Raw genomic sequence first — 57671 nt, 5'->3', positions numbered from 1 at the left:
TTCGCCGGACTGTTCAAACTGGACGGTCAGGACCTGGTGATGCTGAGCCAGCAGGCCCTGGAACGCGTGCTCGAAGCCCGCACCCTGGAACTGGGCGTCACGATCCACCGCGGTGTCGAGGTGACCAGCCTCGACTTCGACTCGGACTACGTCGTGGGCTGCGACGGCGGCCGCAGCACCGTCCGCAAGCTCGCCGGCATCGACTTCCCGGGCACCGGCCCGAGCCTCACCGGCTACCAGGCGATCGTCGACCTCGACGGCGAGCTCGACCGCGGCTGGAACCGCACGCCCACCGGCGTCTACGCCTCCGGTCCGCTCCAGGGCCGGATCATGATGATCGAGTACGACGGTCCTCCCGAGAACCGCGAACCCACCCGCGAGGTGCTGGAAGCGTCGCTGCGCCGGGTCAGCGGCCGCGACGTCCGCATCACCGCCGTCCACACCGCGACGGTCTGGACCGACAACACCCGTCAGGCCACCACCTACCGCCGCGGCAACGTCCTGCTCGCGGGCGACGCGGCCCACGTGCACTCCCCGTTCGGCGGCCAGGGCCTGAACCTCGGCCTGCACGACGCGCTGAACCTCGGCTGGAAGCTCGCGACCGGCGACTCCGAGCTGATCGACACCTACACCGCCGAACGCCACCCGGTCGCGGAACGCGTGCTGCGCAACACCATGGCCCAGGTCGCCCTCACCCGCCCCGACCCGCAGGCCCGCGAGCTGTACGCGCTCTTCAGCGACCTGCTGGACCTGCCGGAGGTCAAACGGCGCATCTCCGCGATGGTCCAGGGCACCGACATCCGCTACGAGACCGGCTGCGACCACCCGCTCGCGGGCACGTTCGTCCCCGGCCTCGACCTGTCCGACGGCAAGGGCACCAGCATCGTGCTGGACGGCCTCGACGCCACCGTCCGCCCGGACGGCTACATCTCCAGGATCACCTCGTGAAGATCGCCGTGACCGCGTAACCGAAAACCCAAGCACGCCAACGACGTCCACGCGACTTCGACGACCCGGCCTCGCCGGCCGAGGCGTTCACCGGCGTGGACGGCGTCTTCCTGATGACCTCGTTGGGCGGCCCGGCCGAGGCGGAGCAAGGCGAAGCCGCGGCCGACGCGGCCCCGGTTCCCGGCCGGCAGCCCTGGCGCCGGCTAGACCGCGCCGGACCAGCTCTGCAGCATGCGGAACGCGATCGACGCGCCACCCGCGAGCCCGAGCCCGGGAACGCTTCCCGGTTCCTCGATCGCCTTGCGGACGTCGGCCCGCGACACCCACTTGGCCTCGGCGATCTCGCCCTCCGCCGGCCGCAACGGCTCGGCCGGATCCGCGACGGCCTCGAAGCCGATCATCAACGACCGGGGGAACGGCCACGGCTGCGAACCGAGGTAGCGGATGTCCTTCACGGTCACGCCGACCTCTTCGAGGATCTCCCGCGCGACGCAGGCCTCCAGCGACTCCCCGGCCTCGACGAACCCGGCGAGCACCGAGAACCGGCCTTCCGGCCACTCCGGCCCGCGGGCGACGAGCACCTGGTCGGCCCCGTCGTGCACGAGACAGATCACCGCGGAGTCGGTTCGCGGGTACTCCTCCCGTCCGCACCCGGAGCAGACGCTCACCCAGCCCGACTTCTCCAGCACGGTCCTGGCACCGCACTTGGCGCAGTACTTGCCGAGCCGGTGCCACTGGAACAACGCCGCCGCGGTCGTGAACAACCCGGCGGACATGTCGTCCAGCGTCGCACCGGACTGCCGCAGGTCGAGCCACTGCGGCTCGTCCGTCAGCTCCGGTGCGACCCACGAACGACCGACCGGAACCTGCTCGTCTTCCTCGGCGGGCATCTGCACGGCGAAGTACGCCACGCCGTCCTGCTCACCCAGCAGGACGGCGTTCACGGGCGGCTGGTCGCCGAAGTCCACGGCCGGCCGGTCGGCCAGCCGCGTGCCCCGGTCCGCGACCAGCGTGCGGCCACGCGTGTCGACGACGATCATCCGGGCCTTGGGCCAGAGCGCGGCGAGCTTCTCGTCGTCGCCGCGCAACGGCTCACACCGGTCGACCACGAACCGCGACAGCGCGGGCAGTGAGGCCAGCTCGAAGCTCACTGGAACGAGACCCCGCCCAGCGCGGCGAGCTTCGGCTTGAGCTGCTCGGCGTCACCGACGAGCACACCGGTGAAGTTGCCCGGCGCGAAGAACTCCAGCGCCGCCGCGGCCACCTGCTCCGGCGTGACGGCCTGCAGCCGCTGCGGGTGCGCGACCAGCCAGTCGATGCCCAGGCCGAGCGCGACGAGGTTCACGACGAACGACGCCAGGCCGCCCTGCGAGGACGTGCTGGTGAGCAGCGTGCCGATCGCGTACCGGCGCGCCACGTCCACTTCGGACTCCGACGGCGGCACCATGCCGAGCCGCGCGAGCTCGTACCGGGTCTCCAGCAGTGCCGCGGCCGTGACGTCGGACGCCGTGTCCGCGTCGATCAGCAGCGTGGCGCCGTGGATCGTGAACTCGGGGTGCGAGCGGGCGCTGTAGGTGTAGCCCTTGTCCTCGCGGATGTTCTCGACCAGGCGGGACGAGAAGAACCCGCCGTAGACCAGGTTCGCGAGCTGCAACGCCGGGTAGCGCTCGTCCGTGCGCGGGATCGCCTGCGCGGCGAGGCGGATCTGCGACTGCACGGCACCGGCGCGGTGCACCAGCAGCACGTCGCCGCCCTCGACGGCGGGCAACGGCGGCAGCTGAACGGCCTCGCCCTCGCCCTGCCACGCGCCCAGCGCCTCGCCGACCTGCGCGACGGCCTCGGCCGGCTCCACGTCGCCGACGATCACGAAGACCGAGCCGCGCGGCAGCAACGCCTTGGCGTGCAACGCCACCACTTCGTCACGGGTGACGGCGGCGACCTCGTCGGCCTCCGGCATCTCCTTGGCGTACGGGTGGTCGCCGTACAGCTTCTTCTGCAACGCCTCCCGCGCGATGACGTTCGGCTGCGAGCGGGCGAGCGTGATGCGCTCGACGAGACGGGCGCGCTCGCGCTCCAGCTCGTCGGCCGGGTACGCCGCCGACGTCAGCACGTCGCGCAGCACGTCCAGCACGGTGCCCAGGCCCGTGGCCAGCGCGTTGCCGGTGAAGCTGAGGCGCTCCGGGTCGACCACGGAGTCGAGCTCGCCGCCGACCAGCGCCAGCTCGGTGTCGATCTGCACGCGCGAACGGGTCGCGGTGCCGGTCAGCACGGTGTTCGCGAGGATCTCCGCCTGCGCCGAGTGCGCAGAGCCCTCGCTGGAGGTCGCCGGGTCCGCGAACGGGACGCGCAGCCGCAGCTCGACCATCGGCACGGTGGCGCGCTTGATCGCGATGACGCGCAGGCCGTTCGGCAGCACGGTGTCCACAGTGGACAGATCAGCGGCCGCCTTCTGCGAGCCCAGCTCCGGCAGCGGACGCGGGCCGACCTCGGTGCGTCCGATCTCTTCTGCCGACCGGTGGGTCTTTTGCCCCGGAGAAGAAATTGAGACGGTCACTGAGCTCCTCCGGTGGGCTTGACGAAGAGAAGGGCGCGGGCGTCGGGACGCAGCGCCTTGGCCGCGGCGGACACCTCGTCCACGGTCACCGCGGCGATCCGCTCGGGCAGTTCGTAGATCAGCTCGGCGCGGCCGAACAGCAGCTCCGCGGAGCCGAGGCCCAGCGTGCGGTTCGTGAGCCGGTCGTGCTCCTTGTGCATGGTCGACGCCCAGCGGGCCGTGACCTTCGCGAGCTCCTCCGCCGACGGCGGTTCCTGCGCGAGCTTCTGCAGTTCCTCGTCGATGGCGGCGATGACCTGGTCGGGCGAGACCTCGGCGGTGTGGATCGCGGTGATGCTGAACGTGTCCGGGTCGCGGGCCTCGAGCGGGCCGAACAGGCCGCAGCCGGCGTTCAGGTCGATCACGATGCCCTCGCGGTGCACCAGGCGCTGCTGCAGGCGGGAGCTGTCACCGTCGGTCAGCACGCCGGCGAGCACCAGGTACGCGAGGTAGCCGTCGATGTCGGTGACCGGGTCCGGGACGCGGTAGCCGATCGCGATCGCGGGCAGCGGGGCCAGCGCGTCGCCGTGCTCGTGGCGCACCTCACCCTGCGGGGCGGGCTCGGCGAACGAGGGGCGCTCCGGCTTCGGACGTGCGGGCACGTCACCGAAGTGCTTCTCCACCAACGCCTTCGTGGCTTCGACGTCGAGGTCGCCCGCCACCGTCAGCACCGCGTTCGCCGGGCTGTAGTAGGTGTCGAAGAACTCCGCGCAGTCGTCGACTGTGGCGCTCTCCAGGTCGACGAAGTCGCCGTAGCCGTTGTGCGCGTTGGCGAACGTCTTGAACAGCACCGCGGGCAGGAGGATCCAGGGGAACCCGCCGTACGGGCGGTTCAGCACGTTGAGCCGGATCTCCTCCTTCACCACGTCGATCTGGTTGCGGAGGTTCTCCTCGGTGAGCTTCGGCGCGCGCATGCGGTCGGCTTCGAGGAACAGCGCCCGCTCCAGCGCCGCGCTCGGCAGCACCTGGTAGTAGTCCGTGTAGTCCGGGTGCGTGGACCCGTTGAACGTGCCGCCCGACGACTGCACGTGCCGGAAGTGGGCCAGCTTCTCCAGGCTCTCGCTGCCCTGGAACATCAGGTGCTCGAAGAGGTGCGCGAAGCCGGTGCGCCCCTCCGGCTCGGAGCGGAAGCCGACGTCGTAGTGCACGCTGACGCCGACGACCGGTGCGCTGGCGTCGGGGGCGAGCACCACCCGCAGGCCGTTGGGCAACGTGAACCTGTGCAGTTCGGGTGAGGCCATGCAGGCAAGCCTACGGGTTCGGCGCCCGGAGCGATCGAAGGTGGCCCGCCTGGGCGAGCACGCCGTCGAGCGCCCCGAGGAACGCGGGGAAGCTGCGCCGGAAGTCTGTGCTGGTTTCCGCGTTCCCGTACCAGTAGAGGTCCTGCTGCCCGAACTTGGTCAGCCACCCCTCGGTCTCGCCGAGCACCACCGCGTACGGCAGCGAGCGGGAGAACACGAGCTCGCGGTCCTCCTCGGGAACGTCGTCCGGCGTCACGCCGTGCAGGTAGCCGCGCAGGCCCCGGACGTGCTCCAGCAGCTCACTGCCGCGCTTGGTGCGGGCGGGCATCGACCGCGCGCCGAACGCCAGCGCTACACCACCGACCGCGACGGCGAGCCCGAACAGCGCGTTGCCGACCGTCAGCGCCAGCACGACGGTCGCGACCAGGCCGAGGACCGCGATCACGACACCGACCCACCAGAACAGGCTGCGTTCGGCGTCGGGGCGGCGCACGAACCAGCGCTTCTCCACGACGTCCGCGTACAGCTCGTCGCGGACGCGGGCCAGATCGATCCGCCGGCCGCGCAGCTCGGACACCGTCACGGCGTCGACGCCCTGCGGCAGAAGGGCTTCGTAGACGGCCCGCTCGTAGCCGGACAGCGAGGCGTCGGCCGGGTTGCGGCGCACGATCTGCCAGTCGTGGCCCTCTGTCTCGGCGATCCACAGGTAGTTGCGCACGGCGAGGTCGATGACCGTGGCGGTCACGTCGACGACGTCCACGTGCTCGTCGACGACGGTGCCGACCTGGCCGGGCAGCACACCGTCGGGAGAGGCGAACGCGACCCTGTTGTTCTGGTCGCGCACGAGGACGCTGACCGCGCCGACCTCGCTGGCGAGCGCCGCCGCGTCCCGGCCGCGCAGGTACCACAGCAGCGCGACACCGCCGAGCAGCAGGACGAGGAGCCCGCCGAGCGCGGCGCCGCTGATCGGGGTGAGCGCGAAGGCGGCGGCCAGCCCGGACTGCTCGACCACGACGGCGTTGGGCGGCACGACCCCGGCGGACAGTCCGATCGCGACGTCGACCCGTTCCCCCGCGCCGAGCTTGATCTCCTGCGCCCGCACGCCCTTGCCGTCCGCGAGGTCCGCGCTCGTGCAGGGCTGCGACGAGCCGACGGGTCCCGCGAGGCAGTTGACCGACGTCGGGGAGTCCGGTGCGGAGAACGTGACGGCGACCTTGTCGAGCTCGGTGTCCCAGCCACCGGCGACCTGCCAGCGCACCTCGAGCGCGTCGCCGACGGGTGCGACCGCGCCGACGACCGTGTAGGTCAGCGTGGCCTGCCCGCCCTCGAGCGTGACGGAGAACTTGTCACCGCTGACGTTCGCGCTGCCCTTGCCCTCGACCCTCGCGTCGGTGACCTGGTACTGGCGCTCGAGGTCGTTGCCGACCGCGAGTCGCAAGGGGACGGTCCGCTTCACCGTCTTGCCGTCCGGCACGTGGACGGTCTCGGTGACGGAGAGCCTGGAGTCGCGCTCCAGCTTCATCCGCACCTCGGTGCTGACGGTCCCCGGCAGCGGCTGCGCGAGCGCGCCGGCAGCCGTCCCGACGGTCATGACGGACGTCAGCGCGGCCGCGGCGAAGATCGCCACTCCCCAGTTCTTCAACACGGCTGCGGACAATACTGGAGTCCTCATATGCTCCGGCGGACTTTCGAACAGACGCCATCTGGGGGATTTTCGGCGATGACAACGCCACCGCCGCCGGGCAGTTTTCCGCCACCACGCCCGGTCGGTCCGCCGCCCGTGCCCGCAGCACCACCGTACGGGCCGCCGATGCCTCCCCGCCCGGTCCAGGGGCCGCCGCCCGTGCCTGCGCGCCCTGTTCAGGGCCGGCCGCCCGCGCCTGCGCACCCGGTCCAAGGACCGCCGCCGGGGATGCGCCCGGTGAGTTCGCCTCCTCCTCCATACGGTCCACCACCCGCGAGCCCGCCACCCGTGGGCCCGCCGCAGCTGCGACCGCCGAACCCACCTCCGTACGCCCCGCCGCCCGGCCGCGCACCCCTGCCACCGCCGCGCCCGGTCATGCCCCCACCGCAGCCGACCTGGGGCCACCACCCGCACCCCGGATACGCGCCGTACCCGCCCATGCCCCGCAAGAGCAGCAGCGGCCCGATCCTGGCCCTGGTGCTCGGCGGCGTGGTGGTCCTCGGCCTCGGCGCCGTGGGCGTCTTCGCAGCCGCGTTGAACAGCAAGGTGAAGGACTCGGGCTACTCGAACTACACGACGTACAGCCCGACCTACTCCTACACGAGCACCACGACGACAACGACCACCACGACAACAACCACGTCGTCGACCAGGACCTCCACCCCGTCGACCCCGGTCGGTCCGAAGGCCGTCTACAAGCTCGCCGACCACCCGATCTTCGCCACGAACGTCGGCGCGAACGACTTCGACTCCTGCCCGCTGCCGAGGATGGAGTACAACCCGGCGGGCGAGGAGCGGTTCCTGTCGGCCGCGCTGCCGTGCATCGAGAAGGCGTGGCAGCCGGCGTTGAAGGCGGCCAACCTGCCGTACCAGCCGGTGGAGCTCCAGGTGTTCACCGGCAGCACGCAGACGCCCTGCGGCTCGCGCAGGGCCGACACGACCGCGATGTTCTGCCGCGGCGTCATCTACTGGCCGGGCAACTTCTACGCCAACGAGCAGAACGGGACGCGGCACCCCGGCGTGTACCTCGGCCAGCTCGGCCACGAGTACGGCCACCACGTCCAGTGGCTCACCGGCATGATGCGCGCCGCCGACCAGGCCCAGTACGACGTGGGCGGCTTCGACACCACCAAGGGTCTCGAGCTCAACCGGAGGCTGGAGCTCCAGGCGACCTGCTTCGGCGGCATGACGCTGGCGCCGTTCTCGCACAAGAACGTCGTGCCCATGGACGTCGTGAACACCGGTCTGACAGACGCGGGCCAACGCGGCGACTACAACCGCACGCCAGACCACGGCAGCGCGCCGAACAACGAGCGTTGGGTGATGCACGGCCACAAGCAGAACAACATCAAGGCCTGCAACACCTGGGCGGCGAGTTCCGCGGACGTCTCGTGAACCGATCCGCCGACCCGCGCGTCTGAAGAAACGTGGACGGGACGCGTTAGCCCGGTCGGGGGACGCGCGATCTCTGTCCGCCTATGCTCGTACCCGACCCAGGCTCACCAATGGGGGGACCTCAGGCGATGACGCAACCACCGCCGCCGGGCAGTTGGCCGCCGCCACGCCCGGTCGGCCCGCCGCCGATGCCCGCACCACTCGGGCAGCAGCGTCCGCCACAAGGCCCGCCACCTCCTCCGTACGGCGCGCCACCACCACAGGGACCCCCTCCTGGCCAGTACGGCCACTACGGTCCGCCGCCGCCCGGCCAGGTGATGCCGCCGCCGCAACCGACGTGGGGCGCGCCGCCCAACGGCTACGCGCCGTACCCGGTAATGCCACCGCCGCGCCGCAAGAACAACGGCCCGGTGGTCGCGCTGATCCTCGGCGGCGTGGTGATCCTCGGCCTGGGTGCGGTCGGCGTGTTCGCGGCGACCTTGAACAGCAAGTTCAAGGACACGGGCTACTCGAACTACACGACGTACAGCCCGACCCTCACGGCTGCCCCCACCACCACCGAGGCCACCACGACGACGACCACGCCGTCACGTCCGTCGGCCTCGCGCACGCAGACGTCCCAGCCGGCGCAGGCGGGCCCGAAGGCCGTCTACACGCTGGCCGACCACCCGTTCCTGAAGCCGGCCTTCGGCGCGAACACGATCTCCGGCTGCCCGCTTCCGGCGATGGACTACTCGCCGGCGGGCCAGGACCGCTTCCTGCGGGCGGCCCTGCCGTGCATCGAGAGCATGTGGAAGCCTGCGCTGCAGGCGGCCAACCTCCCGTACCAGCCCGTTGAGCTGCACGTCGTCACCGAGACGTCGCAGTACCCGTGCGGCACCGTGCGCCCCGACCAGACCGCGCGGTACTGCCAGGGCGGCATCTACTGGACGGCCAACGCCTACGCCGCCGAACGCAACCCGAACAACCCGAACCACCCCGGCAAGTACCTGGGCCAGCTCGCCCACGAGTACGGCCACCACATCCAGTGGCTCACCGGAATGCTGAAAGCGTCGGACCGCGCGCAGTACGACGCGGGAGGGTGGGATACTCCGAAGGGCCTCGACCTGAACCGCCGGATGGAGCTGCAAGCAACCTGCTTCGGAGGCATGACCCTGGCCCCGCTCTCACACGGAGCGGTGCCCATGGACGTGATCCGGGTGGGTCTGACCGACGCGGGCAACCGGGGCGACTACGACATCTATCCGACCAAGGACCACGGCACACCCGAGAACAACGCCACCTGGGTGGACCGCGGTTACAAGTCGAACAAGGCGTCGGAGTGCAACACCTGGGCAGCGGACCCGGGCTCTGTCTCCTAGAAAGGGGCGAACGTGACCCAACCGGCCAAGAACAACCCGGTGGTCCTCGCGGGAGTGTTCGTGCTGGTGGTCGCCTTCGTCCTCGGAATCGGTCAACTGAGTCGCCCGAGAGTGGTGACGGGTCACGCCCTGGCGGGTTCGCGCCCGGCGCCGGTCACGTCGACGGAACCGTCGACCCCGATCCGCCCGCGAGCCGTCTACCGCCTGGCGGACCACCCGGTCCTGGTGAACGCGGCCTCCCTGGCCCCGATCACCTGCACGCTCCCCCAGTTCGCCACCACGGACAAGCAGCTGGCGGCGTACTACGCGGCGGGCGTCGAGTGCCTCGACGCGGCCTGGGGCCCTCTCCTGACGGCGGCGAACATGCCGTTCGAGAAGCCGTCCCTGGACGCTTCTCCCGACCTGAAGGACGGCCCGTGCGGCGCCGCCCCGGAGTCGGATCACGCGGTGGCCTACTACTGCGGCCGCAACCGCACGATCTACATGCCGACCAGCCGCCTGCGCGAGAACGGCGGCGGTGACGCCCCGGCCACCCACCTGGCGACGCTGGCCCACGAGTACGGCCACCACGTCCAGGCGCTGACCGGTCTGCTGCGGGCAGCGGACCTGAAGATCACCGACGCTGGCGAGAAGACCCCGGCTGGCCTGGAGATGTCACGCCGGATCGAGCTGCAGGCGAACTGCTTCGCCGGAATGTTCCTCACCAGCGCGCAGGGCCGGGGCTCGGTGACGACGAACCTGGCCCGCCAGGCGCAGGAAGACTTCCAGTACGCCGTGGAGGAAAAGCCGGAGAACAACGCTCACGGCTCAGCGGCGAACCAGGCGCAGTGGGCGACCGCGGGCTTCAAGAGCAACACGACGACGGCGTGCAACACCTTCGCGGCACCGGCGGACAAAGTCGGTTAGGAAGGCCGCGCGACCGGCAAGGTCACCCGGAACACGGCCCCGTTCTCCGACGGCTCACAGGTCAGCTCGCCACCGTGAGCCCGCACCACCCCGCGGGCGATGGCGAGCCCCAGCCCGGACCCGCCGGACCGCCGGTCCCGTGCGTCGTCGAGCCTCACGAGCCGGTCGAAGATCCGCTCGCGTTCGGCCTCGGGCACGCCGGGTCCGTTGTCGGAGACGGTGAATCCCGTCAGGTCGACGCGAATTCGCACGGTTCCGGACGGGCCGGTGGCCTGCCGGGCGTTGTCCACCAGGTTCGCGAGCACCTGGGCCAGCCTCTGCCCGTCGCCGTGAACGGTGACCGAGACGCCTTCGGCGGCGATGTCGAAGTCGGGTGCCACGTACCGGGTCCTGGCGACCTCGGCCTCGGCCAGCCCGAGCAGGTCCACCGGTTCGCGCTGCATCTCGTACCCGGCGTCCAGCTGGGCCAGCGCCAGCAGGTCGTCCACCAGCCGCCCGGCCCGTCGCGCCTCCCGCACCAGCAGGAACGACATCTGGTCCCGGTCGGGCGAGTCCACCGGCGCCTGCACCAGCGCCTCGGCCACGGCCTGCACCCCGGTGATCGGTGTGCGCAGCTCGTGGGCAGCGTCCGCGACGAACCGCCTCGTGCGCTGCTCGGAGCCCTCCAGCGAGTCCAGCATCCCGTCGAAAGCGGCCGCGGTGCGCCCCAGTTCGGTGTCGGTGCGCGAGGGGTTCAGCCGCCCGCCCCGATGCCCGGCGGCAATGGCCTGCGCCAACGACGTCATGGCGTCCAACGGCGCCAAGGCCCGCCGCACCACCACGATCATCAACAGCCCGGTGACGGCGATCGCCCCGAGCCCCAGCAGCACCAGCAGCTTCCGCAACCGGACCTGCGCCTGCGAGATCGCCTCGGTGTCCGCGTAGAAGGTGAACCTGTTGCCGTTGATGGTGCGCGCCTTGCGCTGGTACTGCCCGTCCTCCGGCGCGTCCCCGAAAGACGTGCCGTTGGGCAACTCCACGGTCACCTGGACGCCGTTCTTCTTCGACAGCTGCCGCACGACCTCACGTGGCGGTGCTCCCCGCAGCACCGAGGTGACCGCACGCGTCTCGAGGTCCCGCAGCACCCCTTCGACATCACGGGAGGACTGCCCGGCGAACGTCCGGTCGACCCCGATCACCAACGCGACGAGCACCAGGAACAGCACCAGCAGCACCGACACGGCGACCCGCCGCCGCAACGAGACCGTGCGGAGGTTCATTCCTCAGCCCGCAACACGTACCCAAGACCACGCACGGTGTGCACGAGCCGTGGCCCGTGTTCCTCGGTCTTGCGGCGCACGGCGGAAACGTGGACCTCGACCAGGTTCGGGTCGTAGTCCTCGTACCCCCACACGGCCGTGAGGATCTGCGTCTTCGACACGACGCGCCCGCGCTGGGCCGCCAGGTACACGAGCAGCCGCAGTTCGGTGGCGGTCAGCTCGATCGGCTGGTCGGCGCGCATCACGACACCGGCGTCGGCGTCCACGACCAGGTCGCCGACCTGCACCGTCGACGGCGTGCGCCCGAGCCTGCGCAACACGGCCGACACCCGCGCCACCAGTTCTGCCAGCACGAACGGCTTGCCCACGTAGTCGTCGGCGCCGCCGGAGAGCCCGCGCAACCGGTCCGGCACGCCGTCGCGGGCGGTCAGCATGACCACCCCGGCGCCGGAGGAACGGCGGATGACCTCGAGCAGCTGGAAGCCGTCGCGGCCGGGCAGCATCACGTCGAGCACGACCAGGTCGGGGCGGAAGCGGCCGAGATCGGCCTCCAGCTGACGCCCGTCCAGGCGGTGCTGCACCTCGTAACCCGACTCGCGCAACGCGGACGACACCGCGGCGCCGATCGCCTCGGCGTCCTCGATCACCAACACCCTGGCGGACACCTCACCATTCTGCTGATCATCCGGAGTTCGGGCGACTCGCCTTCAGCTCACGCTCAGATTGCGCGCGCACCCTGAGCACATGTCGAAGAAATCTGCGTGGGCCGGCGCCGTCGTCGCGGCCGTCGGACTCACCGTCGGCGGCATCGCGGTCGCGACGGCGGCCGACAACCCCGATGGCCCTCCCGCGGCGTTCGCGGAGCGCCACCCCGGCGGCCCCGGCAAGCCCGGCCGTCCGGACAAGGCGAAGCTCAAGGACAGCACCCTGGTCGTCGGCCGGGTGAAGTCGGTCGAGAGCGGCAAGCTCACGATCACCAAGGACGACGGCAGCGAGGTGTCGTTGACCACTGACGGCTCCACGAAGCTGCGTGGCGGCGACCTCGCCGGGCTCAAGGCCGACCAGCGCGTGACCGTGCGCGTGAAGGACGGCAAGGCGCTGAACGTGGCGTTGGCGAAGGCCCACGAGCAGGGCACCATCAAGGACGTCAACGGCAACAACGCGACGTTGATCCAGGTGGACGGCCTGCAGACCCCGCTGGACCTGTCGTCCGTGAGCGAGAAGCCGAAGAACGGCGACCTCGTGGCTGTGACCGGAACCGTGTCCGACGGCAAGACCATCAAGGTCGAGCAGCTGCGTCAGATGCCGAAATAAACCTGGGCTCCACGCGGACCGCCGCGTCTGCGAACATCGCAGTGTGGCGGTTCCGCGAAGCCCCGACAGATGGGTGTTCATCCTGCTGGTCGTCGGACTGGTCGGGATCGGTGTCGCGGTCGCGCTGCTGGCGCCCGCCAAGGTGCTCGGCGCCTCTGAACCTCCCAGACCCGTGGCCGCGACCGTCGTCGAGACCGGCGCTTGCGGCCAGGGCATGGACACCGTCGAATGGGATGCGGGCGGCCAGAAGAAGCAGGCCAAACTGGACGGCTGTGGTCACCGCAAGGGCGAGACCGTCGAAGTCGTCACCACCGGCACCGACATGGTGTCCTCAGCGTCGTCGCTCCCCGCCGGACTACCGGTCGGGCGCCGCCTCACCGCGTTGCTGCTCTGCATGGCGGCGCTGGCGGGTGGCTTCTACGCGTTCCTCTTCCGCTACGCGCCTCTGCGCGCGCCGGCCGTGATGCCGAGTCCGCGGCAGAGCTCGGTTTCTTGAGCAATCGCCTCGGCCATTCGGGCGCTTTCGCCGTATAGGATTCCGCAATACCGTGGCTCCTGGACCTGATCTGGGGGCATCGAGGTCCGCCGGGGAAACTCCGCAACGCGGCCGCGACCGCGCCCCCGATTAATTCCGCGAGCCGCTGTTGCGATGCTCTGATCGATTCCGTTGCGACACCTTCACAAGCCTGGGGGCTCCTTTGAAGCGTGCAAGAAATCGAATCGCGATCGTATTCTTCGGATTGATTTTCGCCATGGTCGGCGCCATCCAGCCGGCCGGTGCGGAACCGACGGTTTCCTTGCCGGACAAGGTCGATCTGGCGCAGGTGGGCGCGGCAGCGGGACCCACCAACCGCTGGCTGCAGAACTACAACAGCTCGAAGTGCATGCTGGTCCAAGGTGCGGCCGACAACAACCCCGCCGTCCAGTACCAGTGCCTGGACTACGCCGACCAGAAGTGGGACTTCGTCGAGAAGGGCAACGGGCAGTACCAGCTGCGCAATCGGAACAGCGGCAAATGCCTGCTCATCCGCGGCACTGACAACGAGGCACCCGCAGTCCAGTTCTCTTGCCTGGACTACGCCGACCAGTTCTGGACCTTCCACTTCTACGGGGGCGTCGAGGGTGAGTGGTTGTGGGTGAGGAATGCCAACAGCGGCAAGTGCCTGGTCGTTCGCGGAGGCAGCGACGGCACCCAGCTGGTGCAGTTCCCGTGCTCGGAATACGTCGACCAGGCGTGGCGGCTGTGGCCGCGATAACCGGCTGACCTGATCAGCCACCCGGTGCCCGCCTCGGCGAGGCGGGCACCGGCACCTCGGTCACTCCCCCGCGGGCGTGACCTTCTTGACGTAGAGCAGCCGATCGCCCGGCTCGATCGCGTCCGCCTCCGGGGCGTCGACGCGGAACAGGGTCCCGCCCCGCACCACTCCCAGCACGATGTCCGAGAGGTGCCGCGGCGACCCGCCGATCTCGCTCGCCTCGACGTCGCGTTCGGCGATCGCCAGCCCGGCGTCGGGCGTGAGCAGGTCCTCGACCATCGCGACCACGGACGGCGTCGCCGTGGCCATGCCGAGCAGCCGGCCCGCCGTTTCCGACGACACGACCACCGAATCCGCGCCGGACTGCTTCAGCAGGTGCTCGTTCTCCCGTTCCCGCACCGACGCCACGATCTGCGCTTTGGGTGCGAGCTCGCGGGCGGTCAACGTCACCAGCACGGCCGTGTCGTCCCGGTTCGGTGCAACGACGATCGCGCGCGCACGGGCCGCACCGGCGACCCTCAGCACGTCGTTGCGCGTACCGGAGCCATGCACCGTCACGAGCCCGATGGAGGAGGCGGCGTCGAGCGACTCCTGCACGGTGTCCACGACGACGATCGAGCCGGGCTCGACACCGTCGCCGAGCAGCGCCGCGACCGCTGATCGCCCCTTGGTGCCATAACCCACGACGACGACGTGGTCCCGCACGACCCGCCTCCACTTCTGAATGCGCAACGCCTGACGGGAGCGCTCGGTGAGAACTTCTAGTGTCGTGCCGACCAGCACGATCAGGAACAGGACCCGCAACGGCGTGATGACCAGAACGTTGATCAGTCGCGCCGACGACGACGCGGGCGTGATGTCGCCGTAGCCGGTCGTTGAGAGAGACACCGTCGCGTAGTAGAACGCGTCGAGCAGCGAGACGCCGTCTTCGTTGACGTCCCGGTAGCCGTCGCGGTCCAGGTAGACGATCAGCACCGCGAGCAACAACGCCGCCATCGCGCCGATGACGCGTTTCAGGATGGCGCGGACCGGGCTCTGCACCTGGTCCGGCATCCTGATCACGCCGACGAGCGAGTGCGACGCTTCGTCAGTCAGGCTCATCGAGACAACCTCTCGGGCAACATCCGCCACAGGTGAGCCGCCGCCTCCGCGCCTTTGAGGAGCAACGGCACTACAACGCGCTCGTTCGGCGCGTGGACGCGATCATCCGGCAAGGTGGCGCCGAGGTAGACGAGGGGCACCCCGAGCCACGCCTGCAGCACCGCCGCCGGCCCCGACCCGCCGGCGCGCGCGAACCGCACGGGGCTGCCGAACGCCAGCTCCACCGCCTCTTTCACCGTCGCGTTCGCCGGGTCGTCCGGGCTGATCGCGTACGGCGGCACACCGTCGCCGCGGAAGCTCACCTCGGCCCTGATGCCCGGCGGCGTGTGCTTGGCGACGAACTCCTTGAGCTGGTCGGCGACGTTCTCCGGCAGCTGGTCGGGCACGAGCCGGAAGCTGATCTTCGCCGTGGCGCTCGCGGGGATGATCGTCTTGAAGCCGGGACCGGTGTAGCCACCGCTGATCCCGTTGACCTCGGCGGTCGGCCTGACCCAGATCCGTTCCAGCGTCGTGTAACCGGGCTCGCCGTGCAGCGCCTGCGCCCCGCCGCCGTTGTGCGCCAGCCACTTCTGCTCGTCGAACGGCAGCGCCGCGTAGTCCTCGCGCTCCTTCGCGGTCGGCTCGCGGACGTCGTCGTAGAAGCCGGGGAGCTGGATGCGCCCGTCCTCGTCGTGCAGCGCTGCGACCAGTCGTGCGAGCGCGGTCGCGGGATTCGGGATCGCACCGCCCGCACGCCCGGAATGAACGTCGTCGGTGCCGCCGAAGAACGTGATCTCGCCGGCGAGAACACCGCGCTGCCCCGTGTTGACCGTCGGTGCGTCCCGTTCGTGAAGCGCGGTGTCCGTGAACACGACAAGATCGCAGTCGAGATCATTCCGGTGATCGTCGAGGAGCTTTCGCAAATGCGGCGAACCGGATTCCTCCTCGCCTTCGACGAAGAGTTTCAGCGTGACGTCCGGCGCATTCCGCCCGGTCGCCGCCAGATGCGCCTTGACCGCGAGCAGGTGCATCAGGACCTGCCCCTTGTCGTCGCTCGCGCCCCTGCCGAACAGCTCGTCACCGCTGATCACGGGCACGAACGGCGAATGCTGCCAGCGTTCGACAGGATCGACGGGCTGCACGTCGTGATGGCCGTAGACGAGCACGGTCGGCGCCTCGGGATCCGCGGCGGGCCAGCAGGCGAACACGGCGGGAAGCGCGGGCCCGTCGCCCCAGACCCGGACCTCCGGCCAGCCGTCCGCTCTGAGCTGAGCGGCCAGCCACTCGGCAGATCTCCGCACGTCAGGCACGTGCGCCGGATCGGCGCCGATCGACGGAATCTTGATCCACTCGCAGAGTCCCGCGACGAAGGAATCGCTCAGCGCGGCAACAGCGGCGCGTTCGGGATGATGAGAATCACCTGCCACGCTCGTGGAGAATAGGCCAGCCCGATCTCGCCTACGCGGCGTAGGCATGACAGGGTGACCGCATGGAACCGAACCGTTCCCGAGCGCGGTCGGCGATGGCGCTCGCCGCACTGCTGAGCCTGGCGGGGACCACCCACTTCACCAGGCCGAAGTACTACGACGCGATCGTCCCGCGAGCCCTCCCCGGCACCCCGAGGCAGTGGACCTACGCGTCCGGCGTCGCCGAACTGGCCGTGGCCGCAGCCGTGGCGACCCCGCGAACCCGCCGCCTGGGAGCCCTGGCAGCCGCCGCGTTGTTCATCGCGGTGTTCCCCGCAAACGTGAAAATGGCTCTGGACTTCCGCGACAAGTCGCCGAAAGCCCGCGCCCTGGCGTATGGTCGCCTGCCACTGCAGATCCCACTCGTCGCTTGGGCCTGGAAAGTGGCCAAAGCGGCCCCATGACCACCCTGGGTAATCCTTAACCAAGTCTCCCGCAAACGATGTCATTTTCCGCGCGAGGAACCCTTAGGATGCGCCCTGTGCAAACGCTTCTTCAGCGCGCCGCAACAGCGCTCGGCTGGGACGGAGTCGTCGTACCCGACGTAGCCGTCCTGGGCCAGCAGGTGTCCGCGGTGGTGCGTTTGCTGCCGGAAGTGCACGAGTGGAGAACCCAGAACGGCTGGCCACCCCGCGCCGACCCGTCGTGGTTCCGCTCGTGGTTCGAGCCAGCAGCCCACGACCGCCTCCCGGTGGCAGCGGTGGAACTGGTCGGCGTCCTGGTGAGCGAGTCCACGACGGACCGCGCCCTCCAGTCGTGCGGCACACTGCTGACCCTGGCCCCGTGCGCGGTGATGCTCCCCCGCTCCGACGAGTCCCAGGCCTGGTCGTACATCGAGCTCGACTACTACGGCATCGGCGTGGTGGTAGGCGACGACACCTCAGCCAACCTGATGGTCCCGCCGGAGGACCGCTCACCGGAGTTCGGACCGTCGCTGTTCGGACGCTGGCTGCTCAAGGTGCTGTACGAGCGGGTGCTGAAGGAGTCGCACGCGCCGGCCGGGACTCGCCCGCAGTCCTGACCCGCCTCGCCCGCAGTGCTGATTCGCGGCCCGCAGTCCTGACCCGCCTCGCCCGCAGTCCTGACTCGCGGCCCGCAGTCCTGACCCGCCTCGCCCAGAGTCCTGACTCGCGGCCCGCAGTGCTGATTCGCGGCCCGCAGCCCTGACTCGCGCGGGCGATCGGAACGAGCCCTGCCCTGACCCAGGGTGCGGGGGCGAAGCTGCGCCAGCCCAGACTCGGCATGCCCCCCGACCGGAACTCGCCAGAACTCGGCCGACCGGAACGAGTCCGCCGTCCTGCCCCAGCTCGCCTGCTGCTCCCCCGCGCGCTTCCTTGTCACGCAACGATTGAAAACCGCTTTGGGTTCCCGGCTGTCCACAGCCTAGTCGAGCACCCGTATCCGCAGGTCACAAAGCCGCACCCTGTGGACAACTCGCGATCATGACCCGCAACGGCAGGGCCCCGTCACGACTCCACAGAGGCAGACCCGACCGTCACAACCGCCCGGCGGCCAACCCCGCGCGTGTCGACCTCCGCAACCAACCGCGCGTGTCGACTTGCTAGCGGCCGACCGCGCGCCGCGACTCCGCAGCTATCGCCCCGGGCCGTCACAACTCCAGCCGAACGCCGCCCGTCTCGACTCCACGGCGAACGCCGCCCGTCACGACTCCACCGACCGGATCAGGTCCTTCAACCCCTGCTCGTCCAGCAGGTCCGCCGGCCTCACCGTGTGATCGTGCCGCACGTAGTGGAACGCGGCCCGCACCCGCTCCAACGGCTCCCCCGTCAGCGCCGCCCACGCCAGCCGGTACGCCGCCAGCTGCACCGACAGGGCCGGCAGCGCCTCCGCGTCCGGCACGGCGCCGGTCTTCCAGTCGATGACGGTCCAGCCGTCCGGGTCGCGGTACACGGCGTCCATGCGGCCGCGCACCGAGATGCCCTCGAACTCCGTCTCGAACGGCACCTCCACGTCGTGCGGGGTTCGGTCCGCCCACGCGCTCTGCAGGAACGCCTCCTTCAGGCGTTCCAGGTCTGCGTCCGGGGAGGCGTCGGCGTCGCCGGCGCCTGGTAGTTCGTCCAGGTCCAGCAGGCGGGTCGCACCGAAGCGGTTTTCCAGCCACGTGTGGAAGGCCGTGCCTCGGCGCGCCAGCGGGTTCGGGGGGAACGGGAGCGGGCGGCGGAGTCTGCGGGCCAGCAGGTCCGGGTCCTTGGCCAGTTCCACGAGTTGCGAGACCGACAGGTGGTCGGGCAGCTCCACCTGTTCGCGACGGTTCTGGGAGGCCGCGCGTTCGGCCAGCAGCACGTCGACGTCTCGCGCCCAGCCGTCCGGGTCGTCCTCCTCCGGCATCTCCGGGTCGTCGGGCACCACGTCGTCCGGGAGCGGTTCGGGCTCCGGCGGGAAGTCGTCGTCCGGCGGCTCGTCGGGAGGCGGCGGGTAGTCCTCCTCGACGACGACGGGTTCTTCGAAGATCAGCGGCAACGGCTCCGGCGGGGCGTTGCGCAGGGCGTCCAGGGCGGCCAGGACCATCTCGGCGCCTTCGACCACGGCGTCTCGGCGTTTGCCCAGGGGGTCGGCCGGCCACTGGGAGCTCTTCACGTCCTCGGCGAGCGGGTTCGGGGTGTCCGCGTCGGGCTCGGGAGCCCAGAGGCTGATGTCGCCTGGCGGGTTGTCGCGTTGCAGGACCTCGTGCATCTCCTGCAGGAACACCGACGGGCCCTTGGGTTTGTCGCCCGCCTCGGCCCACCAGTGGCCCGACATCAGCAGGCTGTGCTCGGCCCTCGTCACGCCGACGTAGAAGAGGCGGCGTTCCTCGACCAGCCTGCGGTCCTCGAACTCCTCGGCGTGCACGGTCAGCGCCTCGTCGACCTCCTTGCGGTTGAAGCCCGCGGACAGCCGCAGCGACGGCAGGTCGGCCGCGTCGCCTCGCAGCGGGGCCGGCAGTTCCGTGACGGCCTTGAGCCAGCACGACGACTTCTTGCGGCCGGGGAACACGTCGCGCACCAGGTGCGGCAGCGCGACGATGTGCCACTCCAGGCCCTTCGCCGAGTGCACGGTCAGGATCTGCACGCGGTCCTCGGACACCTCGACCTCGCCCGGCTCCAGCCCGTCTTCGGCGTGCTCGGCGGTGTAGAGGTAGTCGAGCAACGACGGGAGCGTCGCCGATGGGGACGCGGCCGCGAAGTCGGTCACCACGTCGGAGAAGGCGTCGAGGTGGGCTCGGCCGACCATGCCCGGTCGCGACATCGACTCGATGTCCAGCAGCAGCGTGCGTTCGACGTCCGCCACGAGCTCGGGCAACGGCTGGTCGAGCCTGCGCCGCAACGCCGCCAGCTCGCCGCCCAGCCGCCGGATCCGCCGGTAGCCGTCCTGCGAGTAGGCGTCGGGGTCGCCGGGGTCGTCGAGTGCGTCGGCGAGGCCTGCCTGTTCCGCGTGCTCGCCCGGCAACGCGTCCGCGAGCACCAGCAGTGGATCGTCCACAACGGACTGTCGTGGCGCGACGCCCGCCAGCTCCCGCGCCCGCGACCACAGCGCCGCCAGGTCGACCGCGGCCAGCCGCCAGCGCGAGCCGGTCAGCAGGCGGGCGGCCGCCGTTCCCGCCAAGGGGTCGACGAGAACTCGCAGCGCCGACACCAGGTCCCGCACCTCGGGCTCGTCCAGCAACCCGCCGAGACCGACGACCTCGACCGGCAGCCCGCGCTCGCGCAGGGCCGACGCGATCGCCGCCATGTCCGACCGCCGCCGCACCAGCACCGCCGCCGTCGGTGGCACGCCCTCGGCGTCGAGGTGCGCTTCCCATTGCGCCGCAACGTTGTCCGCGAGCCAGTCGAGCTCCTGCCGGATGTCGGAGTGCAACGCCAGCCGGACGTCACCCGGCCCGGCACCAGGACGCGCGCGCAGCTCTTCGACGTCCAGCCCGGCCTCCCGCAGCGGCAACGACACCGCGTTCGCGAGCTCCAGCACCTCGGGAGGGTTGCGGAAACTGGTCAGCAGCCCGAACTTCCGCGTCGGCGGGAAGTCCTCGGCGAAGCGCGGCAGGTTCGCGGCGGACGCCCCGCGCCAGCCGTAGATCGCCTGCGCGGGGTCGCCCACGGACGTCACCGGCATGGGCTCGCCGAGTCCGAACAGCGACCGCAGCAAGACACGCTGCGCGTGTCCGGTGTCCTGGTACTCGTCGAGGAGCACCGCGCCGTACCGCTCGCGCTCGCCGGACGCCACCTCCTTGAACCCGGCGAGCTGCGCGGCCAGCGACATCTGGTCAGCGAAGTCGAGAGCGGCCTCCTTGCGCTTGCGTTGCTGATAGGCCTCCAGCAACGGCAGCAGAGCCACGCGGAGTCGTTGTGCCGCAACGACCTCCCGCAGCTTCTCCGGCAACGCGTCCCGCTGGCGAGGCGCGCGCGGAGCGTTCTCGACCAACGCGCAGAACTCCGCGGCGTGCGCCTCCAACGCCTCGGGCGTCACGAGGTGCTCGCCCAGCTCCCCCGCGAGCCGCAGCAGGTACCCGGTGATCGTCGCCGGCACCTTGTCCGTGTCGAGGTCGCGAGCCCACGTCGACACCACCCTGTGCGCGAGCTGCCACGACGCCGTCTCGGTCAGCAGCCGCACGCCCGGCTCGACCGGCAGCCGCAACCCGTGCTCGGACACCAGCCGCCCGGCGTACGCGTGGTACGTCAGCACCACGGGCTCGCCGGTCAGCACAGCCATCTTCCGCTCGCCGCTCGGATCCAGCTCGTCCAGCAACGGCGACCCGGCCAGCCTGCGCAGACGCGCCCGGACCCGGTCCGCGAGCTGCCGCGCGGCCTTGCGCGTGAACGTGAGGCCCAGCACCCGGTCCGGCAGCACGAGACCGTTCGCCACCAGCCACACCACGCGCGCGGCCATCGTCTCGGTCTTGCCCGCACCCGCACCCGCGACGACCAGCGCGGGCTGGGCGGGCGCGGCGATGACCTCGGCCTGTTCGGGGGTCGGTTTGTTCAGGCCCAGGGCTTCGGCGATCTCGAAGGGACTGACGGTCATCGGGGGAGCTCGTGGTGGTGGGGCGGGTTGGTGGTGGGGAGCGTGTGCGGGGTAGCGGCGCAGGGCCAGGTGCGGACGCAGGTGGCGAGGCGGGAACGGTTGAGGGCTCGGCCGCCGGTGGGACAGGAACCGCGGTAGCCGTCCGTGCACCCACCCGGCGCGCGCCGCTCCGACACCGCGCGCCGCTCGAACACCCCGGACCGCACTCCCCGCAAGTGGGCAGTCCGGTCAAGGGCGCTGTGCAACGTCACCGACACATCTTCCTACCTGCCTCACGGCCGGCCGCACCGCCCGGCCCGGTGTGTCCGGCGGCCGCTCGAACGAACGAAACGTGCAGGTCAACCTATTCACTCACCTGTCGCCCCGACGGGTGGACTGGGCAGGTCGTGCGGGCCGGGCAGCGGTCGCAGTCGGCGTTCTCCCGCGCCGTGTACTCCGGGCCGAGCACCGACTCGGCTGCGCCCTGCACCACTTCCAGCCAGGCTCGGACACCCTGTTCGTCCAGCGGGGCCTGGGTGCGTTCCACGGCTCCTGTCTTCTTGTCCTCCTTCGCCACGTACAGCAGGCGGGCGCCGCCGGGTTCGGTGCCCAGGCCGATGTGGGTGAAGCCGCCCAGCGACGTCGCCAGCTGGTAGACCGCGAGTTGGGGGTGTTCCTGCGAGGCGTCGCGGGACACCGGGCTCTTGCCGGTCTTGATGTCGATGACGACCGGGCGGCCGTCCTCGTCGTGTTCCAGGCGGTCGACGCGGCCGCGGACCTGCAGCCACGGGCCGCCGTCGCGTTTCGGGACCTCGACGACCATTTCCTCCTCGACGGCGACCTGGGTGAGCTGGCTGCGGCTCATGGTCAGCCAGGCGAGGAACGTGTCCAGCATGCGTTCGACGCGCAGGCGTTCGCGGCGGGAGAACCACGGCGCGCCCGCGTCGACGGCGGCCCACGCCTCGTCGAGCTTCACCCTCAGCTGGGCCGCGTCGGCACCGGATGCCGCGGCCTGTGCCAAGGCGTGGACCAGTGTGCCTGTCACCGAGGCGAGCTCGGCCGGGTCCTGGCCGCCGTGCCGTTCCACCACCCAGCGCAGCGGGCACTTCGTGATCACCTCGATGGTCGACGGCGTCACGCTGACCTTCTGCTCCTCCGTCCACAGTGGAGCGTCCACCGACACGTCTGCCAAGCCGTACCAGGACTCCGGGTGGGCTCCCGGCACGCCGGCCTCGGCCAGCCTGGCCAGCTGAACGGCTGCACGAGACCTGCGGTCAGGGTCCTCCGAGTCCGAGCACACGACGCGGCGGAGCTCACCGACGAGCTCGCCCAGCACCAGACCGCGCTGGGGCCGGTGCAGCTTCCGCTCGTCCTCGGCGGACGACTCGATCTCGTCGAGGAACCGGGACGGCTGCTCGTCCTCGCCCCGCACGGCGCTGATCAGCAGCTTCGAGCGCGCTCGCGAGGCCGCCACGAGCAGCAGCCGGCGTTCCTCCGCCAGGATCGGTGCCACCGCCGACACCGACGGTTCGAGACCGGCCAGCACGTCCACCATGCGTTCGACGCCCAGCACAGTGCCGCGCAGCCGCAGATCCGGCCAGCTGCCCTCCTGAACCCCTGGCACCGCAACGACTTCCCACTCGCGTCCGGCCGCCGAGTGCGCCGTCAGCACGGACACCGCCTCGCCCGTCGGGGCCGCGGCGGCCAGCGTGTCGCCGACGATCCGCTGCGACTCCAGGTAGTCCGCGAAGCCCGCGACGCCGGAACCCGGCAGCCGGTCGACGTACTTCGCCGCCGCCTCGAACAGCGCCACGATCGCGTCCAGATCGCGGTCCGCCTGCATCCCGGGCATGCCGCGCCGGGCCGACTGCGCCACCCAGCGGTCCTGGAGACCGGTGGCCGTCCACAGCTCCCACAGCACGACCTCGACGGACTTCCCCGCCTCGATCGCCTTGCGCGCCAACGACAGCAGGTGCGCGATCCGCCGTGCGGGCAGCGACTCCGCGTCCTCCAGCGCGGCCAGCCGGTCCGAGGTCTCCACGACCTCGACGAGCAGCTCGCCGCTCGGCCGATCGCCACCGGCGGCCATCTCCAGGCGTCGCAGACCACGCCGCAACCGCCGCAGCGCCAACGGATCCGCACCGCCGTACGACGACGACAGCAGCATCGCCGCCGTGTCCTCGTCCAACGAACCAGGCATCGCCGCGGCACGCACGAGAGCCAGCAGCGGGCGCACGGAAGGCTGCTGCGCCAACGGCAGCTCGTCCGACGGCACCGCCACCGGCACACCGGCGGCCAGCAGCGCGCGTTGCAGCACGGGCAACGACAACGTCGCCGACCGCACGATCACGGCCATCTGCGACCACGGCACCTCGTCGGCCAGGTGCGAGCGGCGCAGTTGGTCCGCCACCCACGCGGCCTCCTGCGCGGACGACGCGAGCAGCCGCACCTGCACGGACCCCTCGCCGTCGACCGGCAGCACCACACGAGCAGGCGAAGCACCGGGCAGCCGGGCCGCCAGCCGGGCAACCGCGTCACGGATCTCGGGCAGCATCCGGTGCGACTGCCGCAGCACGACCGTCTCACCGGGCACGTCCCGCAGGATCTCCGGATCGGCGCCGCGGAACGTGAAGATCGCCTGGTCGGGATCACCGGCCAGCACGAACCGCGCCGCCCCCGACCCGAGCGAGCTGATCAGCGAGTACTGCATCGGGTCGAGGTGCTGCGCGTCGTCCACCAGCAGGTACCGCACCCGCCGGCGTTCGGTGAACAGCAGCTCCTCGTCGTTCACGAACGCGGCGTAGGCGGAGGACACGAGCTCGGCGGCGTCGTACGCGGGCGCGTACGCCGTGGCGGAGTCCATGCCGGACAACAGGTTCACGGCCTCGTACTGCGCACCGAACCGGCCGGCGGCCACCCACTCGTCCCGCCCGTGCTCCTCACCGAGCTCGATCAGGTCTTCCGGCCCGAGACCGCGTTCGGCCGCCCGCAGCAGCAGATCCCGCAACTCGTGGGCGAACCCCGGCAGCTCCAGCGCCGGCCGCAACCGCTCCGGCCACTTCAAAGCGCCCAGTTCGACGTCACCGGCCAGCAGCTCGCGCACCATCGCGTCCTGGTCCGGGCCCGACAACAGCCGCGGGGGCGGCTCGCCGAGCAGCACCGCCTGGTTGCGCAGCACCGCGAACGCGTACGAGTGCACGGTCCGCACCAGTGGTTCGCGGACAGCGGACAACCGACCTGTCAGCAACCGCGTGATGTGCGCCCGCAGCGCCACCGACGCGCGCCGGTTCGCGGTGAGCACCAGCACGTTCTCCGGATCGGCCCCCTGTTCCAGCACGACGTGCGCGGCCAGCTCGGCCAGCAACGTCGTCTTGCCCGTGCCGGGACCTCCGAGAACGCGCAGGAAGCCGCCCTCGTGCGAGAAAACGCGCTGGGCAGCGTCGTCCCACCGGGGACGCGGGCGCGTCTCCGGCTTCCGGCGGACCAGCTGGGGTGCGAGTGCCACGTCCCGATTTCACCACGCTGCACCGACAAGATCAGCGATGCCCGCCGGACGGAGCAGTACCCGGTTTTCGACTACCTTCTTGACAGAGAGCGGTGGTCTAGTCCATTTTTGAAGACGTTGCAAGCCCCCTCACTGCCAGCTCCGCCGCCCTGGAACGAGCAGTCTTGGAGGACTGATGAAGCGGTTCCTGGTCGGCGCGGTCGCTGCCGCGTGCACGGCGATGCTCCTGCCCGCACAGGCACAGGCCGCGGTGAACCCCGTCCTCGCCGCGCCCTACCTCTACCAGTGGGGCAGCGTGCCCAGCGCCACGTCGGTCATGCAGCAGACGGGTATCAAGGCGTTCACCCTCGCGTTCATCCTCAGCGACGGCGGCTGCAACCCGAAGTGGGACGGCACTCGCTCGCTTACCGGGTCGGACAAGACGCTGATCAGCAACATCCGCGCGGCGGGCGGTGAGGCCACCCCGTCCATCGGCGGCTGGTCGGGCAACAAGCTCGGTCAGAAGTGCAGCTCGGCCACGGCGCTCGCGGGCGCCTACCAGAAGGTGATCGACGCGTACGGGCTCAAGGCGATCGACATCGACATCGAGGCCCAGGAGTTCGAGAACAACACGGTGCAGGACCGCGTGCTCGGCGCGTTGAAGATCATCAAGCAGAACAACGCGGGAGTGAAGGTCGTCATCACCATGCCGACCGAGAGCACCGGGCCCAACTCGTGGGGCAAACGCCTGGTCACCCGTGCCAAGGAACTCGGCGCACCGATCGACACGTTCGCGGTCATGCCGTTCGACTTCGGCACCGGCGGTGACATGTTCGCGAAGACCAAGAGCGCGGTCGACGGCCTGAAGAACCACGTCAAGGCCACGTTCGGGCTGTCGGACGACGCGGCGTACCGGCGCACCGGCCTGTCGTCGATGAACGGCAAGACCGACACCGGTGAGACCGTCACCCCGCAGAACTTCCGCGACATCGTGACGTGGGCGAACTCCAAGCACCTGTCCCGCGTCTCGTTCTGGGCGGTCAACCGGGACAAGGGCAACTGCGGAGCGATGAGCGACTCGTGCTCCGGCATCAGCCAGCAGACCTACGAATTCACCAAGGCGCTGGCGAAGTTCACCGGCTAGCAGACTCCTCCGGTGACCGGACGTGACCCCGACCCCGTCCGGTCACCGGGGCTCCAGCCTCTTCAGGAAGTCACCGGACGTCCCCGCCGTGCCGAAGTGGTCGCCGGTCGCGAAGTCGGCTCCCGCCTCGCGCCACCACTGCGCCTGCTCCGCGCTGCTGATCCCGTCGACCGCGACCGTGATGCCGGCCTCGCGCACCAACGGCAGCAACGCCGTCACGTAAGGAGATCGGCGCGCGACCAGACTGCGCGCCACCCGCACCGACCGGACCGGCAGCTCCGGCACGGACGCCGGATCCAGCGGTCCGAGCCCGAAGTCGTCGATCCCCACGTGCACGCCGAGCCCCGCGAGCACGGCGAGGTTGTCGGCGGCATCGGTCACCGGCAGCACCTCGGACGGCATGCTGATCGCCAGGTCCTGCACCGCCAGCCCGGTCTCCTCGAGCACTCCCACCACGCGTGACACGAGGTCCGCGTCGGTCGACTGGTGCGCGGTGAGCCGCACGACGAGCGACCGGTCGAACTGCCCGCGCTGCCGCCACCACGCCGACTGCCCGCTCGCGACGCGCAGCAGCCACTCGCCGAGCGGCAGGATCAACCCGGTGGCCTCGGCCAGCTCCGCGCAGCGGTCGTGCTCCAGCGGGCCGGTGTCCGGCCGGTCCCAGTGCAGGGCCGCCTCGACACCGGTGATCTCTCCGTCGGCCAGCCGCACGAGCGGGCGGTACCGCACGGTGATCTCGCCGTTCTCCCACGCGCCCGGCATCGTCACGGCCATCGCGTGGTCACGACGGTCCTCGGCGTCCTGCCCGGGGTGGAACACCTCCCACTGCCCGCGCCGGCGCACCTTGGCCCGGCGCAACGCCGTGTCCGCGGCGCGCAGCAGATCAACCGGTTCGGCGCCCACCGCCGGCCGGTGCACCACGCCCGCGCTCACCGACACCGCGAGCCCGTGACCGTCCACATAGGTCGGTTCGAGCAGCTCGTCGTTGATGCTCTTCATGATCGCGCCGATGCCCGGCGTGGTCGCCGTGTTCTCCACGAGCACGCCGAACTCGTCGCCGTCGAACCGGGCGATCATGGCCTTCTCGCCGGCCAGCACCACCCTGAGCCGCTGCGCGACGTGCTGCAGGAACCGCTCCGCGACCCGGCCACCGAAGCTGTTGCGCACCATGCCGAACGCGTCGAGGTCGAGGTGGAAGATCGTGACGCCGTGCTCGGGATCCGCGGTGCGCACCGCGATCTCCAGCTGCGTGGTGAAGAACTGCCGGTTCGGCAGTCCGGTCAGCACGTCGTGCAACGACTGCCGCTTGAGCTCGCTCTGCAGCAGCTCCAGCTCGGTGCCGTCCTCGATCGTGACGACGAAGTGGCTGGGCCCGTCGTCCGCGCCGCGCAGCAACGAGATCGTGAGCGAGAGCCGCGCGGGCTCCCCGTCCTCGCGCACCATCCGCTGCGACTGCCTGATCCGCTCGGCGCTGCCGTTGATCAGCTCCTTCATCGCTTTGCTCAGCATGTCGGCGAAGCCGGGCGCGATGAGGTCGAGCAGCGGCACGCCGATGAGCTCGTCCTGGGCGTATCCGAGGATGTCGCCCACCGCCGCGTTCGTCCTGAGCAGCCGTCCTTCGAGGTCGGCGATCAGCACGCCGTTGGTCGACGACGTCACGACCTCGTTGAACCGGGCCTCGCTCTCCTTGAGGTTCCAGTTCGCGTCGCGCACCGCCTTCAGCAACGACTTCTGCAGGCTTTCCTGCTGTGCCAGCACGGACTCGGTGTTGGCCTTGGTGAAGCCGCTCGCGAGCGCGCCGATCAGCAGCGCGATCCGTTCCGCGTACCGGCTGACGGGCCGGCACTCCGGCAGGGCGACCAGTCCTTTGCCCAGCACCTCCGCGGTGCAGCGCAGCCCGAGGTGCCCGAGGTACCCCAGGTTCGCCAGCTCCGCACCGGCCTGCTCCGCCGCGCTGGTGGCGAACGCCTCCTCGTGCAGCATCGCGCACAGCGCGTCCAGCCGGGTGCTCAGTTCCTCGTCGAGGAGGTCGCGCCCCATCGGGATGGCCACGGTCTCGAGCAGGCGGTACGACCACGTCCTGGCAAGCGTCAGCCGCGCCCTGGCGATGTCCTCGGGCGAGGGCGTGACATCTGAAATGCGGCTCGGGTTGACCATCTCAGGGCTGCCTCGCAATGGGCTCAGATGCTCGGCATCTTACCCACGGAGTGTTGGTTTCTTCTCGACCGGCAGTGTGAATCAACATCACTCGATCGGGATTCTCTATGGCTTGCGTGCGACTCCAGCGTACGCGAGTCGGTTGATCGCCGGATCAGTGGACATGTCCCCCGGTCCGGAGGGTCGCCATTCGGCGAATTTGACGAGTCCCGGTTCGACCAGTTCGAAATCACCGAAGAACGCGGCGATCTCGTCCCGGCTGCGCTCGACCGCCTGGTCACCGCCCGCCTTGTTGATGTTGGCGGCCGCGATCTTGACGGGCTCGTAGTCGTGGTCGTCGGCGAAGTGCGTGATCGCCAGGTAGCTCCCGCTGGGCAACGCCTCGCGGTAGTGCTTCAACAGCCCCCACGGATCGAACTCCGTCGGCACCCAGTGCAGCATCAGCAGCATCAGCACGCCGATCGGCTGGTCGAAGTCCAGCAGACGCGCTTCCGGGCTGTTCAGGATGCTGTCCGGATCCCTCAGGTCGGCCTGCAGCACGCGGACGCGGTCGTTGCCGGCGAGGATCAGTTCGCTGTGCGCGACGGCCACGGGATCGCGATCCACGTACACGACCCGGCACTCCGGAGCTGCCTCCTGGGCGACCTCGTGCACGTTGGCCACGGTGGGAATGCCGGAGCCGATGTCCAGGAACTGGCGTATGCCCTGGTCGACCATGAACCGCACCGCGCGGCCGAGAAACGCCCGGTTCACCCTGGCCGCACTGCGCGCGTGCGGCATCACGGCCTCCATCCGGTCACCCGCCAGGCGGTCGACCGCGAAGTTGTGCGCACCCCCGAGCATGTAGTCGTACAGCCTCGCCGCGCTCGGCACGGAGACGTCCACGCTCTGTGGAACCCAGCTCTTCTCGTCGGCCACGACGACCACCTCTTCAGGTTGCGGACGCACAAGCTTAGGCAGGCACGACGGGCCCGCGGCTGGTCCGCACGTGTGAACACACGCCACCCGATCGGGCACTGTCACTGTGGGCCGAATGACTCCTAGGGTTGACTTTCTCTTTCCACGTCGCGAGGAGCGATGATGTCTGTCCCGGTGGCGCCCGGCAGGCTGCCATTTCTCGGGCACACTCTGCCGATGTTGCGGAAAAGATTCCAATTCACCTCGAATTTACGCGCTCAAGGTGATCTGGTCGAAATCTATCTCGGGCCGATGCGCACGGTGTTCGTGGCGAGCCCCCAACTGATGCACCAGGTGCTGGTCACCGACGCGCCCAAGTTCCACAAAGGGCGGATGTTCGACAAGTTCCGGCCGTTCATGGGCAACGGGCTCGCGATGTCGAACGGACCCTTCCACCTGCGCCAGCGCCGGATGATGCAGCCGGCGTTCCACCGCGACCGGATCGCGGGCTACGCGAACACCATGATCCGCGCGACGCGGGAGTTGGTGGACGACTGGCGGCCCGGTGAGGTGCGGCGGATCGAAGAGGACATGCAGGGCCTCGCGATCACGATCGTCGGCGAGGCGCTGTTCTCGACCGAGATCGGCGAGCGCGCGATCGACGAGGCTCGCCGCTCGATCTCCACGATCGTCGAGAAGGGCATCGTGCGCGCGCTCTCACCGGGGTTCGTCGAGAAGCTGCCCATCCCGGCCAACCGCGAGTTCGACGCGGCGATCGCCCGGATGCGCGCGATCGTGCAGGAGGTCATCGCGAGCTGGCGGGCCGACGGCACCGATCACGGCGACCTGCTGTCGACGCTGATGCTGGCCAGGGACGAGGCCGGTGAACCGATGACCGACCAGCAGGTCTTCGACGAGGTCATCACCCTGCTGTCGGCCGGCATCGAGACCACCGCGCTGGCGCTGGCGTGGATCTTCCACGAGATCGCCGCCAATCCCGCGGTGGAGCAGCGGGTGCTGACCGAGATCGACGAGGTGCTGTCCGGGCGTCCGGTGACGTTCGACGACGTGCCGAAGCTGACCTACGTCGGCCAGGTCGCCACCGAGGTGCTGCGCAAGTACCCGCTCTGGCTCCTCATGCGGCGCGTCGTGGAGGACGTGGACCTGGGCGGCGTCCACCTGGCGCCCGGCACCGAGCTGATCATCAGCCCGCACGCCATGCACCACAACCCCCAGCACTACCCCGATCCCGAGCGCTTCGACCCGGACCGCTGGACTCCTGAACGCGCCCGGCAACTGCCCAAGGGAGCGTTCGTCCCGTTCGGCGGCGGGATCCACCAGTGCATCGGGAACCACTTCGCGCTGACCGAGATCGTCATCGCGGTGGCGACCGTCTGCTCGCGCTACCGGCTCGTCCCGGACCGGCCCGTGCGCACCAAGTTCACCAACGCCGTGTACCCCATCGACCTCCTGATGAAGGTCGTTCCCCGTTAGCCGGAGGTTGTTCTCCCATGCGTCTCCGTCGGCTCTGTGCCGTCGCTGTGCTCGCTTTGTTCGTCCCCGTGCCCGCTCCCGCGAACGCCGTCGAGACCACCTGCCAGGACGTCCAGACACCGGTGAGCTCCGGCCTCGCCCAGCAGACCATGTACGGCAAGCTGTGCGTCCCCCGGGGCGCGACCACGGTCCAGGTCCTCGTTCCCGGCGCCACCTACACCAGTGCGTACTGGGACATCCCGCTCGACCCCGAGGTCCGTTCGGTCCGGCTCGCGATGAACCACGCCGGCATCGCCACCATGGCGGTCGACCGGATCGGCACCGGCAGGAGCACCAGGCCGCTGAGCGCGCTCGTCACCGTGCCGAGCCAGGCCGACGCGGTGCACAAGGTGGTCCAGCGGATGCGCTCGCAGTTCCAGAAGGTGCTCATCGGCGGCCACTCCCTCGGCTCCGTGATCGCGATCGCCGAGGCCGCCACGTACCGCGACGTCGACGGGGTGCTCGTCACCGGGATGACCAACCAGTGGGACTACCTCAAGGCGTTGCCCGCGATCGCCGGCTCGATCCCGGTCACGCTCGACCCGCAGCTGAGCAAGCTCGGCCTGGATCCCGGTTACCTGACGACGGCACCGGGATCCCGCTACACCTCGTTCCACAAGCCGGGTGCGCTGAACCCGGCCGTCGTCGCCTACGACGAGTCCACAAAGGACGTTTTCGCGGCCGGTGAACTGGTCACGACGCCGCTGATGGTGAACCTCGTGATTCCGGCCAGTCGCGCCATCACCGTGCCGGTGATGAGCGTCCAGACGCCGTCCGACTACTTCTGCGGCACCCCGCCGCTCGGTTCCGACTGCTCGTCCTCCGAAGCGCTGGCAGCGTCCGAAAGGCCGTTCTACGCGCAGGCACCGCGAGTCGACGCGTTCGTCCTCACCGGCTACGGCCACTGCTTCAACTTCGCGCCCGACTCGACCCGCTACCACGACGCGGTCGTCGCGTGGCAGCGCCACGCCACTAGATCTTCTTGAGGAAGTCTCCCGCGTCCAGCGGAGCTCCGAGGTGGGCGCCGATCGCGAGGTCGGCGCCCTCTTCCGTCCACCACTTCGCCTGGTCCGCGGTCTCGACGCCGTCCACGCAGATCCGCACACCCGACTCGTGCACAGCCGGAACCAGCACGGCGAAGCGGGCGTCCTGACTCCTCGTCAGGTCCGGCGGCACCAGCACCGACCTCACCGGCAACTCGGAGAGCCACGCCAGATCCCGCGGGCCGAGCCCGAAGTCGTCGATCGCGGTCAGGACGCCGATGCGGTCGAGCACCGTGAAGTCGTCGGCCGCGTCGGCCATCGGCAGCGCCCTGCTGGGCATGCTGACCATCAGCCGGTCGGACGGGAGCCCTGTTTCCTCGAGCGCTCCCACCACGCGTGAGACCAGATCAGCGTCGGCCGACTGGTGCGCGGTGAGCCGCACGACGAGCGGCTGGTCGAACTGCCCGCGCTGCCGCCACCACGCCGACTGGCCCGCCGCGACCCGCAGCAACCACTCGCCGAGCGGCAGGATCAACCCGGTGGCCTCGGCCAGCTCCAGGCACACGTCGTGCTCCAGGGGGCCCGCACCCGGCCGATCCCAGTGCAGCACCGCCTCGACGCCGCCGATCTCACCGTCGCCGAGGCGCACGACCGGGCGGTACCGCACGACGATCTCGCCGTTCTCCCACGCACCCGGCATCTCCACGGCCACCGCGTCGTTCCGGCGGTCCTCGGCGTCCTGGCCGGCGTGGAACAGCTCCCACTGCCCGCGTCTGCCCTTCTTGGCCTTGCGCAGCACTCGTTCCGCGGCGCGCAGCACCTCGGACGGTTCCCAGTCTGGGTCCGGCCGGTGCACGACACCCGCGCTCACGGACGCCGCGAGTCCACGACCGTCCACATAGGCCGGTTCGAGCAGGTCGTCGTTGATGCTCTTCATGATCACGCCGATGCTCGGCGTGGCCGCCGCGTTCTCGATCAGGACGCCGAACTCGTCACCGCCGAGCCGGGCGATCATCGCTTTCTCGCCCGCCAGCAGAACTTCCAGCCGCTGGGTGACGTGCTGCAGCAACCGTTCGGCGACGCGGCCGTCGAAGCCGTTGCAGACCATGCCGAACGCGTCGAGGTCCAGGTGGAAGATCGTGACGCCGTGCTCGGAATCCGCGTTGCGCAGCGCGATCTCCAGCTGCGTGGTGAAGAACTGGCGATTCGGCAGACCGGTCAGCACGTCGTGCAACGACTGCCGCTTGAGCTCGCCCTGCAGCAACGCCAGTTCCGTGCCGTCCTCCACCACCACGACGAAGTGGGCAGGCGCGTCGTCGGCACCGCGCAGCAGCGACGCGGTCAGCGTCAGCTGCGCCACCTCACCGTCCTTGCGCACCATCCGCTGCGACTGGCTGACCCGCTCCACCGCACCGTCGACCAGTTCTGCCATCGCGTTGTGCAGCATCTCGGCGAAGCCGGGCGCGATGAGATCGAGCAGCGGCACCCCGACGAGCTCCTCCTGGGCGTACCCGAGGATGTCGCCGGTCGCCGCGTTGGTCCGCAGCAGTCTGCCTTCGAGGTCGACGATCAGCACGCCGTTGGTCGACGACGTGACCACCTCGTTGAACCGGGCCTCGCTCTCCCTGAGGTTCCAGTTCGCGTCGCGCACCGCCTTCAGCAACGACCGCTGCATGACCTCCTGCTGCGTGAGCACCGACTCGGTGTTCGCGGCGGTGAAACCGGCACCGAGTGCGCCCATCGCGAGCACGACCCGTTCCGCGTACCGCTCGACGGGCTGGAACTCCGGCAGCGCGAGCAACCCCTTGCCGAGCACCTCCGCGGTGCACTTCAGGCCGTCCCGGCCGAGGTGCCCGAGGCGCGCGAGATCCGCGCCGGCCTGTTCGACGACCGCGGTGGTGAACGGTTCCTCGTGCAGCATCGCGCACAACGCGTCGAGCCGACCGCTCAGTTCCACGTCGAGATCTTTGCTGCCCATCGGAATCGCGACCGTGCTGAGCAGCCGATATGACCAAGTGCGAGCAAGCGTCAGCCGTGCCCGGGCATTGTCATCGGGCGGTGGCGACGCGTCTGGTATTCGACTCGGGTTGGGCATTGACTCTGCCTCGCAGTGGGCTCAGATGCCCGGCATCTTACTCACGCACCGTCGAACTCCGGTGGACCGAGAGTGTGAATCAATATCACTCGATGGAGATTTCCTATGGCTTGCGTCCGACGGATCCATAGGCGATCTCGTTCACCGTGGGATCATCGGATATGTCGCCCGGACCGGAGGAGCGCCATTCCGCGTACCTGACGAGTCCCGGCTCGACCAGCTCGAATTCACCGAAGAACGCCGCGATCTCGTCCTTGCCGCGTTCGATCGCCTGCTCCCCGCCGACCTGGCTCAGCCTGGTGGCCGCGGCCCTGACGCCCTCGTTGTCGTGGTCGTTCGCGAGGTGGGTGATCGCCAGGTAGCTCCCGCTGGGCAGGGCCTCGCGGTAGTGCTTCATCAGGCCCCACGGATCGTCCTCGGTCGGCACCCAGTGGACCATGAACAGCATCAGCAGACCGATCGGCTGGTCGAAGTCGAGCAGCCGGCCCACCTCTCCGGCGTTCAGGATGCTGTCCGGGTCGCGCATGTCGGCCTGGAGCACGGCGGCCCGGTCGTTACCAGCGAGAATCAGTTCACTGTGGGCGACGGCGACCGGGTCGCGATCGACGTACACGACGCGGCACTCGGGGGCCACGGCCTGCGCGACCTCGTGGACGTTGGCCACCGTCGGGATGCCGGAACCGATGTCCAGGAACTGCCGCACCCCCGCGTCGACCATGAACCTCACCGCGCGGCCGAGGAACTTCCGGTTGATCCTGGCGGCGCTGCGCGCGTGCGGCATCAGGTGCTCGATCTTCGCGCCCATCTGGCGGTCCACCGCGAAGTTGTGCGCTCCGCCCAGCATGTAGTCGTACAGCCTCGCCGGACTCGGCACGGAGACGTCAACGCTCTGCGGAACCCAGTTCCGATCATCCGTCACGGCGTCCACCTCTTCGGGTTTGCGGACGCACAAGCTTAGGCAGGCACGAAGCTCACGACATTACGCCGCCGGTGTGAACGCAGGCCACCCGATCGGGCACTGTCACTCTCACCCGAATGACTCCTATGGTGGTCCATCACTTTCCACGTCGCGAGGAGCGATGATGTCCGTCCCGGCGGCATCCGGCAGGCTGCCATTTCCCGGGAACACCTTGCCAATGCTATGGAAAAGATTCGAGTCCACCTCGAATTCACAGCGTCAGGGTGATCTGGCTGAAGTACGTCCGGGCCCGGTGCGAACGTTTTTCGTGACGATTCCGCAGCTGATGCACCACAAAGGGCGGATGTTCGACAGATTCCGCCTGTTCACCGGCAACGGGCTCGATCCCGCCGACCACGGCGACCTGCTCTCGACGGTGCGTCCGGACGGCGCGCGCCTGGCCTCCGGCACCGAGGTGACCCTCAGCCCGCACGCGCCGCACCACGACCGCGCGAACCACCGGAACCCCGACGCGTCCGGCAGCTGGTCCCCGTCCGGCCGGTGCGCACCAAGTTCACCAACGCCGTCCACCCCGTCGGCCTCGTGATGAAGGCCGTTCCCCGTTAGTTGGAGGTTGTTCCCCGATGCGTCTCCGTCGGCTCTGTGCCGCCGCATTGCTCGCATTGTTCGTCCCCGTGCCCGCTCCCGCGAACGCGGTCGAGACCAGCTGCCAGGACGTGTACACCCCGGTGGCCTTCGGGCTCACCCAGCAGACCATGTACGGAAGCCTGTGCGTACCGCAGGGCGCGACGACGGTGCAGGTCCTGGTCCCCGGTGGGACGTACACGACCGCGTACTGGGACATCCCGGTCGAGCCCGAGGTCCGCTCGGTGCGGCAGGCGATGAACCACGCCGGCATCGCCACCATGACGGTGGACCGGATCGGTTCGGGCAGGAGCAGCAAACCGCTGAGCGCGCTGATCAACACCCCGAACCAGGCCCAAGCGGTGCACCAGGTGATCCAGAACCTGCGCCCGCAGTTCCAGAAGGTGCTCGTCGGCGGCCACTCCATCGGCTCCGCGGTCGCACTCGCGGAGGCGGGCACCTACCACGACGTCGACGGCGTGCTGACCACTGGCATGGCCGACCAGTGGGACTACACCAGAGTGGTGCCCGCGCTCACCGGCCTGATCCCGGTCACGCTCGACCCGAAGCTGAGCAGGCTGGGTCTGGACCCGGGCTACCTGACCACGGCACCGGGCGGCCGCTACGACACGTTCCACAAGCCCGGTCCGCTGAACCAGGCGGTGATCGACTACGAAGAGTCCACAAAGGACGCGTTCTCGTCCAACGAGTCCGTCACCGCCATCCTCATGAACAACATCGTGATCCCCTCCAGCCGCAGCATCACCGCGCCGGTGATGTCGGTGCAGTCCAGCGCGGACTACTTCTGCGGCACCCCGCCGCTCGGCGCCGACTGCTCGTCCTCGGCCGCACTGGCAGCGTCCGAGAGGCCGTTCTTCCCGAACGCTCCGCGGTTCGACGCGTTCGTCCTCAACGGTTACGGGCACTGCTTCAACTTCGCGGCCCAGGACGCGGACGCCTACCACGCGGCGGTCATCGCGTGGCAGCGCAGCATCTAGCCCTGGAGCTTCTTGAGCAGGTCGCCCGCGGCTTCGGGCGCACCGAAGTGGGCGCCGATCGCGAGGTCGGCGCCCGCTTCCGTCCACCACTTCGCCTGCTCCGCGGTCTCGACGCCGTCGACGCATAGGTTCACGCCCAGGTCGTGCACGGCCTTGACCAGCGTGGCGGAGCGCGGATCCTGACGCTGCACCAGGTCCTTCGGCACGCACACCGACGCGATCGGCAGCTCCGAGAGCCACGCCAGGTCACGCGGCCCGAGGCCGAAGTCGTCGAGTGCGATCCGGATGCCGGTGTCCGCCAGCGTGCTCAGGTTCTCCGCCGCGCCGGCCACGCTCAGCACGCCGACCGGCATGGTCAGCGTCAGCAGCTCGGGCGGCATTCCGGTCTCCTCCAGCACCTTCGCCACGCGTGACACCAGGTCCGCGTCGGTCGCCTGGTGCCGGGTGAGCCGGACGCCGAACTGCGCGTCGAGCTCACCGCGCTGCCGCCACCACTGCGCCTGGCCGGTCGCGATCCTGATCAGCCACTCGCCCATCGGCAGGATGAGTCCTGTCTGGTCGGCGAGCTCGGCGCACCGGTCGGAGAGGTCCCAGTGCAGCACGGCCTCGACGCCGGCGAGCTCACCGGTCGCGAGGACGCGGACGGGCTGGTAGCAGACGCCGATGTCGCCCTGCTCCCACGCGCCGGGCATCACGACGGCCAGCGCGTGGTCGCGCCTGCGTTCGGTGTCCTGGTTGCTGTGGAACAACTCCCACTGGCCGCGCTGGTCCTTCTTGGCCTGCCGCAACGCGAGGTCCGCCATGCGCATCAGTTCGGTGGGCTCGACGTCGGGTGACGGCCGGTGGACCACGCCCGCGCTCACCGAGACGGCGAGCCCGTGTTCGTCCACGAAGATCGGTTCGGCCAGGTCGGTGTTGATCGCGGCCATGATCGTCGCGATGTCCGGTGTCGCTTCGGTGTTCTCCACGACGATGCCGAACTCGTCGCCGTCGAATCGCGCGACCATCGCCTGCTCGTGGGACATCAACGCCCGCAGCCGGCGCGCGACGTGCTGCAGCAGCTTGTCGCCGACGCGGCCGCCGAGGCTGTTGCACACCAGGCCGAACGCGTCGAGGTCCAGGTGGAACACGGTCACGCCGAACTCCGGGTCGGCGCGGCGCAGCACGGTTTCCAGGTGCGTGGTGAAGAACTGCCGGTTCGGCAGGCCCGTCAGCACGTCGTGCAGCGACTGCCTGCGCAGTTCTCCTTGCAGCAGCGCGAGTTCCGTGGCGTCGTCGGCGACCACGAGCACGTGGCTCGGCTTGTCGTCGCCGTCGCGCAGCAGTGACGCGGTCAGCGTCACCTTGGCCAGATCGTCCTCGCCGCGCAGCAACTGGATCGGCTCGCGCTCGAACTCGTCGCGTTCGGCGAGAACCTTCTCCATCATCTCGCGGAACGCCACGACCGAGTTCGGCGCGATGAGCTCCATGAGCCGGACACCTGGCTCGGGCCGGCCGCCGATGATCTCGCCGATCGCCTCGTTCGCCCACACGATCCTGCCGTCGAGGCCGACGATCAGGATGCCGTTCGTCGACGAGATCGCGATGCCCGCGAACTTGGCCTCGCTCTGCCGCTGGTCCCACTGCGCGTCACGAGCGGCCTTGAGCAACGAGCGCTGCATGCTCTCCTGCTGGTCCAGGATCGAGCGGCCGCGGGCCAGCGAGAACCCTGCGGCGAGCGCGCCGAGGCCACCGACGACGCGCACCGGGAAGTGCTCGATCTCCTGGAACTCCTCCAGCGCGAGCAGGCCCTTGCCCAGCACGTCGACGGTGCGCCGGAGGCCGGGCTCGTTGACGTAGCCGAGAGCGACGAGTCGCTCGCCCACCTCCTCGAACGGAGCAGGGTCGAACGGCTCGCTGTGCAGCGCCGCGCACAACGCGTCGAGCTGGCCGCCCAGTTCGGCGTCCAGCTCGTCTCTGCTCAGCGCGACGACGATGACGCTGCTGAGCAGGTAGCTCCACTTGCGCGACAAGGCTTCCCGCGCGCGGACGGCGGCGTGGTCCGGTGGTGGAGCGGCATCGGGTCTTCGGCTCGGATTCGTCATTCCCGTTGCCCTGTATGGGTTGGAGAGTGTCCGGCAGTTTACCTACCGGTAGTCGACGCACGCTGCGCCGACAGTGTGAACCTCCGACACTACTGTGTGGTTTTATCCCTTACGACCGACCCCGGCGTAGAGGAACATGTTCATGGACGCCTCGTCCGCGAAGTCGCCCGGACCGTCCGGCCGCCACTCCCCGCAGCCGACGAGGCCCGGTTCGACCAGTTCGAACCCGTCGAACAACGCGCTGACCTGCTCGTGCGTGCGCATGTGCATCTGGTCGGCGCTCTTGCTGCGGTTCACGACGTCGGCGGCCTGGTCGACCTTCTCGTCGATCTGGTCCTTGGCCACGTGCGTCATCACGATGAAGCTGCCGGCGGGCAGCGCGTCCCGGTAGTGCGCGACGAGCTTCTCGGGGCTGTCCTCGTCCGGCACCCAGTGCAGCATGAGCAGCATCAACAGCCCGATCGGCTCGTCGAAGCGCAGCAGCTGCCTCACGTCGGGGCTCGCCAGCACGGCCTCCGGATCGCGCATGTCCGCCTGGACGATGGCGGCGTTGTCGTTGCCGGAGAGCATCAACTGGCTGTGCGCGACGGCGACGGGATCCTTGTCGACGTAGACGATCCGGGCCGCCGGGTCGCGGTCCTGCGCCACCTCGTGCACGTTCGCGACGGTCGGGATGCCCGAACCGATGTCGAGGAACTGGCGAACTCCCTGGTCCATCAGGAAGTTCACCGCGCGGCCGAGGAACCGGCGGTTGAGCCTCGCGACGCTGGGCAGGCCCGGCACGAGCTTCTCGATCTGGGAGCCGACCTGGCGATCGGCGGCGAAGTTGTGGGCGCCGCCGAGGATGTAGTCGTAGACGCGGGCCATGCTCGGCACGGTGGTGTCGATGCCGAGCGGCACCCAGTCCTGGGTCTCTGCCACGGGAAGCACCTCTTCGGTTTTCGTGGCGATCGGGGGAAGACGCACGAGCTTAGTCACCCGAGAGGCGTGCACACTGAACCAACAGAGTGATGCGGAACCACCCGATCAGGCACTGTCGTCTTCCCCCAAACGGCTCCTAGGGTGGTCCGTCCCCATTCGGCCCAACTCCCCAGGAGTCCGAATGCCCGTCCCGGTGGCTCCCAGCCGCTGGCCGTTACTCGGGCACACCCCGGCGATGCTCACCCGGCGCGCCGGGTTCACCGACGCGTTGCACGAGCACGGTGACGTGGTGCGCCTCGACCTCGGTCCGTTGCGCGCGTACTTCGTCACCAGTCCGGCGCTGACCCACGAAGTTCTTGTCTCCCAAGGCTCCAAGTTCCGCAAGGGCGCGATGTTCGACAAGTTCCAGCCGTACCTGGGGACGGGACTGCTGCTGTCGAACGGCGAGTACCACCTGCGACAGCGCCGGATGATGCAACCGGCGTTCCATCGGGAACGGATCCAAGCGTATGCCTCGACGATGGCTCGTGCTGCTTCTGCGCTGGTTGAGAGGTGGCAGCCCGGCGAGATCCGCGTCATCGAGAACGACATGCAGGAGCTCGCGGTCACCATCGTCGGCGAGGCGCTCTTCTCGGCGGAGATGGGAGAACGCGCGGTCGCGGAGGTCCGCCGCTCGATCTTCACGGTGATCCAGCAGGGCATGATCCGCGCGCTGTCCCCGTCGTTCGTCGAGAAGCTCCCGCTGCCGGGCAACCGGGAGTTCGACGCCGCGATCGCCCGCATGAAAGCCGTTGTGCTGCAACTGATCGAGAGCTGGCGCGCGGACGGCACCGACCACGGCGACGTGCTGTCGATGCTGCTGCTGGCGCAGGACGACGGCGTCGGAATGACGGACCAGCAGGTCTACGACGAGGTCCTGACGCTGCTGACCGCCGGCATCGAGACCACCGCGATCGCACTGGCCTGGGCGCTGTACGAGGTGGGTCTGAACCCCGAGATCGAACGCCGATTACACGAGGAGGTCGACTCGGTGGTCGGCGACCGCCAGGTCACGTTCGCCGACGTGAGCTCGTTGACCTACACCGCCCAGGTCGTGCAGGAAACCTTGCGGAAGTACCCGATCTGGTTCGTGATGCGCCGAACCCTCGTCGAAGTGCAGCTGGGCGACGTCTCGTTGCCGGCGGGCACCGAGGTGATCGTGAGCCCGCACGCGCTGCACCACGACCCGCGCTTCTACCCGGACCCGGACCGCTTCTCGCCCAACCGCTGGACGCCCGAGTTCACCGCCTCCCTCCCGCGCGGCGCGTACGTCCCGTTCGGCGGCGGCACCCGCCAGTGCCTGGGCAACACCTTCGCCCACACGGAGATCGTCATCACCCTCGCGACCGTCGCGAGGCGCTGGCGACTCGTCCCCACCCGTCCGGCGCGCGTGAAGTTCACGTCCGCCCCGTACCCGGACGGCTTGCTGATGAAGACCGTCCCCCGCACCAACTAAGTTGGAGGTCGTTCCACCATGCGTTTCCGCAGGCTGTGCGCCGCGGCTCTGCTGGCAACCGGAACCCTGCTAGCTCCGCTGCCCGCCTCCGCCGCCGTTTCCTGCCAGAACGTCAGCTACCCCGTCCGAATCGGCCTCACCCCGCTGGTGACGTCGCTGGAGACCATGGCCGGCAGGCTGTGCGTCCCCGACGGCGCCACCACCGTCCAGGTCCTGATCCCCGGCGGCACCTACGACAGGACGTACTGGGACGTCGGCTTCGAACCCTCGACCCACTCGTTCACCCAGGCCCAGAACAACGCGGGCTTCGCCACCCTGGCCCTGGACCGCCTGGGCACCGGCCTGAGCTCCAAGCCCCTGAGCACGTTCGTCACCGCCTCAACCCAGGCGAGCGCGGCCCACCAGGTCATCGCGACGCTGAAACCCCGCTTCTCCAAGGTGATCGTCGCCGGCCACTCCATCGGCTCGGCGATGGCCATGATCGAAGCGGGCACCTACCGCGACGTGGACGGCGTCCTGGTCACCGGCTTCACGCACAAGATGAACTACATCACCGTCGTCCCGGTGCTGGCCAACATGATCCCGGCAGGCCTCGACGCGGGCTACCTGACGACGATGCCGGACACCCGCTACAACGCGTTCCACAAACCGGGCCCGCTGGTCCCCGGCGCGATCTCGTTCGACGAGTCCACGAAGGACGTCTTCGCCGCAACAGAAGCCGTGGACACCATCCTCCTCGACACGGTGATCATCCCGATCTCCCGCAACATCACCGTTCCCGTCCTCATCGTGGTCGGCAACGACACGCACTTCTGCAGCGCGGGCCTCCCGCTGATGGGCAGCGACTGCTCCTCCCCGGAGGCCCTGAAGGCCGACGAGGGCCAGTTCTTCCCGTCCGTGCCGCGCTTGGACACCTACGTCCTGAACGGCTACGGCCACTCCATCAACTACGCGCCGAACGCCCCGGACTACCACGCCGTGGTCACCTCCTGGGCCAACGGCATCTAGCTAGACTCGGGGGATGGACGAAGAGATCCACGAGCGAGTCCGCGACACCATCAAATCCATCCCCCGCGGACGTGTCGCCACGTACGGCGACATCGCAGATCTCGCCAAGGCCCCGTCGCCACGGCTGGTCGGCCGCATCCTCAACGAGGACGGCCACGACCTGCCGTGGCAACGCGTCCTCAAGGCCGACGGCACGTGCGCTCCCCATCTCCGCGACACCCAGCTCCAGATGCTGCACGAGGAGGGGGTGCCGAACCTGGACGGCAAGGTGAACCTGCGCGAGTACCGGTGGGAGGACGCGCGCAAGGAGGAGGAGCAAGGCCTCTGGTAACCGCTGACGCGCCACGCGCGGGGAGGGCGGCGCATCAAGGCACGCCGACCCGGCAAGACGACACGGTGATCACGCGAGACGACCCGCAAAGGTGACCACTCGCGCCGCAACGCAGGCGACGGCGAAGCCGAGCACCCCTACAGGCGCGATGGCGAAGCCGAGCCGGACAGGGCTATGCGTCATCGGGCAAGCGGTAATGACGCAACCAAAGCTCGTCAGGACCTGCGCGCCCACCTACGCAAGGCGACACGACCGCACAGGTGACCACTCCGCTGGAACCCGCGCCGAACCACCCCAGGCCGACCCGCGCACGCCCCAACGCAAGCCGACCCGCAACACTCACGCAGATTGCAACAACACAGCCCGAGCCTCGTAATACCTGCGCAGCAACACATCGACCACCAGAGGATGCGCCCCGATCGGTGCCGAAACCACATCCGCACCGCACTCGGCCAGCGACCCGTGGAACACCCCGGGTGCCAGGAGCCACGAGGCGACGGCGACCCGACGCCCCCGCATCCCGCGCCGTTCCCGAACCTCAGCCACGACATCAGGCACACGCGGCGTAGCAGTGGCCACGTACCCGACCGCCGAAGCCCCCAACAGTCCAGCAGCCCGCCGAACATCCGCCAGAGCGCGAGCATCGGACGAGCCCGCCGCGGCGAGCACCACTGCGTCGCCGCGGCGGAAACCTGCTTCCCGCAACCGATCCCGGACCGCCGCCACAGCGTCCACACCCAACGGCGGCGTCACCACGACATCGGGACGCGACCCGATCTGCTGCGGGATGTCAACACGAACGTGGTACCCAGCAGCCAAAAAGGCGGGAACCACCACAGCCGGACCGTCCACAACGGACCGCACGTCCGGCTGCCGCACATCGGCGTAGGCGACCTCGACCGGAACGTCCACCGACGAACGCGCCAGCGAAGCGATCTCTTCACACACCACGGCACCGCGAGGATCACGCGTGCCGTGGAAGGCCAGTACAAGCTTCATGCGGGCTCCATGGCGAGTCGATATCCGCGCTTCACAACCGTGCGCACCATCTGCGGCGAACCCAGCGCCGTCCGCAGCCTGCCGATCGCCGTCTCGACCGCGTGCTCCTCACCGCCGGAAGGCAAGGCCGCCAACAGGTCCTGGCGCGACACGACACGTCCGCGCGCCGCCACCAGAGTCCGCAGCACGGCCATCGGGGCCGGGGCGACGCGACGCAGCTCGCCGTCGATCACCACAGCCTGCGCCCGCATCTCCATGTCCTTGGACGCGATGCGCAACCGGGTGGCGCGCGCAGGCAGCTCCAGCGCCAGCTCCCGTGCCATCGAACCGATCCGGGCCCGTGCGGGCTGCACGACCGGGATGCCCGCGGCCACCAGCGGGCCCGCGGTGATGGCGCCGACGCCGACCACGAGAACGTCACGCCGCAGGGCCGACACCAGGTCGGCGTACCGGTCGCCTGCCTCGCGCAGCACCGAGGTGGCCGCCGGGGCGCTCGTGAACGTCAGCGCGTCCACCTGGCCCGCCAGCACCGCGTCCAGCAGCCGGTGCAACGGGCCGGTGTCCGCGGGCGGCATCCAGCGGTAGACCGGGATCTCGACCACGTCGGCGCCGGCCGCGATCAGGGTGTTCACGAAGTCCGGCAACGGTTCGCCGTGCAGCTGGATCGCGACCCGCTTGCCGGACACGCCCATCCGCAGCAGGTACTGCAGCAGCTCGGCGTTCGACTCCGACGACGGCGACCAGGTCTCCACCAGGCCCGCCGCTCGCACCGCGCCCTTCGCCTTCGGGCCGCGGGGCAGCACCACGGCGTTCTCCAGCGCGCGGTGCAGGCGGCCTGCCAGGCCCCACCCCTCCGCGGCCTCGAACCAGCCGCGGAACCCGATCCCGGTGGTGGCGACCACCACGTCGACCGGTGCGGACACCAGTTGCTGGGTCGCCTGGTGCAGTTCGGCGTCGTCGGGCAACGGCACTATCCGGATGGCCGGGCCGTGGATGACGGTGGCGCCCTTGCGTTCCAGCAGGGCGCCGAACTCGTCGGCGCGGCGGGCCGCGGTCACACCGATCGTGAAGCCCGCCAGCGGTCCGGTCATGTCAGCTCCACGACACCGTCACGCACGCGCACGCCATGCACGGCAACCGAAACCTCGGGTTCGTCCAGGCACTTGCCGGTCGCGAGCTCGAACGCCTGCTTGTAGACCGGCGACACGACGACCGGAACGCCACCGCGGTCGCCCACGATGCCGCGCGACAGCACCGCGGCGCCGCTGAACGGGTCGATGTTGTCCAACGCGTGCAGGGAACCGTCCGCGGTCAGGAACACCGCGACCTGTGTGCCGTCGGGCAGCAACGCCGCGACGCCCTGTTCCGGACGCAACACCTCGAAGTCACAGACAACGGTCACCTGACGACCTCCGGAATGCCGAGCTGGACGGGGACGCGCTGACCACGCTCAGCGCGGAACGAGATCGTGGGGTCGGGCGTGCCCGGCGCGTTGACGAACGACGTGAACCGCGCGAGCTTCTCCGGGTCTTCGAGCACACCGCGCCACTCGTCGGCGTAGTCGTCGACGTGTGCCGCCATGGCCGCTTCCAGGTCGTCGCAGATGCCGAGCTTGTCGTCGACCACGACCTCGCGCAGGTGGTCGAGCCCGCCGTCGAGCCCTTCCAGCCACGCCGAGGTGCGCTGCAACCGGTCCGCCGTGCGGATGTAGAACATCAGGAACCGGTCGATGACCTTGATCAGCGTCTCGGTGTCCACATCGGACACGAGCAGGTCCGCGTGGCGCGGCGTGAAGCCGCCGTTGCCGCCCACGTAGAGGTTCCAGCCGTTCTCGGTGGCGATCACACCGAAGTCCTTGCCGCGGGCCTCGGCGCACTCACGCGCACAACCCGACACCGCCGACTTGAGCTTGTGCGGCGAACGCAGGCCTCGATAGCGCAGTTCCAGCTCGATCGCGAGACCGACGGAGTCCTGCACACCGTAACGGCACCAGGTCGTGCCGACGCAGGACTTCACCGTGCGCAACGCCTTGCCGTACGCGTGACCAGACTCGAAGCCCGCGTCCACGAGCCGGCGCCAGATCTGCGGCAGCTGGTCGACGGTCGCGCCGAACAGGTCGATGCGCTGACCACCGGTGATCTTCGTGTAGAGCCCGAAGTCACGCGCCACCTCACCGATGACGATCAGCTTCTCCGGCGTGATCTCACCGCCGGGAATGCGCGGCACGACCGAGTACGTGCCGTTGCGCTGCAGGTTCGCCAAGAACCTGTCGTTGGTGTCCTGCAACGAGACCTGCGCCTCGCCGAGGATGTGCCCGTTGTTCAGCGACGCCAGGATCGAGGCCACGGCGGGCTTGCAGATGTCGCAGCCACGCCCGGTGCCGTGCTTCTCGACCAACGCCGTGAACGTGGTGATCCGAGTCGCACGGACGATCTCGAACAGCTCCGCCCGCGAGTACGTGAAGTGCTCGCACAGCGCCTTGGACTGCTCGACACCGCAGTCGGTCAGCAGCTTCTTCAGCATCGGCACGCACGAACCGCAGCCCGTGCCCGCCTTGGTGCACGCCTTCAGCTCGGCGACGTCGCACGCCACACCGGACTGGATGGCGTCGGTGATCGTCTGCTTGGTGACGGCGTGGCAGGAGCAGACCTGCGCGTCGGCGGGCATCTCCACGTCGACGGCGCCGCCGGGCTGCAGCAGCGCGGCGGGAACTTCCTTGCCCACCAACGGCCGCAGCGACAGGTACGACGAGGCGTCACCGACGAGCACACCACCCAGCAGGGTCTTCGCGTCGTCCGACACCACGAGCTTGCTGTACGTGCCCGCGACGGCGTTGTTCACGACGACTTCCAGCGCACCCTCGGTGGTCGCGTGCGCGTCACCGAACGACGCCACGTCCACACCGAGCAGCTTCAGCTTCGTCGACAGGTCCGCGCCGGGGAACACCTTGGCGCCACCGGAGAGCTGGTCCGCGACGACCTCGGCCATCGAGTAACCGGGAGCCACGAGCCCGTAGGTCACACCTTCGACCGCAGCGCACTCACCGATCGCGTACACGCGCGGGTCGGCGGTCCTGCAGGCGGCGTCGACCAGGTACCCGCCGCGCGGGCCCAGTTCCAGCCCCAGATCGAGGTCCGTGCGCGGCCTGATGCCCGCGCTGAACACCACGACGTCGAGGTCGAGCTCGAGACCGTTCGCCAGCTTGGCGATCAACCGCGAACCGTCGCGCTCGATCGAGGACGCGGAGGTGCCGGTGTGCACGGTCAGGTCGAGCTTCTCGACCAGCCGCTTCAGCAGCCCCGCACCGCCTTCGTCGACCTGGATCGGCATCAGCCGCGGCGCCAGCTCCACGACGTGCGGCGACACTCCCATGCCGCGCAACGCGTTGGCGGCCTCCAGGCCGAGCAGACCACCGCCGAGCACCATGCCGGAGTGCCGGCCGGGCCGGTCGGCGGCCTTCACCGTCGCACGGATGTCATCGAGGTCGTCGATCGTCCGGTAGACGTGACATCCGGGCAGGTCGCGGCCGGGCACCGGCGGCACGAACGGCACGGAACCGGTGGCGAGCACCAGCGCGTCGTACGTCACCTCGATGCCGGACGCGCCCACCACGACACGACGTTCCCGGTCGACCGACACCGCCTTCTCACCGAGACGGAGCTCGCAGCCCGTCAGCGGCGGCAGTTCCAGCTCGGCAGAGCTCCACGTGTCCACATAGGACGAGAGCGCCACCCGGTCGTACGCCGGGCGCGCCTCCTCGCCGAAAACCACGATCCGCCAGGACGAGTCACGAAGGATCTCGACGAGCCGGTGGCCGACCATGCCGTTACCGATCACGACCAGGGTCTGAGTCATCGGGCATCTCCTCCTTCCGCCCAGTTATGCTCACCGGGCGGCGTGTCATCCCAAGGTCCGCGATATTTCGCGGGTGTTAAAGGAAACTCTCGCCGCAGCTCAGAGCGGTGTGCGTCACACGCCCGCGTAGGCGAGCGACGGACGCGTCGCGAACACGGTGCGCCGCAGGTAGAACCACCACGTCGTGACCAGGCAGAGCGCGTAGAAGACCAGGATCGCGGTCAGAGCGGGCGTCAGCGTCTTCGAACCCTCCAGCGAGAACTTGAAGACCAGGTTCACCAGCACACCGCCGGCCGCGCCGATCGCACCCGCGATGCCGACCACCGCGGCGGCCTGCCGCTTGGCCGACTTGTCGTCGTCGGACTGCGTCTTGAAGATCGCCGGGATCATCCGGTACGTCGAGCCGTTGCCGACGCCCGCGAGGATGAACAGCGCGATGAACGAGGTGAAGAACAGCGGGAAGCTCTTCATCTCCACGCTGGCCATGACACCGATCGTGCCGACGCCCAGCCCGATGAACGTGGCGAGCGTCACCTTGGCGCCGCCGATGCGGTCCGCGAGCCATCCGCCGGCCGGACGGGCGATCGAGCCGATCAGCGCGCCGAGGAACGCGAGCGCCACCCAGCTCTTGTACTCCACGAAACTGATCTTGATCAGCGACGGGAACGCGAACGAGTAGCCGATGAACGAGCCGAACGTGCCGATGTACAGGAACGACATCACCCACGTGTGCTTGTTCGACAGCGCCAGCTTGTACGACGTGCCGTCCGGCTTGGCCTGCGTGAGGCTGTCCATGAAGAACCACGCGAGGGCGGTGGCGAGCACGATGAACGGCATCCAGATCAGCGCCGCGTAGGCGAGGTGGATCCCGGTCCCGATGGTGATCACGATCGGCACGATGAGCTGGGTGATCGCGACGCCCAGGTTGCCGCCGGCGGCGTTCATGCCGAGCGCCAGGCCCTTCTTGCCCTCCGGGTAGAAGAACGAGATGTTCGCCATCGACGACGAGAAGTTGCCGCCACCGAGGCCCATCGCGGCCGAGGTGAGCAGGAAGAACCAGTACGGCGTGCCCGGCGTCGTCACCGCGTAGGTGAGCATCGCGGTCGGGATCAGCAGCAGGCCGGCGCTGATCGTCGTCCACAGCCGCCCGCCGAACTTCGGCACCGCGAACGTGTAGGGCACCCGCAGCACGGCGCCGACCAGGTTCGGGACGATCAGCAGCCAGAACTGCTGTCCCACGCTGAAGTTGAAGCCGACCGAGCCGAGGCTGACCACCACGATGCTCATCAGCACCCACACGCTGAACCCGAGGTTCTCCGCGAAGATCGACAACGCGAGGTTCTTGCGGGCGATCTTCTTGCCGGTGCTCTCCCAGAACTCGGGCTTCTCCGGCTCCCAGTGCTCGATCCAGCGGCTCATGTATGTCCTCCACAGCGGTTCGGCGACTGCCGGAAAAGCTAAGAACCTCGGATTACCGAGGCGTTCTGGCCGATGACGGCGGAGGCAACTCCGCCGCACATCACGCGGAGGCGGGTTGTGAGGCTCCGAGCCAGTCGAGCAACCCGCACACAGCGTCCTTGCACCCACCACAGCCCGTGGTCGCCCGGGTCGCTTCCGCCAGCTGCGGCAACGACTCCGCGCCCGAACGCCAGGCCGACACGATCTGTCCCTTGGAGACGGTGTTGCACCGGCAGATCACCGCGCTGGACGGCAGGTCCGCCGGTGACGCCGCCTCCGCGGGAAGCGCACGACCCAGCAACAACGCCAAACGGTCGGTCGGCGCGGGAATGCCCCGGTCGTAGAGCTGCGTGATCGTCGCGGCCGCGTCCGGTGCACCGAGCACGATCGCGCCCGCCACCCTGTCGTCGCGCAGCACGAGCTTGGCGTAGCGACCACGCGAAGGTTCCTGGAAGCACAGGACTTCCGAGTCCGGGCAGTCCACATCGGTGTGCACGTCCCCGAGCGCCGCCAGGTCCACGTCCCGCGCCTTCAACCGCGTGACGACGGACGTGCCGCGGTAACGGGACGCGGGGTTCGCGCCGGTCAGCCGGTCCGCGAGCACGGCGGCCTGGTCCCACGCGGGCTGCACGAGCCCGGAGACCGTGCCGGGGTGCTGAGCGCAGTCACCGATCGCGTGAACGCGCGGGTCGCTGGTGCGCAGCTGGTCGTCCACGACGATGCCGCGGTCGACTTCCAGGCCCGCCTTGACGGCCAGCGACGTCTCGGCACGCACGCCGGCGGACACCACGACCAGTTCAGCGGGAACGTGCGTGCCGTCGTCGAGGATCAGGCCGTCGCCGGGGAGGTACTTGGAGGCGAAGGAGTTCAGGCGGAACTCGATGCCGAGCTGCCCCAGCGTGCGGGCGAGGACGCCGCCGGCACCGGGGTCGAGCTGGCGTTCCATGAGGTGGCCGACGGGGTGGACGACCGTGACCAGGCAGCCGCGTCCGGCCAGGCCACGCGCGGCCTCGATGCCGAGCAGCCCGCCACCGAGCACGACGACAGGCGCCCCCTTGTGAGCCTTCGCCTCGATCTCGGCGCAGTCGTCAAGCGTCCGAAACGCCACCACACCAGCCGCCAGCTTGCCGTCCTCGACCAGCCCTTCGGCCGGCGGCACCCACGGCACACTCCCCGTGGCGAGCACCAGCGCGTCGTACGGAACGGTAACGCGGGCGTCCCCCGTTTCCTCCTGGGCCACGCGGGGCCCCCGCGTGCGCTCAGAGCGAACGAAAGCTCCCCGCGTGCGCTCGATGGTCACCGTGCGTGACGCTCGGTCGATTTCGATGACCTCGTAGCCCAGGCGGAGGTCGACGTTGTGGTCCGCGGCCCACTTCTCGTCGTGCAACCGGGTCGACTCCGGCGTCATGGTCCCGGCGACAACCGTCGACAGCAGCACGCGGTTGTACGCGGCGTGCGGCTCTGCCCCGATGATGGTGATGGAGATGTCCTGGTCACGGCGCCGCAGCTCGTCCGCCAGACGCGCGCCGGCCATGCCGTAACCCACGATCACAACTCGCCTCATGCCCGCTCCAATCGCACCGCGCAGACCTTGAACTCGGGCATCCGGCTCGTCGGATCGAGCGCGGGGTTGGTGAGCAGGTTCGCCCGCCCCTCACCGGGGAAGTGGAACGGCAGGAACACCGCGTCGACGCGCATGCTCGGCACGCACCGCACGGTCGCCGTCACCCTGCCCCTCCTGGACACGACGTGCGCGAGGCCGTTGGGTTCGAGCCCGGCCCGCGACGCCGTGTCGGGGTGCACTTCCACGTACATCTCGGGAACCGCCTTCATCAGCTCGCCGATCCGTCGCGTCTGGGCACCCGACTGGTAGTGCTGCAGGACCCGCCCGGTGGTGGCCTGCAACGGGAACTCCTCGTCCGGCGGCTCTGCCGGACCGCGGTGGTCGACCGGGATGAACTTCGCGAGGCCGTCGGGATGCGCGAACCGGTCGAGGAACAGCCTCGGCGTGCCGGGGTGGTCGACGGACGGCACCGGCCAGTGCAGCTGCTCGGAATCGAGCCGCTCGTAGGTGACGCCCGAGTAGTCGGAAGGACCGCCGGCGGACGCCCTGCGCAGCTCCTCGAAGACTTCCTTCGGTTCGGTCAGGAACTTCTCCGCGCAGCCGAGGCGCGCGGCGAGGCCGTGGATGAGGTGCAGGTCGCTGCGCACGCCCGCCGGAGGGTCGAGTGCCTTGCGGCGCCTGATGATCCGGCCTTCGAGGTTCGTCATCGTGCCGTCTTCCTCGGCCCACTGCGTGACCGGGAACACGACGTCGGCCATCGCGGCGGTCTCGGACATCACGAAGTCCGCCACCACCAACAGGTCCAGCGCCTTCAGCCGGTCCGCGATGCCCGACGCGCGCGGCGCCGACACCACCGGGTTGCTGCCGAACACCAGCATCGCCTTGACGTCGTCGGCGTTCAGCAGCTCGTACGCGCTGCGCCCCACGCCGGGCAGCCAGTCGACGCCCCAGATCTTCATGATGTGCTGCCGTGCCACGGGATCGTCGAGCTTGCGGTAACCGGGCAGCTGGTCGGCCTTCTGCCCGTGCTCGCGCCCGCCCTGGCCGTTGCCCTGGCCCGTCAGGCAGCCGTACCCGGAGCCCGCGCGGCCCGGCAGTCCCAGCGCCAGCGCCAGGTTGATCCACGCGGAGACGTTGTCGGTGCCGGACGCGTGCTGCTCCGTGCCGCGGCCGGTCAGGATGTAGGACCGTCCCGCCAGCATGTGCACCGCGGCGCGCTGGTCGGCGGCGGACACGCCCGTGACGCGTTCGGTGTGCTCCGGCCACCACTGCGCGGCGATGCGCCACGCGTTGTCGAAACCGCTGGTGCGCGAGGAGATGTACTCCTTGTCGATCACGCCCTCGATGACGGCGGTGTGCAGCAGTCCCAGCGCCAGCGCCAGGTCCGTGCCCAGTGCGGGCTGCAGGTGCAGCGTCGCGCGTTCGGCGGTGGGCGTGCGGCGCGGGTCGATGACGATCAGTCGTGCGCCCTCCAGGTGGCGCAGGAACGGCGGCATCGTCTCGGCCGGGTTCGAGCCCGCCAGCAGCACCGTGTCGGCGGACCTGAGATCGGTCAGCGGGAACGGCAGGCCGCGGTCCAGCCCGAACGCCTTGTTGCCCGCCGCGGCGGCCGAGGACATGCAGAACCGGCCGTTGTAGTCGATCTGGGAGGTCTTGAGCGCCACCCTGGCGAACTTCCCCAGCAGGTACGCCTTCTCGTTGGTCAGCCCGCCGCCACCGAACACGGCGACCTCGTCGGGCTCGTACGAACGGATGCGCGCGGCGACGAAGTCGAGTGCCTCGTCCCAGGAAACAGGCTCACCGTGCAGAAGAGGCGTCGTCAGCCGGCCTGGATGACGCAGCAGCTCCCCCGCCGTCCAGCCCTTCTGGCACAGCCCACCGGGACCAGGGGCCACCTGGCCGTCGATGACGCTCATGGAGCACTGCAGCGCGCAGTAGGGGCAATGGGTCACCCCGCTGACGCTAAGAAGCCCCTGTTAACCCGATGCTCCGCAATGTTTCGAACCGGGAAATTGGCCCGCTCACAGCAGTGCCGTCACCTGGTGAGCAGCTCGTTCCAAGCCCGCAAAGGACTGTGATGTTGACAACGGGTGAAGAGCGTGTACCGCGAGGCGGAACAAGATCGCACGGACGAGAACCTGCGTCCACTCGCTCAGGTGGCTCCAGCGCTTGAACAGGCCGGGGTCCGCGCCACCCCACGCGACGGCGTCCACGGCGACCACGGCGGCCGCCCACTCGGCAGGACGCCAGTACGCCGTGAAGTCGATGACGGCCGGCGGGGCGTTGCCCGCGAACAGCACGTTGCCGAAGAGGTCGCCGTGCACGACCTGGGAGGAGAGGGTGAGCGGCTTCTGCACTTCCTTGAGCAGGTCGAACAGCCTGCCACCGAGGTCCGCGTCGAGCGGCACGGTCTCCTCGCCCCACGCCAGGCGGTCGGCGACGGCGAACACGTCCGTGCGGGCGTCCAGGAATCGGGGTTTGGGCAGCTCGGCCGTGGCCTGGTGCAGGCGCTGGGCGACGGAGATGACCTCGTCGTGGCGGGCCTCGGCACGGCCGGCGAGGAACTTGGTGGCCGACCAGCCGCCGACGACGTACCGGCCGTCGGTGGATCTCAACGGTCTGCCGATGCGCAGGTTCGGCACGTCCAGGCCGTCGAGGGTCTTGGCGATCCAGGTGGCCTCGGCGGGCTTGGGCGCGGGCCGGATCGTGGCGTCGCCGCACCGCCACGCAGGGCCACCGTCGATGAGCTCTGGCTCGGCGTCACGTGCCCCGAACGCCGCACGCACGTGCGCTGGGGGCGGTTCGGGGGACCGGGTCACGATCGCGCACGCTACCTGGCTGGGCCGTCCGGGTGGTGGAAGCCGACACGCGGCTTTTTCACTCCACCACCCGGACGGCCCAGTCCGGGTCAGTACGTCGGCAGGCTGGGGTCGACCTCGCGGGCCCAGGCCAGCACGCCGCCACCGACGTGCACGGCGTCCTTGAACCCTGCCTTGTGCAGCGCCGCGAGGGCCTCCGCCGAGCGCGCGCCGGACTTGCAGTGCAGCACCAGCGGCTTGTCCTGCGGCAGCTCGGAGAACGCCTCACCCGAAAGGATCTTGTCCTTCGGGATCAGCACCGAGCCCGGGATCTTCACGATCTCGTACTCGTGCGGCTCGCGGACGTCCACCAGCAGGAAGTCCTCACCGGACTCCTGCTTGTGCTTGAGCTCGAGCGGCGTGATCGTGTTGCCCGCGGCGGCCTGCTGCGCGTCCGTGGACACGACACCGCAGAACGCGTCGTAGTCGATCAGCTCGGTGATCTTCGGCGACTCCGGGTCCTTGCGGATCTTGATGGTCCGGTACGACATCTCCAGCGCGTCGTACACCATCAGACGGCCCAGCAGCGGGTCGCCGATGCCCGTGAGCAGCTTGATCGCCTCGGTGACCATGATCGAGCCGATCGACGCGCACAGCACGCCCAGCACGCCGCCCTCGGCGCACGAGGGGACCATGCCGGGAGGCGGCGGCTCCGGGTAGAGGTCGCGGTAGTTGAGGCCCTGGCCGTTCGGGGCGTCCTCCCAGAAGACGCTGACCTGGCCCTCGAACCGGAAGATCGAGCCCCAGACGTACGGCTTGCCCAGCAGCACCGCGGCGTCGTTCACCAGGTACCGCGTGGCGAAGTTGTCGGTGCCGTCGAGGATCAGGTCGTAGTCGCGGAAGATGTCCAGCGCGTTCTCGGAGTTGAGGTGCGTCTGGTGCAGCACGACCTTGACGAACGGGTTGATCTCGGCGACCGAGTCGCGCGCGGACTCCGCCTTGGGGCGGCCGACGTCGGACTGGCCGTGGATGACCTGACGCTGCAGGTTCGACTCGTCCACGACGTCGAAGTCGACGACGCCGAGCGTGCCGACCCCGGCCGCGGCCAGGTACAGCAGTGCCGGGCTGCCCAGGCCGCCCGCGCCGACGACGAGCACTTTCGCGTTCTTCAGCCGCTTCTGCCCGTCCACCCCGACGTCCGGGATGATCAGGTGACGGCTGTACCGCGCGACTTCTTCCTTGGTCAGCTCCGCGGCTGGCTCAACGAGCGGCGGAAGCGCCATTTGCTCCTCCTCGACGACTGCATGCCTCTGTATCCGAGACAACGTCTACCCTGCCTCGACTCTTCCTTCTTGGAAAGCCGTCTCAGCCAGCGGGAAACGGGTTCGTCTTGCAGACCTTGCCGTCGGCGGGCACGACGTCCTGACCGGCGTTGAGCTGCGAGACGAAGTTGTTCGCCACGCCGAACGTCTGCTGCATCATCACCGGCGCCGGCGCGTCGTTCTCCGGGCACGCGGCGTGGTTGTTGCCCAGCGCGTGGCCGACCTCGTGGTTGATCACGTACGTCCGGTAGCCGGGGATGTCGGACCCGTAGGCCATGGCCCCGCGCACCCAGCGGGCCACGTTGATGACGACCCTCTTGGTCGGCTTGTCGTAGCAGGACGTCTCGAACGGGATCTCCCGGCCGCAGATCGTGTGGGTCGTCTTCGTGGTGGTCAGGCTGATGGTGAAGTCCGGGTTCTGGTTCGCCTCGACCCGCTGCAACGCGACCTGCTTGGTGCCGATCCAGCTGCGCGGGTCGGACAGGATCCCCTCGACGGTCCGCGCGAATGCCGCGTCGTCGTTGTTGTAGTCACCGGGCTGCACGCCGTCCTCGATGGCGATGGCGTACTTGCGGAACGTCCGCGCGTTCCCCTCGCCCACCCTGTTCCCGCCGCCGGCGATCGCCCGCCAGGTGCCGACACCGTTCTCGGAGAACGCCGGTCCGGCCGGCAGCTCGGCGGTGGGAACGTCGAGCTTGGGCTTCTGCCCCTGCACCTCGGACGGCGGCGCCTCCGGCGTGCTGCCCGGCGTCTCGACCGCCGTCGTGCCCGCGCCTCCCAGCGCGGGCGTCTTCGGCTGCACGGTGTCGAGGACCACGAGGGCAGTCAGCACGAGCAGCACCGGGATCGCGTAGATCCGCCACCCGTAGTTGGAGACGAGCTTCTTCACACCACCGCGTCTGCGGGGGCGTCTGAGCTGCGCGGTGCCTTCCGGCTCCCAGGCGGCCGCGAGCGGCTCGGCACTGGTCCGGCGCTCGCCGCGACGGTAGCGGTCAGCAGGCGGAACAGGACGTCCTCGCTCGGGGGCGCGATTCACGTTGCCCAGGGTCCCACATCCCCCGTATGGCCGTCGTTCATCACCATGTGTGTCGATCGACCGCCTCCCACATGCCCAGCACTGCCCGCGCAACGGTCGCGGGCCGCTCCATCTGGGCGACGTGCCCGGTACGGGGAAGCACCAACAGTCGCCCCTTCGGGAGCAGCCGCACCGTCCGGGGACCCTTCCGCACGCTGACGAGCCGGTCGTTCTCTCCCCACAACACCAGCGTGGGCGCCTTGACCAGCGGCAACAGCCTCCACAACGACTTGGGCCCAGGCGTCAGCCAGCTCTGCATGAGCCCAAAGGTGCTGCGGTTGAGCGCGTGCCCGGCCCACTTCTGCCGCGCGCGTTCCTCGTTCTCCTTGATCGACTCCTCGATCCGGTGATCGGGCACCACGCTCGGATCGGCGAAGCAGAGGTCCAGCATCTGCTTGGTCCGCTCGTGCGCCGTCAGCTTCGCGAGCTCCCGCCGCACCTTCGACCCGATGACCGGCAACACGGCAAGCGCCATCCGAGGATCCGACATCCGGTCCAGCCGAGGCCTCAGATCAGGCACGGCCGGACTCACCAGCGTGAGCGTCCGAACCAGATCAGGCCTGGTTGCGGCCGCGATGACGGAGATCGCACCGCCCATCGAGTTCCCGAACAGGTGCACGGGCTCCCCGAGCGTCTCGAGGTACTTGACGACCGTCCGCGCATGCGTGGCCAAGCTGAAGTCGTACCCGGCAACCGGCTCCGACCGCCCGAACCCCGGCAGGTCGATCGAGTACCCGCTGACGTGCTCCCTGAGCTGCGCGGACAGATCCGTCCAGTTGGTGGCCGACCCGCCGAGCCCGTGCACGAACACCGCGGGCGGCCCGTCGCCGGGCGTGACCCGGACGTGCACCTCGTGATCGTCGATTCGGCAAAATTCACCAGGCCACGGCGTCTGCGACTTGTCCAGCGGTGGGAGCGCGACCGTGGACAGCGGGGCGGGGTTCAGCGTGCTCACCAGACCAGGATGCGGGAAAGAACGCCCAGATGGTTCCCGGATGTGGGCTACCAGCGAGTAAGGTTGCGCTCACGCCGCGGTCTGGCAACCCCTCTCCGACGGCCGGAACACTCGTGCTGGAGGCACCATGACGGAGACGGCGCAGAGCGCACCCGCAGGAAGGGGCGTTCGACTGCCGCGCACCGCCCGCCGCGCGCAACTGCTGGCAGCGGCGCAGGACGTGTTCGTCACGAACGGCTACCACGCCGCGGCGATGGACGAGATCGCCGAACGCGCAGGCGTGTCCAAACCGGTGCTCTACCAACACTTCCCCGGCAAACTAGAGCTCTACATGGCTCTGCTCGAGTCCCATGTGGACGAGCTCGTGGGCCGAGTCCGCACGGCGATCGGCTCGACAACGGACAACAAACTCCGAGTCCGCGCCGCGGTGGCCGCCTTCTACGACTTCGTGGACGGCGAGGGCCAGGCCTTCCGCATGGTCTTCGAATCCGACCTGCGCTCCGAACCGGCGGTCCAGCAAGCGGTCGAGCGCGCCACCACGGACTCCGTGGACGCGATCACCGAGACCATCACCGCGGACGCGGGCCTGGACGAGGAACGCGCCCGCCTGCTGGCCGTGGGCCTGGTGGGCCTCTCCCAGGTGACCGCGCGCTCGTGGCTGGCGGACAACCGCCGAGTGCCGAAGGAAGACGCGGTAGCCCTGATCTCGAACCTCGCCTGGCGAGGCATCGGCGGCGGCTTCCCGCTCCAGCACTGACAACGATGAAGGGCGCCTTCATCCTGAACTGGTCCCCGGAAGTTGGACTGGCTAAGTAAAGGTTAGGCCGCGAGGGCCTGGGCTCGGTACTCGACCGGGCTCAGGCCCTTGAGCGTGGTCGAGATACGGGTGGTGTTGTACCAGTCGATGTACTCGTGCAGAGCCACGGTGAACTCCTCGACGGTGTCGAACCTGGTGTGGTGGAACAGTTCTTCCTTCAGATGGCCGAAGAAGTTCTCGGCGATCGAGTTGTCGAGACAGTTGGCGCGCCGTGACATCGACTGGGTCAGGCACGCGTCGGCCAGCAGGGCACGCCAGGAGGCGTGCTGGTACTGGAAGCCCTGGTCGGAGTGCACCAGCGGCGCGGCCCCGGCGGGCAGGGTGGCGATCGCCTCGCGCAGCGAGGAGTTCGTCAGCTCCAGCGTCGGCGAGGGTCCGCAGGAGTAGGCGATGACGGACCGGTCGAACAGGTCGATCACGGGTGACAGGTAGACCTTGCGGTCCCCGATCCGGAACTCGGTCACGTCGGTGACCCACTTCGTGTCCGGAGCCTCGGCGCCGAACTCGCGGTTGAGCACGTTCTCGGCGACCGTGCCGGGCTGCCCGAGCCAGGACCGGTACCGCCGGGGCCGCCGCACTATGCAGACCAGACCCAGCGTGTTCATCAGCGTAAGCACGGTCTTCTTGGCCACCTGCCAGCCTTGGCGGGTCAGCACC

The 57671-nt window shown here is 69.5% G+C and carries 46 protein-coding genes (1 of these 46 running past the window's edge); 18 read left to right on the top strand and 28 right to left on the bottom strand.

The window, feature by feature from the left end; all coding sequences use genetic code 11:
- Positions 1-948 carry the 3' portion of an FAD-dependent monooxygenase gene (locus AOM45_RS38965; protein ID WP_030472692.1) on the top strand. The gene continues 255 nt to the left of window position 1, outside the view, so the window shows 948 of its 1203 coding nt (coding positions 256-1203); the start codon falls outside the window, past its left edge; its stop codon occupies positions 946-948.
- A gap of 203 nt (positions 949-1151) precedes the next feature.
- Here AOM45_RS38965 and nudC read toward each other — a convergent pair whose 3' ends face one another.
- The 4 genes from nudC to AOM45_RS38945 are packed head-to-tail and all read right to left on the bottom strand — an operon-like array spanning position 1152 to position 6427.
- Positions 1152-2099, bottom strand: a complete 948-nt coding sequence (gene nudC / locus AOM45_RS38960; protein WP_030472693.1) for an NAD(+) diphosphatase — start codon at positions 2097-2099, stop codon at positions 1152-1154.
- Entirely contained in the window at positions 2096-3502 is a 1407-nt protein-coding gene (locus AOM45_RS38955) for a M16 family metallopeptidase (RefSeq protein WP_372497495.1), read from the bottom strand. Before AOM45_RS38955 ends, nudC begins: the two co-directional genes overlap by 4 nt.
- Positions 3499-4782 (bottom strand): M16 family metallopeptidase, encoded by a 1284-nt coding sequence (locus AOM45_RS38950; protein WP_030472695.1) that lies wholly within the window; start codon positions 4780-4782, stop codon positions 3499-3501. Before AOM45_RS38950 ends, AOM45_RS38955 begins: the two co-directional genes overlap by 4 nt.
- 10 nt (positions 4783-4792) lie before the next feature.
- Positions 4793-6427, bottom strand: coding sequence for a DUF2207 domain-containing protein (locus tag AOM45_RS38945; protein WP_081902688.1), 1635 nt, complete (start codon positions 6425-6427; stop codon positions 4793-4795).
- A gap of 414 nt (positions 6428-6841) precedes the next feature.
- Between AOM45_RS38945 and AOM45_RS38940 the strand changes: the two genes are divergently transcribed.
- The 3 genes from AOM45_RS38940 (at position 6842) to AOM45_RS38930 (ending at position 10128) form a co-directional block, all read left to right on the top strand.
- A complete protein-coding gene (locus tag AOM45_RS38940; protein ID WP_030472697.1) occupies positions 6842-7861 on the top strand; it encodes a neutral zinc metallopeptidase in 1020 nt (339 codons plus the stop codon).
- Positions 7862-7989: 128 nt separating this feature from the next.
- Positions 7990-9222 carry a neutral zinc metallopeptidase gene (locus tag AOM45_RS38935; protein WP_236703989.1) on the top strand — a complete coding sequence of 411 codons (1233 nt, stop codon included), beginning with the start codon at positions 7990-7992 and terminating at the stop codon, positions 9220-9222.
- Between the two features lie 12 nt (positions 9223-9234).
- Positions 9235-10128, top strand: coding sequence for a neutral zinc metallopeptidase (locus AOM45_RS38930; RefSeq protein ID WP_030472699.1), 894 nt, complete (start codon positions 9235-9237; stop codon positions 10126-10128).
- On the opposite strand, the gene AOM45_RS53605 is transcribed toward AOM45_RS38930, so the two are convergent.
- Together AOM45_RS53605 and AOM45_RS38920 are read right to left on the bottom strand one after the other, a co-directional pair.
- Positions 10125-11387, bottom strand: a complete 1263-nt coding sequence (locus AOM45_RS53605; RefSeq protein WP_030472700.1) for a sensor histidine kinase — start codon at positions 11385-11387, stop codon at positions 10125-10127. The two genes, AOM45_RS38930 and AOM45_RS53605, sit on opposite strands and share 4 nt — an antisense overlap.
- Positions 11384-12052 carry a response regulator transcription factor gene (locus AOM45_RS38920; RefSeq protein WP_030472701.1) on the bottom strand — a complete coding sequence of 223 codons (669 nt, stop codon included), beginning with the start codon at positions 12050-12052 and terminating at the stop codon, positions 11384-11386. Before AOM45_RS38920 ends, AOM45_RS53605 begins: the two co-directional genes overlap by 4 nt.
- Before the next feature lie 79 nt (positions 12053-12131).
- On the opposite strand from AOM45_RS38920, the gene AOM45_RS38915 reads away from it, so the two are divergent.
- The 3 genes from AOM45_RS38915 (at position 12132) to AOM45_RS38905 (ending at position 13957) form a co-directional block, all read left to right on the top strand.
- Positions 12132-12701 (top strand): single stranded DNA-binding domain-containing protein, encoded by a 570-nt coding sequence (locus AOM45_RS38915; protein ID WP_030472702.1) that lies wholly within the window; start codon positions 12132-12134, stop codon positions 12699-12701.
- Positions 12702-12744: 43 nt separating this feature from the next.
- On the top strand, positions 12745-13197 hold the full coding sequence (locus AOM45_RS38910; RefSeq protein WP_156094347.1) for a hypothetical protein: 453 nt from the start codon (positions 12745-12747) through the stop codon (positions 13195-13197).
- Positions 13198-13453: 256 nt separating this feature from the next.
- Positions 13454-13957 (top strand): RICIN domain-containing protein, encoded by a 504-nt coding sequence (locus AOM45_RS38905; RefSeq protein ID WP_030472704.1) that lies wholly within the window; start codon positions 13454-13456, stop codon positions 13955-13957.
- A 60-nt stretch (positions 13958-14017) separates the two neighbouring features.
- On the opposite strand, the gene AOM45_RS38900 is transcribed toward AOM45_RS38905, so the two are convergent.
- Positions 14018-15058 (bottom strand): potassium channel family protein, encoded by a 1041-nt coding sequence (locus AOM45_RS38900; protein WP_030472705.1) that lies wholly within the window; start codon positions 15056-15058, stop codon positions 14018-14020.
- A complete protein-coding gene (locus AOM45_RS38895; protein WP_030472706.1) occupies positions 15055-16464 on the bottom strand; it encodes a M20/M25/M40 family metallo-hydrolase in 1410 nt (469 codons plus the stop codon). Before AOM45_RS38895 ends, AOM45_RS38900 begins: the two co-directional genes overlap by 4 nt.
- 62 nt (positions 16465-16526) lie before the next feature.
- On the opposite strand from AOM45_RS38895, the gene AOM45_RS38890 reads away from it, so the two are divergent.
- On the top strand, positions 16527-16907 hold the full coding sequence (locus AOM45_RS38890) for a DoxX family protein (protein WP_030472707.1): 381 nt from the start codon (positions 16527-16529) through the stop codon (positions 16905-16907).
- 77 nt (positions 16908-16984) lie between these two features.
- Entirely contained in the window at positions 16985-17524 is a 540-nt protein-coding gene (locus tag AOM45_RS38885; protein ID WP_174517955.1) for a hypothetical protein, read from the top strand.
- Between the two features lie 641 nt (positions 17525-18165).
- Here the strand turns inward: AOM45_RS38885 and AOM45_RS38880 are convergent.
- Both AOM45_RS38880 and AOM45_RS38875 read right to left on the bottom strand, forming a co-directional pair.
- On the bottom strand, positions 18166-21519 hold the full coding sequence (locus AOM45_RS38880; protein WP_035913358.1) for an ATP-dependent helicase: 3354 nt from the start codon (positions 21517-21519) through the stop codon (positions 18166-18168).
- A 343-nt stretch (positions 21520-21862) separates the two neighbouring features.
- Entirely contained in the window at positions 21863-25003 is a 3141-nt protein-coding gene (locus AOM45_RS38875; protein WP_051784588.1) for an ATP-dependent helicase, read from the bottom strand.
- 175 nt (positions 25004-25178) lie between these two features.
- Here AOM45_RS38875 and AOM45_RS38870 point away from each other — a divergent pair, with 175 nt between their 5' ends.
- Complete coding sequence (locus tag AOM45_RS38870) at positions 25179-26126, top strand: chitinase (RefSeq protein WP_030472711.1); 948 nt, start codon at positions 25179-25181, stop codon at positions 26124-26126.
- A 42-nt stretch (positions 26127-26168) separates the two neighbouring features.
- On the opposite strand, the gene AOM45_RS38865 is transcribed toward AOM45_RS38870, so the two are convergent.
- Both AOM45_RS38865 and AOM45_RS38860 read right to left on the bottom strand, forming a co-directional pair.
- Positions 26169-28283: a putative bifunctional diguanylate cyclase/phosphodiesterase gene (locus AOM45_RS38865; protein WP_030472712.1), complete on the bottom strand. Its 2115-nt coding sequence runs from the start codon at positions 28281-28283 to the stop codon at positions 26169-26171.
- A gap of 105 nt (positions 28284-28388) precedes the next feature.
- Positions 28389-29201, bottom strand: a complete 813-nt coding sequence (locus AOM45_RS38860; RefSeq protein WP_030472713.1) for an SAM-dependent methyltransferase — start codon at positions 29199-29201, stop codon at positions 28389-28391.
- Positions 29202-29363: 162 nt separating this feature from the next.
- Between AOM45_RS38860 and AOM45_RS38855 the strand changes: the two genes are divergently transcribed.
- Positions 29364-30674, top strand: a complete 1311-nt coding sequence (locus tag AOM45_RS38855; protein WP_030472714.1) for a cytochrome P450 — start codon at positions 29364-29366, stop codon at positions 30672-30674.
- Positions 30675-30691: 17 nt separating this feature from the next.
- The gene (locus tag AOM45_RS38850; protein WP_030472715.1) at positions 30692-31699 is read left to right on the top strand and encodes an alpha/beta hydrolase; all 1008 of its coding nucleotides are present in this window, start codon (positions 30692-30694) and stop codon (positions 31697-31699) included.
- On the opposite strand, the gene AOM45_RS38845 is transcribed toward AOM45_RS38850, so the two are convergent.
- Together AOM45_RS38845 and AOM45_RS38840 are read right to left on the bottom strand one after the other, a co-directional pair.
- Positions 31686-33674, bottom strand: coding sequence for a putative bifunctional diguanylate cyclase/phosphodiesterase (locus AOM45_RS38845; protein ID WP_236703988.1), 1989 nt, complete (start codon positions 33672-33674; stop codon positions 31686-31688). The two genes, AOM45_RS38850 and AOM45_RS38845, sit on opposite strands and share 14 nt — an antisense overlap.
- 220 nt (positions 33675-33894) lie before the next feature.
- Positions 33895-34710, bottom strand: a complete 816-nt coding sequence (locus tag AOM45_RS38840; protein ID WP_030472717.1) for an SAM-dependent methyltransferase — start codon at positions 34708-34710, stop codon at positions 33895-33897.
- Positions 34711-35053: 343 nt separating this feature from the next.
- Between AOM45_RS38840 and AOM45_RS38835 the strand changes: the two genes are divergently transcribed.
- Both AOM45_RS38835 and AOM45_RS38830 read left to right on the top strand, forming a co-directional pair.
- Positions 35054-35296, top strand: coding sequence for a hypothetical protein (locus AOM45_RS38835; RefSeq protein WP_156094348.1), 243 nt, complete (start codon positions 35054-35056; stop codon positions 35294-35296).
- Positions 35297-35333: 37 nt separating this feature from the next.
- Positions 35334-36332, top strand: a complete 999-nt coding sequence (locus tag AOM45_RS38830; RefSeq protein ID WP_030472719.1) for an alpha/beta hydrolase — start codon at positions 35334-35336, stop codon at positions 36330-36332.
- Here the strand turns inward: AOM45_RS38830 and AOM45_RS38825 are convergent.
- A complete protein-coding gene (locus AOM45_RS38825) occupies positions 36329-38416 on the bottom strand; it encodes a putative bifunctional diguanylate cyclase/phosphodiesterase (RefSeq protein ID WP_030472720.1) in 2088 nt (695 codons plus the stop codon). The genes AOM45_RS38830 and AOM45_RS38825 overlap by 4 nt on opposite strands.
- Before the next feature lie 102 nt (positions 38417-38518).
- Entirely contained in the window at positions 38519-39337 is an 819-nt protein-coding gene (locus AOM45_RS38820; RefSeq protein WP_030472721.1) for an SAM-dependent methyltransferase, read from the bottom strand.
- 181 nt (positions 39338-39518) lie between these two features.
- Here AOM45_RS38820 and AOM45_RS38815 point away from each other — a divergent pair, with 181 nt between their 5' ends.
- From AOM45_RS38815 to AOM45_RS38805, 3 genes are read left to right on the top strand one after another with little or no spacing between them, the layout of a single operon-like run.
- The gene (locus tag AOM45_RS38815; RefSeq protein ID WP_030472722.1) at positions 39519-40832 is read left to right on the top strand and encodes a cytochrome P450; all 1314 of its coding nucleotides are present in this window, start codon (positions 39519-39521) and stop codon (positions 40830-40832) included.
- A gap of 18 nt (positions 40833-40850) precedes the next feature.
- On the top strand, positions 40851-41840 hold the full coding sequence (locus AOM45_RS38810; RefSeq protein WP_030472723.1) for an alpha/beta hydrolase: 990 nt from the start codon (positions 40851-40853) through the stop codon (positions 41838-41840).
- A gap of 13 nt (positions 41841-41853) precedes the next feature.
- A complete protein-coding gene (locus AOM45_RS38805) occupies positions 41854-42171 on the top strand; it encodes an MGMT family protein (RefSeq protein ID WP_030472724.1) in 318 nt (105 codons plus the stop codon).
- A 339-nt stretch (positions 42172-42510) separates the two neighbouring features.
- Here AOM45_RS38805 and AOM45_RS38800 read toward each other — a convergent pair whose 3' ends face one another.
- From AOM45_RS38800 to AOM45_RS38750, 11 genes are all read right to left on the bottom strand, one after another.
- Entirely contained in the window at positions 42511-43170 is a 660-nt protein-coding gene (locus AOM45_RS38800; RefSeq protein ID WP_030472725.1) for a sirohydrochlorin chelatase, read from the bottom strand.
- Positions 43167-44261, bottom strand: coding sequence for a uroporphyrinogen-III synthase (locus tag AOM45_RS38795; protein WP_030472726.1), 1095 nt, complete (start codon positions 44259-44261; stop codon positions 43167-43169). The genes AOM45_RS38800 and AOM45_RS38795 overlap by 4 nt, the downstream gene beginning before the upstream one ends.
- On the bottom strand, positions 44258-44572 hold the full coding sequence (gene nirD, locus AOM45_RS38790; protein ID WP_030472727.1) for a nitrite reductase small subunit NirD: 315 nt from the start codon (positions 44570-44572) through the stop codon (positions 44258-44260). The genes AOM45_RS38795 and nirD overlap by 4 nt, the downstream gene beginning before the upstream one ends.
- Entirely contained in the window at positions 44569-47025 is a 2457-nt protein-coding gene (gene nirB, locus AOM45_RS38785) for a nitrite reductase large subunit NirB (protein ID WP_030472728.1), read from the bottom strand. The genes nirD and nirB overlap by 4 nt, the downstream gene beginning before the upstream one ends.
- Before the next feature lie 114 nt (positions 47026-47139).
- A complete protein-coding gene (locus AOM45_RS38780; RefSeq protein ID WP_051784589.1) occupies positions 47140-48444 on the bottom strand; it encodes an MFS transporter in 1305 nt (434 codons plus the stop codon).
- A gap of 100 nt (positions 48445-48544) precedes the next feature.
- On the bottom strand, positions 48545-50047 hold the full coding sequence (locus AOM45_RS38775; RefSeq protein ID WP_030472730.1) for an FAD-dependent oxidoreductase: 1503 nt from the start codon (positions 50045-50047) through the stop codon (positions 48545-48547).
- Complete coding sequence (locus tag AOM45_RS38770; protein WP_051784590.1) at positions 50044-51963, bottom strand: molybdopterin oxidoreductase family protein; 1920 nt, start codon at positions 51961-51963, stop codon at positions 50044-50046. Before AOM45_RS38770 ends, AOM45_RS38775 begins: the two co-directional genes overlap by 4 nt.
- 105 nt (positions 51964-52068) lie before the next feature.
- Positions 52069-52866 (bottom strand): TIGR02569 family protein, encoded by a 798-nt coding sequence (locus tag AOM45_RS38765; protein WP_081902690.1) that lies wholly within the window; start codon positions 52864-52866, stop codon positions 52069-52071.
- 89 nt (positions 52867-52955) lie between these two features.
- Positions 52956-54128 carry an adenylyltransferase/sulfurtransferase MoeZ gene (gene moeZ / locus AOM45_RS38760; protein ID WP_030472733.1) on the bottom strand — a complete coding sequence of 391 codons (1173 nt, stop codon included), beginning with the start codon at positions 54126-54128 and terminating at the stop codon, positions 52956-52958.
- A gap of 82 nt (positions 54129-54210) precedes the next feature.
- Positions 54211-55203, bottom strand: a complete 993-nt coding sequence (locus AOM45_RS38755; protein ID WP_035913363.1) for a DUF3152 domain-containing protein — start codon at positions 55201-55203, stop codon at positions 54211-54213.
- Between the two features lie 40 nt (positions 55204-55243).
- Positions 55244-56197, bottom strand: a complete 954-nt coding sequence (locus tag AOM45_RS38750; protein WP_030472735.1) for an alpha/beta fold hydrolase — start codon at positions 56195-56197, stop codon at positions 55244-55246.
- A gap of 127 nt (positions 56198-56324) precedes the next feature.
- Here AOM45_RS38750 and AOM45_RS38745 point away from each other — a divergent pair, with 127 nt between their 5' ends.
- The gene (locus AOM45_RS38745) at positions 56325-56954 is read left to right on the top strand and encodes a TetR/AcrR family transcriptional regulator (protein WP_030472736.1); all 630 of its coding nucleotides are present in this window, start codon (positions 56325-56327) and stop codon (positions 56952-56954) included.
- Between the two features lie 62 nt (positions 56955-57016).
- On the opposite strand, the gene AOM45_RS38740 is transcribed toward AOM45_RS38745, so the two are convergent.
- The coding region (locus AOM45_RS38740) for an IS3 family transposase (protein WP_059362924.1) at positions 57017-57671 on the bottom strand (655 nt) is incomplete at its 5' end.

Source organism: Lentzea aerocolonigenes (assembly GCF_000974445.1).
In the GTDB taxonomy this organism is placed as follows: Bacteria; Actinomycetota; Actinomycetes; order Mycobacteriales; family Pseudonocardiaceae; genus Lentzea; species Lentzea aerocolonigenes.
The sequence above is the reverse complement of the archived record's forward strand: the minus strand, read 5'-3'. Positions and strand labels throughout refer to the sequence as shown.

What these genes read in the sequence shown, in the direction of transcription:
- AOM45_RS38950 (WP_030472695.1), bottom strand. Translation starts at nt 4,782, where the DNA reads ATGGCCTCACCCGAACTGCACAGGTTCACGTTGCCCAACGGCCTGCGG.
- AOM45_RS38940 (WP_030472697.1), top strand. Translation starts at nt 6,842, where the DNA reads ATGCCCCCACCGCAGCCGACCTGGGGCCACCACCCGCACCCCGGATAC.
- AOM45_RS38935 (WP_236703989.1), top strand. Translation starts at nt 7,990, where the DNA reads ATGACGCAACCACCGCCGCCGGGCAGTTGGCCGCCGCCACGCCCGGTC.
- AOM45_RS53605 (WP_030472700.1), bottom strand. Translation starts at nt 11,387, where the DNA reads ATGAACCTCCGCACGGTCTCGTTGCGGCGGCGGGTCGCCGTGTCGGTG.
- AOM45_RS38915 (WP_030472702.1), top strand. Translation starts at nt 12,132, where the DNA reads ATGTCGAAGAAATCTGCGTGGGCCGGCGCCGTCGTCGCGGCCGTCGGA.
- AOM45_RS38905 (WP_030472704.1), top strand. Translation starts at nt 13,454, where the DNA reads ATGGTCGGCGCCATCCAGCCGGCCGGTGCGGAACCGACGGTTTCCTTG.
- AOM45_RS38900 (WP_030472705.1), bottom strand. Translation starts at nt 15,058, where the DNA reads ATGAGCCTGACTGACGAAGCGTCGCACTCGCTCGTCGGCGTGATCAGG.
- AOM45_RS38890 (WP_030472707.1), top strand. Translation starts at nt 16,527, where the DNA reads ATGGAACCGAACCGTTCCCGAGCGCGGTCGGCGATGGCGCTCGCCGCA.
- AOM45_RS38880 (WP_035913358.1), bottom strand. Translation starts at nt 21,519, where the DNA reads ATGACCGTCAGTCCCTTCGAGATCGCCGAAGCCCTGGGCCTGAACAAA.
- AOM45_RS38870 (WP_030472711.1), top strand. Translation starts at nt 25,179, where the DNA reads ATGAAGCGGTTCCTGGTCGGCGCGGTCGCTGCCGCGTGCACGGCGATG.
- AOM45_RS38865 (WP_030472712.1), bottom strand. Translation starts at nt 28,283, where the DNA reads ATGGTCAACCCGAGCCGCATTTCAGATGTCACGCCCTCGCCCGAGGAC.
- AOM45_RS38855 (WP_030472714.1), top strand. Translation starts at nt 29,364, where the DNA reads ATGTCTGTCCCGGTGGCGCCCGGCAGGCTGCCATTTCTCGGGCACACT.
- AOM45_RS38850 (WP_030472715.1), top strand. Translation starts at nt 30,692, where the DNA reads ATGCGTCTCCGTCGGCTCTGTGCCGTCGCTGTGCTCGCTTTGTTCGTC.
- AOM45_RS38845 (WP_236703988.1), bottom strand. Translation starts at nt 33,674, where the DNA reads ATGGGCAGCAAAGATCTCGACGTGGAACTGAGCGGTCGGCTCGACGCG.
- AOM45_RS38835 (WP_156094348.1), top strand. Translation starts at nt 35,054, where the DNA reads ATGTTCGACAGATTCCGCCTGTTCACCGGCAACGGGCTCGATCCCGCC.
- AOM45_RS38830 (WP_030472719.1), top strand. Translation starts at nt 35,334, where the DNA reads ATGCGTCTCCGTCGGCTCTGTGCCGCCGCATTGCTCGCATTGTTCGTC.
- AOM45_RS38825 (WP_030472720.1), bottom strand. Translation starts at nt 38,416, where the DNA reads ATGACGAATCCGAGCCGAAGACCCGATGCCGCTCCACCACCGGACCAC.
- AOM45_RS38815 (WP_030472722.1), top strand. Translation starts at nt 39,519, where the DNA reads ATGCCCGTCCCGGTGGCTCCCAGCCGCTGGCCGTTACTCGGGCACACC.
- AOM45_RS38810 (WP_030472723.1), top strand. Translation starts at nt 40,851, where the DNA reads ATGCGTTTCCGCAGGCTGTGCGCCGCGGCTCTGCTGGCAACCGGAACC.
- AOM45_RS38805 (WP_030472724.1), top strand. Translation starts at nt 41,854, where the DNA reads ATGGACGAAGAGATCCACGAGCGAGTCCGCGACACCATCAAATCCATC.
- AOM45_RS38800 (WP_030472725.1), bottom strand. Translation starts at nt 43,170, where the DNA reads ATGAAGCTTGTACTGGCCTTCCACGGCACGCGTGATCCTCGCGGTGCC.
- AOM45_RS38795 (WP_030472726.1), bottom strand. Translation starts at nt 44,261, where the DNA reads ATGACCGGACCGCTGGCGGGCTTCACGATCGGTGTGACCGCGGCCCGC.
- nirB (WP_030472728.1), bottom strand. Translation starts at nt 47,025, where the DNA reads ATGACTCAGACCCTGGTCGTGATCGGTAACGGCATGGTCGGCCACCGG.
- AOM45_RS38780 (WP_051784589.1), bottom strand. Translation starts at nt 48,444, where the DNA reads ATGAGCCGCTGGATCGAGCACTGGGAGCCGGAGAAGCCCGAGTTCTGG.
- AOM45_RS38775 (WP_030472730.1), bottom strand. Translation starts at nt 50,047, where the DNA reads ATGAGGCGAGTTGTGATCGTGGGTTACGGCATGGCCGGCGCGCGTCTG.
- AOM45_RS38770 (WP_051784590.1), bottom strand. Translation starts at nt 51,963, where the DNA reads ATGAGCGTCATCGACGGCCAGGTGGCCCCTGGTCCCGGTGGGCTGTGC.
- moeZ (WP_030472733.1), bottom strand. Translation starts at nt 54,128, where the DNA reads ATGGCGCTTCCGCCGCTCGTTGAGCCAGCCGCGGAGCTGACCAAGGAA.
- AOM45_RS38745 (WP_030472736.1), top strand. Translation starts at nt 56,325, where the DNA reads ATGACGGAGACGGCGCAGAGCGCACCCGCAGGAAGGGGCGTTCGACTG.